General features: G+C 63.1%; 49 protein-coding genes and 1 tRNA gene (1 of these 50 running past the window's edge). 14 read left to right on the forward strand and 36 right to left on the reverse strand.

What is annotated here, in order from left to right; genetic code table 11:
* A partial coding sequence (locus V6M52_RS18350) for a hypothetical protein (protein ID WP_332702379.1) occupies positions 1-4,356 on the forward strand: 4,356 nt, incomplete at its 5' end.
* 232 nt (positions 4,357-4,588) lie between these two features.
* Here V6M52_RS18350 and V6M52_RS18355 read toward each other — a convergent pair.
* Positions 4,589-5,593 (reverse strand): NADPH:quinone reductase, encoded by a 1,005-nt coding sequence (locus V6M52_RS18355; protein ID WP_332702381.1) that lies wholly within the window; start codon positions 5,591-5,593, stop codon positions 4,589-4,591.
* 60 nt (positions 5,594-5,653) lie between these two features.
* Here V6M52_RS18355 and V6M52_RS18360 point away from each other — a divergent pair, with 60 nt between their 5' ends.
* Entirely contained in the window at positions 5,654-6,028 is a 375-nt protein-coding gene (locus V6M52_RS18360) for a winged helix-turn-helix transcriptional regulator (protein ID WP_332702383.1), read from the forward strand.
* A gap of 152 nt (positions 6,029-6,180) precedes the next feature.
* On the opposite strand, the gene pyrF is transcribed toward V6M52_RS18360, so the two are convergent.
* The 5 genes from pyrF to V6M52_RS18385 form a co-directional block, all read right to left on the reverse strand.
* Entirely contained in the window at positions 6,181-7,083 is a 903-nt protein-coding gene (pyrF, locus tag V6M52_RS18365) for an orotidine-5'-phosphate decarboxylase (protein ID WP_332702385.1), read from the reverse strand.
* A gap of 158 nt (positions 7,084-7,241) precedes the next feature.
* Complete coding sequence (locus tag V6M52_RS18370; protein ID WP_332702387.1) at positions 7,242-8,438, reverse strand: MFS transporter; 1,197 nt, start codon at positions 8,436-8,438, stop codon at positions 7,242-7,244.
* An 88-nt stretch (positions 8,439-8,526) separates the two neighbouring features.
* A complete protein-coding gene (locus V6M52_RS18375; RefSeq protein ID WP_332702389.1) occupies positions 8,527-9,585 on the reverse strand; it encodes a glycosyltransferase family 4 protein in 1,059 nt (352 codons plus the stop codon).
* Positions 9,586-9,699: 114 nt separating this feature from the next.
* Positions 9,700-10,497, reverse strand: a complete 798-nt coding sequence (locus V6M52_RS18380) for a UDP-2,3-diacylglucosamine diphosphatase (RefSeq protein ID WP_332687884.1) — start codon at positions 10,495-10,497, stop codon at positions 9,700-9,702.
* 88 nt (positions 10,498-10,585) lie between these two features.
* Entirely contained in the window at positions 10,586-11,677 is a 1,092-nt protein-coding gene (locus V6M52_RS18385; protein ID WP_332702391.1) for a glycoside hydrolase family 3 N-terminal domain-containing protein, read from the reverse strand.
* Positions 11,678-11,817: 140 nt separating this feature from the next.
* Between V6M52_RS18385 and V6M52_RS18390 the strand changes: the two genes are divergently transcribed.
* Positions 11,818-14,019 (forward strand): hypothetical protein, encoded by a 2,202-nt coding sequence (locus V6M52_RS18390; protein WP_332702393.1) that lies wholly within the window; start codon positions 11,818-11,820, stop codon positions 14,017-14,019.
* On the opposite strand, the gene acs is transcribed toward V6M52_RS18390, so the two are convergent.
* Positions 14,016-15,962: an acetate--CoA ligase gene (gene acs, locus V6M52_RS18395; protein WP_332702395.1), complete on the reverse strand. Its 1,947-nt coding sequence runs from the start codon at positions 15,960-15,962 to the stop codon at positions 14,016-14,018. The two genes, V6M52_RS18390 and acs, sit on opposite strands and share 4 nt — an antisense overlap.
* A gap of 181 nt (positions 15,963-16,143) precedes the next feature.
* On the opposite strand from acs, the gene V6M52_RS18400 reads away from it, so the two are divergent.
* Complete coding sequence (locus V6M52_RS18400; protein WP_332687880.1) at positions 16,144-16,752, forward strand: GNAT family N-acetyltransferase; 609 nt, start codon at positions 16,144-16,146, stop codon at positions 16,750-16,752.
* A 43-nt stretch (positions 16,753-16,795) separates the two neighbouring features.
* Here the strand turns inward: V6M52_RS18400 and V6M52_RS18405 are convergent, their stop codons facing one another.
* The 4 genes from V6M52_RS18405 to V6M52_RS18420 form a co-directional block, all read right to left on the reverse strand.
* Positions 16,796-18,121, reverse strand: coding sequence for a lipopolysaccharide biosynthesis protein (locus tag V6M52_RS18405; protein ID WP_332702397.1), 1,326 nt, complete (start codon positions 18,119-18,121; stop codon positions 16,796-16,798).
* Positions 18,118-19,299 (reverse strand): lipid II:glycine glycyltransferase FemX, encoded by a 1,182-nt coding sequence (locus V6M52_RS18410; RefSeq protein ID WP_332702399.1) that lies wholly within the window; start codon positions 19,297-19,299, stop codon positions 18,118-18,120. The genes V6M52_RS18405 and V6M52_RS18410 overlap by 4 nt, the downstream gene beginning before the upstream one ends.
* Before the next feature lie 111 nt (positions 19,300-19,410).
* A complete protein-coding gene (locus V6M52_RS18415; RefSeq protein ID WP_332686845.1) occupies positions 19,411-20,109 on the reverse strand; it encodes a YjbE family putative metal transport protein in 699 nt (232 codons plus the stop codon).
* 218 nt (positions 20,110-20,327) lie between these two features.
* Positions 20,328-20,403 (reverse strand) — tRNA-Lys (locus tag V6M52_RS18420).
* Positions 20,404-20,498: 95 nt separating this feature from the next.
* Between V6M52_RS18420 and V6M52_RS18425 the strand changes: the two genes are divergently transcribed.
* The gene (locus V6M52_RS18425; protein ID WP_332686846.1) at positions 20,499-21,389 is read left to right on the forward strand and encodes a mechanosensitive ion channel family protein; all 891 of its coding nucleotides are present in this window, start codon (positions 20,499-20,501) and stop codon (positions 21,387-21,389) included.
* A gap of 54 nt (positions 21,390-21,443) precedes the next feature.
* Here V6M52_RS18425 and V6M52_RS18430 read toward each other — a convergent pair whose 3' ends face one another.
* The gene (locus V6M52_RS18430; protein ID WP_332686847.1) at positions 21,444-21,650 is read right to left on the reverse strand and encodes a hypothetical protein; all 207 of its coding nucleotides are present in this window, start codon (positions 21,648-21,650) and stop codon (positions 21,444-21,446) included.
* 404 nt (positions 21,651-22,054) lie between these two features.
* Between V6M52_RS18430 and V6M52_RS18435 the strand changes: the two genes are divergently transcribed.
* Positions 22,055-23,173 carry a pyridoxal phosphate-dependent aminotransferase gene (locus V6M52_RS18435; RefSeq protein ID WP_332702467.1) on the forward strand — a complete coding sequence of 373 codons (1,119 nt, stop codon included), beginning with the start codon at positions 22,055-22,057 and terminating at the stop codon, positions 23,171-23,173.
* On the opposite strand, the gene V6M52_RS18440 is transcribed toward V6M52_RS18435, so the two are convergent.
* From V6M52_RS18440 to V6M52_RS18515, 16 genes are all read right to left on the reverse strand, one after another.
* Complete coding sequence (locus tag V6M52_RS18440; protein WP_332702401.1) at positions 23,170-24,153, reverse strand: endonuclease/exonuclease/phosphatase family protein; 984 nt, start codon at positions 24,151-24,153, stop codon at positions 23,170-23,172. The two genes, V6M52_RS18435 and V6M52_RS18440, sit on opposite strands and share 4 nt — an antisense overlap.
* A 33-nt stretch (positions 24,154-24,186) precedes the next feature.
* Positions 24,187-24,666 (reverse strand): GNAT family N-acetyltransferase, encoded by a 480-nt coding sequence (locus V6M52_RS18445; protein WP_332702403.1) that lies wholly within the window; start codon positions 24,664-24,666, stop codon positions 24,187-24,189.
* Positions 24,667-24,720: 54 nt separating this feature from the next.
* Positions 24,721-26,280 (reverse strand): 2-isopropylmalate synthase, encoded by a 1,560-nt coding sequence (locus V6M52_RS18450; RefSeq protein ID WP_332702405.1) that lies wholly within the window; start codon positions 26,278-26,280, stop codon positions 24,721-24,723.
* A 112-nt stretch (positions 26,281-26,392) separates the two neighbouring features.
* Complete coding sequence (locus V6M52_RS18455; protein WP_332686852.1) at positions 26,393-26,518, reverse strand: hypothetical protein; 126 nt, start codon at positions 26,516-26,518, stop codon at positions 26,393-26,395.
* Positions 26,519-26,614: 96 nt separating this feature from the next.
* Positions 26,615-27,043, reverse strand: coding sequence for a hypothetical protein (locus V6M52_RS18460; RefSeq protein WP_332686853.1), 429 nt, complete (start codon positions 27,041-27,043; stop codon positions 26,615-26,617).
* 59 nt (positions 27,044-27,102) lie between these two features.
* Positions 27,103-27,996: a PhzF family phenazine biosynthesis protein gene (locus V6M52_RS18465; protein WP_332702407.1), complete on the reverse strand. Its 894-nt coding sequence runs from the start codon at positions 27,994-27,996 to the stop codon at positions 27,103-27,105.
* A gap of 9 nt (positions 27,997-28,005) precedes the next feature.
* A complete protein-coding gene (locus tag V6M52_RS18470) occupies positions 28,006-28,497 on the reverse strand; it encodes a heme-degrading domain-containing protein (protein WP_332686855.1) in 492 nt (163 codons plus the stop codon).
* Between the two features lies 1 nt (position 28,498).
* Positions 28,499-28,969 carry a GFA family protein gene (locus V6M52_RS18475; protein WP_332702409.1) on the reverse strand — a complete coding sequence of 157 codons (471 nt, stop codon included), beginning with the start codon at positions 28,967-28,969 and terminating at the stop codon, positions 28,499-28,501.
* An 87-nt stretch (positions 28,970-29,056) separates the two neighbouring features.
* Positions 29,057-30,829 carry a B12-binding domain-containing radical SAM protein gene (locus tag V6M52_RS18480; RefSeq protein ID WP_332702411.1) on the reverse strand — a complete coding sequence of 591 codons (1,773 nt, stop codon included), beginning with the start codon at positions 30,827-30,829 and terminating at the stop codon, positions 29,057-29,059.
* A gap of 160 nt (positions 30,830-30,989) precedes the next feature.
* On the reverse strand, positions 30,990-32,009 hold the full coding sequence (ilvC, locus tag V6M52_RS18485; protein ID WP_332686859.1) for a ketol-acid reductoisomerase: 1,020 nt from the start codon (positions 32,007-32,009) through the stop codon (positions 30,990-30,992).
* Between the two features lie 24 nt (positions 32,010-32,033).
* Entirely contained in the window at positions 32,034-32,684 is a 651-nt protein-coding gene (locus V6M52_RS18490; protein WP_332686886.1) for a TetR/AcrR family transcriptional regulator, read from the reverse strand.
* A gap of 206 nt (positions 32,685-32,890) precedes the next feature.
* The gene (locus V6M52_RS18495; RefSeq protein ID WP_332702414.1) at positions 32,891-33,676 is read right to left on the reverse strand and encodes an ATP-binding cassette domain-containing protein; all 786 of its coding nucleotides are present in this window, start codon (positions 33,674-33,676) and stop codon (positions 32,891-32,893) included.
* A 23-nt stretch (positions 33,677-33,699) separates the two neighbouring features.
* On the reverse strand, positions 33,700-34,725 hold the full coding sequence (locus V6M52_RS18500; protein ID WP_332702415.1) for an ABC transporter permease: 1,026 nt from the start codon (positions 34,723-34,725) through the stop codon (positions 33,700-33,702).
* 182 nt (positions 34,726-34,907) lie between these two features.
* Complete coding sequence (locus V6M52_RS18505) at positions 34,908-35,849, reverse strand: sugar ABC transporter substrate-binding protein (protein ID WP_332702417.1); 942 nt, start codon at positions 35,847-35,849, stop codon at positions 34,908-34,910.
* Between the two features lie 81 nt (positions 35,850-35,930).
* Complete coding sequence (locus V6M52_RS18510) at positions 35,931-36,728, reverse strand: TIM barrel protein (RefSeq protein WP_332686888.1); 798 nt, start codon at positions 36,726-36,728, stop codon at positions 35,931-35,933.
* Between the two features lie 126 nt (positions 36,729-36,854).
* A complete protein-coding gene (locus tag V6M52_RS18515; protein ID WP_332702419.1) occupies positions 36,855-37,973 on the reverse strand; it encodes a Gfo/Idh/MocA family protein in 1,119 nt (372 codons plus the stop codon).
* A gap of 304 nt (positions 37,974-38,277) precedes the next feature.
* Here V6M52_RS18515 and V6M52_RS18520 point away from each other — a divergent pair, with 304 nt between their 5' ends.
* The 5 genes from V6M52_RS18520 (at position 38,278) to iolB (ending at position 44,370) form a co-directional block, all read left to right on the forward strand.
* The gene (locus V6M52_RS18520) at positions 38,278-40,215 is read left to right on the forward strand and encodes a bifunctional 5-dehydro-2-deoxygluconokinase/5-dehydro-2-deoxyphosphogluconate aldolase (RefSeq protein ID WP_332702421.1); all 1,938 of its coding nucleotides are present in this window, start codon (positions 38,278-38,280) and stop codon (positions 40,213-40,215) included.
* A gap of 176 nt (positions 40,216-40,391) precedes the next feature.
* A complete protein-coding gene (iolD, locus tag V6M52_RS18525) occupies positions 40,392-42,239 on the forward strand; it encodes a 3D-(3,5/4)-trihydroxycyclohexane-1,2-dione acylhydrolase (decyclizing) (RefSeq protein ID WP_332702422.1) in 1,848 nt (615 codons plus the stop codon).
* Between the two features lie 154 nt (positions 42,240-42,393).
* On the forward strand, positions 42,394-43,311 hold the full coding sequence (gene iolE / locus V6M52_RS18530) for a myo-inosose-2 dehydratase (protein WP_332702424.1): 918 nt from the start codon (positions 42,394-42,396) through the stop codon (positions 43,309-43,311).
* Between the two features lie 62 nt (positions 43,312-43,373).
* The gene (locus V6M52_RS18535; RefSeq protein ID WP_332686876.1) at positions 43,374-43,625 is read left to right on the forward strand and encodes a DUF3329 domain-containing protein; all 252 of its coding nucleotides are present in this window, start codon (positions 43,374-43,376) and stop codon (positions 43,623-43,625) included.
* Positions 43,570-44,370: a 5-deoxy-glucuronate isomerase gene (iolB, locus tag V6M52_RS18540; protein ID WP_332702426.1), complete on the forward strand. Its 801-nt coding sequence runs from the start codon at positions 43,570-43,572 to the stop codon at positions 44,368-44,370. The genes V6M52_RS18535 and iolB overlap by 56 nt, the downstream gene beginning before the upstream one ends.
* Before the next feature lie 9 nt (positions 44,371-44,379).
* Here the strand turns inward: iolB and V6M52_RS18545 are convergent, their stop codons facing one another.
* The 6 genes from V6M52_RS18545 to V6M52_RS18570 all read right to left on the reverse strand — a co-directional run bounded on the left by V6M52_RS18545 (position 44,380) and on the right by V6M52_RS18570 (position 52,421).
* Positions 44,380-45,288, reverse strand: a complete 909-nt coding sequence (locus V6M52_RS18545; protein ID WP_332702428.1) for an amino acid ABC transporter substrate-binding protein — start codon at positions 45,286-45,288, stop codon at positions 44,380-44,382.
* The gene (locus V6M52_RS18550; protein WP_442881891.1) at positions 45,285-46,142 is read right to left on the reverse strand and encodes an amino acid ABC transporter substrate-binding protein; all 858 of its coding nucleotides are present in this window, start codon (positions 46,140-46,142) and stop codon (positions 45,285-45,287) included. The genes V6M52_RS18545 and V6M52_RS18550 overlap by 4 nt, the downstream gene beginning before the upstream one ends.
* A gap of 117 nt (positions 46,143-46,259) precedes the next feature.
* The gene (locus tag V6M52_RS18555) at positions 46,260-48,548 is read right to left on the reverse strand and encodes a putative bifunctional diguanylate cyclase/phosphodiesterase (RefSeq protein ID WP_332702430.1); all 2,289 of its coding nucleotides are present in this window, start codon (positions 48,546-48,548) and stop codon (positions 46,260-46,262) included.
* A 154-nt stretch (positions 48,549-48,702) separates the two neighbouring features.
* The gene (locus V6M52_RS18560) at positions 48,703-50,640 is read right to left on the reverse strand and encodes a putative bifunctional diguanylate cyclase/phosphodiesterase (protein ID WP_332702469.1); all 1,938 of its coding nucleotides are present in this window, start codon (positions 50,638-50,640) and stop codon (positions 48,703-48,705) included.
* A 57-nt stretch (positions 50,641-50,697) separates the two neighbouring features.
* Complete coding sequence (locus V6M52_RS18565; RefSeq protein ID WP_332688178.1) at positions 50,698-51,096, reverse strand: molybdopterin-dependent oxidoreductase; 399 nt, start codon at positions 51,094-51,096, stop codon at positions 50,698-50,700.
* Between the two features lie 434 nt (positions 51,097-51,530).
* Positions 51,531-52,421: an alpha/beta hydrolase family protein gene (locus V6M52_RS18570; RefSeq protein ID WP_332702432.1), complete on the reverse strand. Its 891-nt coding sequence runs from the start codon at positions 52,419-52,421 to the stop codon at positions 51,531-51,533.
* A gap of 195 nt (positions 52,422-52,616) precedes the next feature.
* On the opposite strand from V6M52_RS18570, the gene V6M52_RS18575 reads away from it, so the two are divergent.
* Positions 52,617-53,747, forward strand: coding sequence for an NADH:flavin oxidoreductase/NADH oxidase (locus V6M52_RS18575; RefSeq protein WP_332702434.1), 1,131 nt, complete (start codon positions 52,617-52,619; stop codon positions 53,745-53,747).
* A 119-nt stretch (positions 53,748-53,866) separates the two neighbouring features.
* On the forward strand, positions 53,867-54,295 hold the full coding sequence (locus tag V6M52_RS18580; RefSeq protein ID WP_332702435.1) for a hypothetical protein: 429 nt from the start codon (positions 53,867-53,869) through the stop codon (positions 54,293-54,295).
* Positions 54,296-54,377: 82 nt separating this feature from the next.
* Here V6M52_RS18580 and V6M52_RS18585 read toward each other — a convergent pair whose 3' ends face one another.
* Positions 54,378-56,309 (reverse strand): potassium transporter Kup, encoded by a 1,932-nt coding sequence (locus tag V6M52_RS18585; RefSeq protein WP_332688182.1) that lies wholly within the window; start codon positions 56,307-56,309, stop codon positions 54,378-54,380.
* Between the two features lie 158 nt (positions 56,310-56,467).
* The gene (locus V6M52_RS18590) at positions 56,468-57,082 is read right to left on the reverse strand and encodes an NADPH-dependent FMN reductase (RefSeq protein ID WP_332688183.1); all 615 of its coding nucleotides are present in this window, start codon (positions 57,080-57,082) and stop codon (positions 56,468-56,470) included.
* Between the two features lie 365 nt (positions 57,083-57,447).
* Here V6M52_RS18590 and V6M52_RS18595 point away from each other — a divergent pair, with 365 nt between their 5' ends.
* Positions 57,448-57,671, forward strand: partial view of a hypothetical protein gene (locus tag V6M52_RS18595; protein WP_332688184.1) — the 5' portion only. Its footprint extends 112 nt past the window's final position; only the first 224 of its 336 coding nucleotides appear in the window; it begins with the start codon at positions 57,448-57,450; its stop codon lies off the right edge, out of view.

Raw genomic sequence — 57,671 nt, forward strand, 5'->3', positions numbered from 1 at the left:
GAGGTCACCGCGCTCGAACGCACCTATTCGGACAATGAATCGCGCATGCGCGCACTGATCGCCGAACTGGCCAGCCAGCGCGAAAGCGTGCTGACCAATACCGAGCGGGTCCGCGAAGCCATCACCGAGAGCCATACCGGCCTGGTGTTCGACCTCGACATGATCAGCCAGCGCATTGCCGGCACCATCGTGGAAAGCGGCGGCAGCCTGACGCGCGCGCTGGAGACGGCCGGCAATACGCTGACCAACACCTTCGGCGAGCGCACCGAGACCTTTGTGTCGCTGGTGGACAATCGCACCACCGACTTCATCGGCGCCCTCGACGAGAGCGCCAGCCGCCTGTCGCTGACCTTCGACGACCAGACCGCCACCATGGCCCGCACGCTCGACGAGCGTGCCGCCGATCTCAATGGCGGCGTCGAGAGCCGCATCGCGTCGCTGACCGATGCGCTGGACGCCCATTCGACCTCCATCGCCAGCGCCATCGACTCGCGCACCCAGGCCATCGAGGAGCGCACCGCCGCCCTCACCGGGTCGTTCGAGGACCGCACTCAGGCCATCGCTGGACTGATCGAATCGCGCAGCGGCGAATTGGCCTCCGCGCTCGACGAGCGCACCGCGGCTCTCTCCACGCTGCTGACCGATGGTGGCACTTCGCTGCTCGACCAGTTGCGCGACCGTGGCCACGAAGTAACCGGCGGGCTGGACATGATCGGCCAGCGCATTGCCGAAGACATCTCCGCCCGCTCACGCGAGGCCGAAGTGCTGCTCAGTGCGCTGACCCGCCAGCTCGACGAATCCGTCTCCATCCAGCTCAACGCGATGGACAGCCGCCTGCAATCGGCCGTGATCGAGATCAATGGCGCGCTGGACGACACCTCCGAACGTGCCCGCATCACGCTGGCAACGGCCGGCCAGGACTCGCTGGGCCAGTTCGATGCGCGCCTGACCGAAATCGCCACCATTCTCGACACGCGCCTGCATACGCTGGACGATGTCATCGGCGACAAGGGCGACGCGCTGATCGCCCGGCTTGAACAGCAGGGCACCAGCTTTGCCGCCCGGGCCAATGTGCTCGAAATGGCACTCAACGAAGAGTCCGGACGCTTCAACGACGTGGTTGCCGAGCGCACCCGCGAGATGGGCGAAGTGCTGGGCGCACGCACCAAGGCCATTACCGAAAGCCTCAGCCACCGTACGCGGGAAATCTCGGAATCGCTGGAAGGCCATGCCGGCATCATCGCCGAAGCGCTGGATGGCCGCACCAAGGAATTGAGCGACACGATCCGCGCCCGCAGCGAGGAACTGGGCGAGGCCCTGACCACCAGCACCGGCGCCTTCGATCAGGCCATCGCCGGACGAACCCAGCGGCTCGCCGACACGCTGTCGGAAAAGACCACCGCGCTGTCGCTCGAGATCGACTCGCGCACCGGCACCCTGGCCAGCCAGCTCGACGAACGCACCACTTTGCTGGTCACCCAGATCGAGGAACGCACCGGCACGCTGACCGGCGAACTCGACGCCCGCTCCATCGAGCTGCGGTCTGCCCTTGATGGCGGCACCGCTCAGCTGGCACAGGCCGTCGGGACGCGCACTCTGCAGCTGTCCGAAGCGCTCGGCCAGCGCACCCAGGCCCTGTCCGACACACTCGAGACCCACACCGCCTCGATCGGCGAGACGATCGGGCTGCGGACGGCCGAACTTGCCGACACCCTTGCCCTGCAGGGCGAGGAAGCGCGCGCCAAGATCGACGGCTCGCTGCGCGAGGCCACCGACAATATGGGCCAGCGCGTGACCTCGATGTCCACGCTGATCGCCGACAAGGTGGCCGAGCTCAACAGCAATCTCGGCCAGGGCCTCGACAGCGCCATCGCCCGCCTGTCGGACGCCGAACATGGCGTCACGGCCCGTATCGACTCGGCCAGTACCTCCGTCAGCGAAAGCGCCCGCCGGGCCGCCAGTCTCATTGAGACCGGCGTCAACTCGGCACGCGACGCCATCACCGAAATGGTGGACCAGCGCCTGGGTACCCTACCCGAGGCCATCACTGCCCGCGCCGACATCACCGCAGAGCGCCTGGCCGCGCTCAACGCCTCGATCAATACCTCGATCACCCAATCCATGACGGATCTGGAAGCCGGCGCCGACCGCATCGAGGAAACCATCGCCACCCGCATCAACGCGGCAAGCCAGACCATCGTGTCGGACATCACCAACACGGCCAATCACATGGACAGCGCCGTACGCACCGCGCTGGAGCAGATCCGCGTGGCCGCGACCGATATCGACCATCTGCTGACGGTCAAGGCCGTGGGCGCGGTCGACAGTATCGAAACGCGTCTCAGCGACATCAACCGCTCGGTGGAACAGCATACCAATGCCTTCGCAACCCTCGTGACCGAGAAGTCCGAGCAGTTGCAGGGCGCCCTGATGAGCCACGGCAATCTGCTGCGTGATGCGCTGGGCGAGAATGCCAAGGAAGCCGAAGCCATCATGGCCGTTTCCACCTCGCGCATCCTCACCGACGTCACCTCTGCGCTGGGCAAGCTCAACGACTCCAACCTGCTGCTGCAGCGCGTGCTCGATGCCTCGACGGCCAATCTGGCGAACCTGGAAACCAGCGTCGCCCAACAGACCGCCACCTATTCCAGCACCGTGCGCGACGCGATCGGCCAGACTGAGCAGGCTGGCGCCATGGTCAGCCAGCATGTCGGCGCCCTGCAGACCACCATCCGCAGCATGGTCGACGAGTTCTCGACCGTACTCGGGCGCCTGGACGTCGAAGCCGAGCAGATGGCCCAGGCCTCGACCGCCCTGGCGACCACCAGCGACGGCGCCCTGCAAACCCTCGAAGACCGCCGCGGCGCCATGGACGCCCTGGCCCAGAGCTTTGCCGCCCGCGCCGACGATATCGATGGCCGCATGCGCATGTTTGCCCAGTCGATCGCCGACACCGTCAACGACACCGAGCGCCGCCTGATCGGCGCCCGCCGCGCCATGGATGAGGCACTGTCCGCCACCACGGGCACCATTGTCGAAACCATCGAGGCCTCCACCAGCACGGTCACCGAGGCGCTGCAGAGCAATGCCAACCAGGTGGACAGCGCCGTGCAGCGCGCTGCCGACGCGGCTGCCGCCGCGCTCAACAAGACCGCATCCTCGGTGCGCCTGGCGCTCGAGGACAATGCCAGCCATGTCAGCGACGTGCTGGCTTCCACCGCTGGCAGCGTGACCGACGTGCTCAACTCGACCACCAGCACGCTGGCAGACACCATCAACGACAGCTCCGCCTCGGTGCGCAACGCCGTTGCCGCCAATGCCGGTACGTTCCGCCGCGCGCTGGACGAGACCACGGGCGAAGTCTCCGGAAAAATGGGCGACTTCCGTCTGGCCGCCGATGCCGAAGGTCGCCGCGCCACGGCCGCCCTGCAGCAGGCCCAGCAGCAGATGGCCGAGGAAATGCAGCGCGCCATTGAGGAAGCCACCCTGCGCTTCAACGACACCGCCCGCGCCATGCGCGAGACGGCCCGCGAAGTGGGCAGCGAGCTGGAAGCCACAAGGGCCGAGCTGGCCCGCGGCGTCAACGAACTGCCCGAGGAGACCCGCGCCAGCGCTGCAGCCATGCGCCGTGTCGTGGCCGAGCAGATCGAAGCGCTCAGCGAACTCAACGCCATCGTGCGCAGCCAGCCGGCAACGCATGACCTCAACGATCGCCGCCCGCAGCGCCCTGCCCTGCGGTCCGAGCCGCGCAATGAGGCCCCGGCCTACCAGCCGCCGCGCCAGCCCGAACCGGCTCGCGAAACCTATCGTGCCGAGCCGGCCCGCCAGACGCTGGTCGACCCGATCCGCACCATCGAGCGCCAGCCCGAACCGTTCCGCGCGCCCGAGCCGGTCCGCCATGCCGAGCCAGCCGCAGTGGCCGAGGCCGCGCCTGTCGCAGCGGGCGAAGGCGGATGGCTGCGTGACGTGCTGCGCAACGCCACCGCCAAGCAGCAGGGCAGCCAGCCGCAGCCGCAGCAGTCGGGCCTCTCCGGCCTGACCGAAGAAATCGCCCGCGCCATCGACGACAATGCGCTGGCCGACGCCTGGGCCCGCTACCAGGCTGGCGAATCCAACGTGTTCTCGCGCCGCATCTACACTTTGGCTGGTCAGGGCACCTATGACGAAGTGCGCAAGAAGCTGCAGCGCGAGCCCGACTTCGCCCGCACGGCGCAGGCCTATATGTCGGAATTCGAGCAGCTGCTGAAGCGCGCCGCCGCCGGCGCCAACCCGGCCGCCGAGACGCGCGAATACCTGCTCTCCGATCGCGGCAAGGTTTACACCACCCTCGCCCATGCGAGTGGCCGGCTGAACTGATTGCCGCATGATGAATGCAAAAGAGGCCCCGGAACAGTCCGGGGCCTTTTGTTCTTGAGTTCGTAGTGTGACTGGCTGGAATGGGTGGAATGCGGCCTGTCCGCTTTTCGATGGCAGTTCGTGAAAGCGGACACTAAACACTCCGCAGTACCTGTCTTGATACAGCGTGGAAGAGCCGAAATTCGGGTCGGGTCGAACGTCCATCCCACCTTCGGCTCTGCCAAATTCTAGCTTATGGTAGGACCAAAATCGTCTTACCCAGATCTCCGCGCTCGACAGCTTCATGTGCTTCTACGATGGAGGCAAGCGGCAGCGTTCGGCCAATCTGATGAGTCAACTGCTTCGCCTCAAGCGCCGAATTGATGGCCTCGGCCGCTTCCAGATGGGCCTGCTTGGGCATCACGTAAACCAGCACAAAGCGTATGGTGACGTCGAGCATCACCAGGGGCCAGAACGGAAGCTTTGGCTCGGGCACCGCATCGCTGGCATAGCTGGCGACGACACCATTTGGCGAGATCGTTTTGATGATCAGCTCAAGATTGGCGCCGAACGCGACTTCAACAAAGCGGTCAACGCCACGGCCATTGGCATCGCCTGTGAACCCGCCTATTGCCGTTGCCAAATCGTCGACATGACGATTGAGAACAAGGTCCGCCCCCGCCGTCGATGCGGATGCTGCAGCCTCGGCGTTACCAACCGTGGCAATGACCCTGGCGCCGCCCAGCTTGGCGAACTGGATTGCGTACCGGCCGACGGCCCCGGCGCCGCCCGAAACCAGAACGGTCTTGCCATCGACTGGACCGTCGGCAAACACGCAGCGCCAGGCGGTCATGGCCGGAATACCCAAACACGCACCTTCCTCGAAGCTCACGCCATCCGGCAGGCGCACCGCCTTGTATGCCGGCACGGTCGTGAATTCGGCGGCCGAGCCGTTCCAGCGGCCCAGCGTGGATTCATAGAACCAGACGCGTTCGCCGATGCGGCTTTCGAGCTCGGGGGAGCCGACGCCGACAATTTCCCCAGCGCCATCCTGATTGGGAACGACCCGCGGAAACGCCATGCCGCGACCACCGCGACTCTTGGTATCGGATGGGTTGACGCCCGAGGCACGGACGCGAACCAGAACTTCGCCCGGACCAGGCGTCGGATCCGACAAGTCGCCAATTTCAAGAACCTCGCGAGCGGGGCCATTTTTTGAGTACCAAGCAGCTTTCATGGAACGATCCTCTTGCTTCACATCGAAGTTAGAGGTTTGATACGTCTGAGAACAGTACGTACAAAGAGAACATGTACTATCATGAATGATAGCACCCCTATCCAAACCCGCCCTCGTCGACGTGCCGAACGCACCGGATGCGCCGTGGAGGTGACGCTCTCGGTCATCGGAGGGTTGTGGAAGCCGGTGATCCTGTTTCACCTGCTCAATGGCAAATTGCGCTTCAATGCCCTGTGTCGCATGGTCCCCAACGCAACCGCGCGCATGGTGACGCTCCAGTTGCGAGAGCTGGAGCGGGATGGGGTCATCAATCGCATTGTATATCCGGAAGTGCCACCACGAGTAGAATATGAACTGACCGATCTAGGCCGTTCGCTCGAGTCGGTTCTCCTCAGCATGCGCAACTGGGGTGCTGGCTTTGCTGGCATTGGGCAGACCGATCCGAATTGTCAGTAATGCAAATTTGGAGACCTGGCTCGACACAGCAGAACTTGGGAACGTGCGCTAAGGGCTCGAATGACCGATGACGATTTCAGTCATGCGAATCGCGGCGGTGAAATTTTCGACTCGCCCGCGAGGCGTGGCGGCAGGAGCGATTGAGCGGGGGCTTACCCGACGGCGGCCTGCGTCTCATTGTAGTCGTAGGCGATCGCGGTTCGAAATTGGCCGACCCGTTCCAGGATCGTGGAGCGATAGACGTCCAGCGGAACATCCCGATCGTCAACACGGGTCAGTCCGCGCGAGACAGGGACTAACAGATCGCCGATGCGCGAACCGCGCAGCGAATGGATGGCAGTAACGTCCCCGCCCTGAGCGCCAAGACCTGGTGCCAGGATGATGGAGCGAGGCAACAGCTGCCGCAGGCGGCGCCCCTCTTGCGGAACAGTTGCGCCGATGACCGCGCCAAAGGGACTTAACGAGTGCTGCTCGCCGATCGCAAGCGCCGCGATGAGATCGGCGACGTGGTCGGAGATCAGCCTGTTTCCAGCCATCTTGTCCTGGATCCAGCCTGCTCCGGGGTTCGAGGTCCGACAGAGAACGAAGAGGCCTTTGCCAAATTGGCCCGCGCAGTCGACGAATGGCGCCAGGGTGTCGGGGCCCATCAACGGATTGATGGTCAGGCAGTCGGCTTCGAAATCGCCGCTGCCACCGGCTGAGGCCGGCGCGAGATATGCTTGGGCATACGCTGTCGCCGTTGCGCCGATATCTCCGCGCTTGGCATCGAGAATGACGCCCATGCCGGCCGCTTTGGCGCGATGCATCGCGACAGACAACGCGTTGAGGCCGATCAGTCCCCTCGCCTCGAAATACGCGGACTGAAACTTTACGAAGCCCACATGGCCTTCGACTGTGTCGAGGATGAAGTCGACGTAATTTGCGATCCAGTTTGCGCCGCCGTCGCGGACAAAGGCATGCGGAACGTCTGGAAGGGAAGGATCGATGCCGACAACGAGATCACCAAATCTCTGCACATTGGCTTGCACAATTTCGACCCAAGTGCGGTTTTCCAAAGGAGGCTCCTTGTCCGGGGTTGCTGAGAGGTGTGCGGGGAGACCCATAGATAGAAGGTTTGCCCGGTGATGCCCAGCGTCCGCTTCGGGTCTGAAGCGGACCTCATCAGAGCAAAGACCTAGCGGCTGGAATGGGGTCGAAAGCCGCTTCCCAGCCCCTACCCCACCAGCGACTTTGGCGGGCGCATCCTCAGCGAGACCAGCACGCAGACGATGGCGACGATGGCCGTGACGGTGGAATAGAAGAAGGCATACGAGCCGAAATGCTCGACCAGAACGCCGAACACGATCAGCGCCAGCATGGCCGCACCCATATTGAGCATATTGGCAAAGCCCTGCGCCTCGGCGGCATTGGCCTCATTGGTCCAGTTGGCAATGAAGTGCACGACGCCGAAATAGCCCATGCCGAAGCTGAAGGCATGCAGGGTCTGTGTCAGGAACAGCACCTCGACGGGCGGGTTGAACGCCATCACCGTGAAGCGAAGAAGGCCGGCCAGCGCGGCTGCCAGGATCATGTTGCGAGCGGTGACCCGTCCACCAAAGCGGCGCCAGCCAAACATAAGAATGGCCTCGCCAACCGCCGCTATGCCCAGAAGCGGGCCTAGAAAGTAGGTGGGAATGCCGTTCTGATGCCAGAGCAGCGCGCCGAAACTGCCGATCACGGCATTGCTGGAATTGACCAGCGCGAAGGCCACCAGCGGAAGGACGAACCAGAGTTGCAGCGAATCCTTGAGGCGGCTGCGTTGACCGACAGGCTCCGGAACATTGGCCAGCGTCAACTTTGGCGCCGGCGCCCGGAACCGCGGCAGGAGATAGGCCAGCGCGGCGCGCGCCACCACAGTAATGACATAGAGGGTGACGAAGGCGCCCGACCCCAGCACGTTGAGCAGAAGGCCGATCCCCGCCGCCGCAAACACATAACCCACCGTGGCCCATGCCCGCACGGCACCGAAATCGGTGCCATTGCGGCGCGTCATGCGCACCGTGGCGGCGTCGATGACCGGCGCCACCAGGCCATTGCTGGTGGCGCAAAGCGCCCAGACGAGCAGGATGCCCCAGAATTCGGATACGAAGTAAAGCGGCAGCGGCGCAAGCGCCGACGCCAGTGAGATGACGATCAGCGCCGTGCGCCAGTCGTCAGCCTTATCGGCAATGCGGCCGACGATGATGTTAAGCAGTAGCAGGCACAGGGTCGGTAACGCGTTGATGATGCCGATCTGATCGGCCGGCAGACCGTGTTCGTTGAGCCAGATGCCGAGGAAGACCGAAGCCACACCACCGGGGATATAGACGGTGAACTGATAAACAGAAGCGCGCAGCTCGGGACTGGCCGAGCGCGATAATACCGATGGCATGAAAAATGAACTCCGGGCAAATCAGCGCCCGGAAGCCTTGGTGACTCGCATCGCTCGCCAAAGCAAGGCCGATTGTGCAACGTTGCTACTAGGCGGTTGCCGCCAGTTGCCGCATGGGCACATGGAGCGGTTCGAGCGCGCCGAGGAACTGCGCCGCACTGGCCGCCCAGGTGAAGCGCTCGCCATGGGCGCGGGCATCGGCGCGGTCCAGCTTCAACGCCCGGGTCACGGCAACGCCGAGGTCGTTGTCGAGCGCCCCGGCCTTGGGGTCGCTCAGCACATCGCGCGGGCCGGTAACCGGGAAGGCCGCCACGGGCGTTCCGGAAGCCAGCGCCTCGGTGATGACATTGCCGAACGTGTCGGTGAGACTGGGAAAGACCAGCACATCGGCGCTGCGATAGAGCTCGCCCAGCTCCTCGCCGTGGCGATAGCCCAGAAACACTGCCTGCGGATGCGCCTTCATCAGGCGCGCACAATCGGGACCGTCGCCAACCACGATCTTGGTGCCGACGACATCGAGATCGAGAAAGGCCTCGACATTCTTCTCAGCGGCGACACGACCGACATACAGCAGGTGCGGCCCATGCAGATCGTGGAACTGCGTCTTGGCGCCCGGCCGGAAGCGCGCGCCATCGACGCCCCGGCTCCACAAGTGCAGATCGGCAAAACCCCGCGCCAGCAGCTCGTCGCGCAACGACGGCGTCGGCACCATGGTGCGGGCCGCCGCGGCATGGAACCAGCGCAGATAGCCGTAGCTCCAGTCCTGCGGCACCGGCACGCGCATGGCCAGGTATTCGGGGAAACGGGTGTGAAAGCTGGTGGTAAAGCCCAGCCCCCGGTTGAGGCAATATTGGCGCGCCAGCAGGCCCAGCGGCCCTTCGGTGGCGATGTGGATATGGTAGGGTTCGACGGCCTCGATGTGCCGCGACACGGCGCCGAAGCTGGCGATAGAAATCCGCACCTCGGGATAGGTCGGCACCGGCAGCGTCCAGAACCGCTCCGGCGTGAGGAAGGCCACTTCGTGCCCGGCAGCGCTGAGTTCCCGCCCGACGCTTTCGAGCGTGCGCACCACGCCATTGATCTGCGGGCGCCACGCATCGGTAACGATCAGAATGCGGCGGCAGGCTTCGGCAGGGATTGGGGACACGGCGGCACCGCCACAGCTTGAAACGCTGTGGTAGATTCGCGTGAGTCCAAGTCGGTGGTGTGAACGCGCCGTGACGGTTGCTTGACGACGGCCTGGAGGCCTATGCGAGCCGCCCTAGCTTACGGCGCGTCGCAGGCGGAACTTGCGGGGTTCGCCAACGACCATTTCGGTCCACTTCACCAGCTCGAAAGCGCCATCCGCGGTCTCGACAATGGCGGTGCAGCTCTCCACCCAGTCGCCGGTATTGATATAGTGAATGCCCAGGCGGTCATGCATGTCGGCAAAATGGATGTGGCCGCAGATGACGCCGTCGACGCCTGATTCCCGGGCCTCGTGCACCAGGGCTTCTTCGAAACGCCCGATGACCGAAACGGCATTCTTGACCTTCTGCTTGGCCCAGGCCGACAGCGACCAGTATTGCAGGCCGAGCCGCCGGCGGACCCAGTTGATGGCGATATTGACGCGCAGCGCGGCGTTATAGGCCCAGTCCCCGACATGGGCGAGCCACTTGGCATTCATCACCACCACGTCGAACTGATCGCCATGGATGACGAGATAGGTCTTGCCCGAGGCCGAGGTATGCACGGTGCGGTCGACGAACTCGACCTCGCCGAAATAGGTGCCGAGATATTCGCGCAGGAATTCGTCGTGATTGCCCGGCAGATAGACGACGCGCGTACCGGCACTGGCCTTGTCGAGCAGCACCTGCACCAGGATATTGTACTCGCTGGGCCAGTGCCAGGATTTGGCCAGGCGCCAGCCATCGACAATGTCGCCGACCAGATAGATGGTCTCGGCGTCATGCGCACGCAGGAACTCGATGAGTTGCCCGACCCGGATGGGTTTCATGCCCAGATGGACGTCCGAAATAAATATCGCCCGGACCTGTCGGACTTCGCGGTCATCCGCCATCAAGCAACGACTCCTGCTTCGTGGGCGCACTTTATCCGCGGATGTTGCCGGAGGAAACCTTTGGCGGTGAGGAAATGGTGAAGCGGCCTCAGCGAATGCGCGCCTTGAGCGCCACGATGCGCTCGTAGCTTTCTTCTATCCGCGCCGCGAAGGCGGGATCAGTCTCGGCTTCGGCCAAGAGGATTGCGAGAATTTCGCGGCCCAGGCTGGCGCGATATTTGGCGGTGTTGGAGAACAGCAGCACATCCATGCCGGCGCGCACCCCCATGGTGACGGTCTGCTTGAGGGTGAAATGATCGCGGATGGCGCCCATTTCGAGATCATCGCTGATCACCACGCCGTCATAGCCAAGCTCCTCGCGCAGCACGCCGGTGATCCATTGCGGGGAGAGCGAGGACGGGGTTTGCGCCCCCGCGTCGGAATAGTCGGCGTGGTAGAGGTGGCCCACCATCACCATGTCGACCATGTCCGCCGCGATCAGCGTGCGATAGGGATCAAGCTCGCCGGGCTGCCAGGTCTCGGTGATGTCGACGAACCCCTCGTGGCTGTCGCCGGTCGACGAACCATGGCCGGGGAAATGCTTGAGTGCGGTCAACAGGCCCGCGGCGTGATGGGCGGTGATGAAGGCCTCGTCATAGGCCGCGACAGTGGCAGCGTCGGTGGCGAAGGCGCGGCCAAATTTGGCGATGATCTGGTTGTCCGGATTGAGATTGATGTCGGCGACCGGGCCGAAATTGACGCTGAAACCAAGTTCGGCAATCGAGGCGGCCATGGTCGAATAGATGGCCTCCGCCTGCTCCGGGCTGTTATTGGCAGCCACAGTCGCAGCATTGGGGATTTCGCGGAACCCGACCTCACTGGTCAGCCGCTCGACCGCCCCACCCTCCTGATCCAGCGTGATGAATGGCGGCAAATCCGGCGCAGCGGCACGGAACGCGGCATTCATGGCGCCGACGGCATCGAGGCTTTTGACATTGATCTTGAGCAGCATGACCCCGCCCAGCCGCCCGGCTGAAAGTTCGGCGCGCAAGGCCACGACATCGGCATCATCGGCGTCGTCACCCTGAAAGCCAACGACAATCATCTGCCCGGCCATCTGCTCCAGCGTAGCCGCGTGGGCCGCAACGGACAGAAGCAGCAAGGACAGGCCGGCGGCAAGGCATTTGAAATGAGAGGTCACGGGCAGGTCCGGTAGAAGAATCGTTGCGCGACGATGACCGCCAAATGCAGCCGAAACAATGACCAAGCGTTATGCGTGCGATTACTACCCTGATGAGGGGTGTAGATCACTGGCGAATATGCCAGTGTGATCGGGGCGACTTGGAGCATTGGCCGTTTTTCAACCTTCCGGCCGATGAAAGCCGTTGCCTTGATCGGGCGGGGATCTTGGGATCCCCGCCCGTGATGCTTCCAGCGCTTGAGGCCGGCCTGGCCTCGCTGCTGGTAGTAGTTGGCCTAACTGTTCGTCGCACTGGTGCTCCCCTATTGCAGAATTGGGGAGGCTGGGACATGAGCGACGCGGATACGGTAAAGACCGAAGGTGGCCGTGGTCGAACGCCACCCCCCAAGCAACCCGAGCGTCCAACGCCGCCGCCGCCCGAACCGCCTCGCGGTGACGAGGAATTCCGATCGCCGGGCAGCTTCGGATGGCATCTGTGGACGCTGCAGAACGCGGCGATACTGGTCTTCATGGCGCTGGCGCTGGCCGCGATAATCATCGCCCTCTACGTCGTAGCCACTCCGCCATCGCAAGATGGGCGGGCCGGCAGCAATCCGGCGCTGGCACTCAGCATCCTCAACACACTGCTGATCGCCATCGCCATAACGCTTGTCTTTGCCTGGCTCAGCAGCGCCAACGCTCAGATGATCGGTCGCGGCTTTCGGCATCTGCTATCCATTCATCGTGCTGCCGTGGCGTGCTTCGTCATCTCGGGCGCTGCGACGGTGGGTATCCTGATCTATGTTGCGCTGGCGATAATGGCGGCCGCCGAAGTCGCGCACGGCCTCTATCTGCTGGCAGCGATAGAACTGCTGCTCAAGCTCACGGCGGTCAGCGCCATTATCGTGCTCATCACCCTGCGGCGCACAGCCGCGATGGTTCTGCCGACGGCCCAGGACACAGTCCAGGACGCGACAATGGTTCTGGAGGCGCAGGAGGACAGGGGACGTCTCGAATTCGGCAGCCTAGCCTTTGCCTTTGGCCTGGTGGTGATCGCAGCCCTGGTCGTGCCGACGGATGACCTGATGCGCATCTCGGCCATGATGTTTGGCGGCGACAGAAAGGTGGAAGATTACCTGCCGCAGCGGCCACTGGTGCGGGTCGAGGACGACATGGCGAACCAGATCGCCACGGCCGTGCAAAACGCGCCCGGAATGCGCGATCTCACCGGCGACATGCCCAATGGCGAGCGCGACAGCCTGTTCAATTCAATCGAGGCAGGCATTGCCAACGTCATCTACAATATCGTCGGAGATCGGGTGAAGCGCATCGGCGCCTGGCCGCTCTTCATCGATATCTGCCAGGACAACGAGGGCGCCCTCTTGTCCACGAACTCCAGCAACAAACTGGTTGCCGAGCACATTTCCTACCTGGCCGGCGAAGGGCTGATCGACTTTCCCTATGGAGACATCCAGACACTGGACATCACGCAATATGGCAGCCAGGTCATCATCAAGAATGAAGGCTTGGCCTGCGAGGGCGCATCAACCACCGTCACCACTGCCTCTGCAGACACACCCTCGCCAATATTCATCGGCGCAGCGGGCCGCTCCGAGCGGAGCTTGACCTCGACCCCCGATGAGATTGTCATTGCCATCTCCCAACAGGCAGAATCCATCCTGTTGGACCTTCCGCCAGGAGACTATCTGGTTTCCCTCATCGCCCTGGACCGGATCGACCCATACCTGCAGGTGGTCGATGAGCAGGGCACGTTACTCGCCGAGAACGATGACGGTGGCCCAGGCGTGTTCGATTCGGCACTCAGCATCCGCGTGGGAGCCGGGCAGGTTTACGTCGCGCGAGCTTCCACATTGGACAGCGCCGGCAACGCAATTCTGCGGGTCCAGCGCGAGACCCGGATCGAGCTGATTTCGGCCGCACAGCTGGTTCGTGAAGAGCCTGCTGCGTTCATCGGTGAATCGGTCGACATTCCACCGCTCGGAGCCGTCTTCCAGTTCGACGCGGAAGCCGACGGCCCTCACGTCATCGATGTGGTGCCCAATTCAGGACCAGACGCAGACCTGACCGGCGAGCTCTTCCGCAAGTTCGGTGATGACGTCGAGTCACTGGCCGCGGACGATGATAGTGGGGAGGGCGGCTTTCCGCGACTGAACGCGCGGCTGACCGCAGGCGAGACATATTATTTGGTGCTGCAGCATTACGCGCCAGGTAGCGCTCCAACCACGACAGCGCGCATCGATATTTTGTCTGAAGCACCGGCCGCGGACGATGGCGCTCAGTCTGGAGACCAGACTGAGCCCGTTGTGCCTGCTCCGCAGTCAGCGGAAGACGCTGATCCCTAGCGGTTCTGCCGGTTCTCGATCAGATCCGTGACCACGGCCGGATCGGCCAGCGTGGAGGTATCGCCCAGCGAACCGAAGTCGTTTTCGGCCACCTTGCGCAGGATGCGGCGCATGATCTTGCCGGAACGGGTCTTGGGCAGGCCGGGGGCCCACTGGATCAGGTCCGGCGTGGCGATTGGCCCGATTTCCTTGCGCACCCAGTTCCTGAGCTCGATCCGCAGATCGTCGCTGCTGGTCTCGCCTGCCATCAGGGTGACATAGCAATAGATGCCCTGCCCCTTGAGGTCGTGCGGATAGCCGACGACGGCGGCCTCGGACACTTTGGGGTGGCTGACCAGTGCGCTTTCCACCTCGGCGGTGCCCAGGCGGTGGCCGGAGACGTTGAGCACGTCGTCGACACGACCGGTGATCCAGTAATAGCCGTCTTCATCGCGGCGACACCCATCGCCGGTGAAGTAGTAGCCCTTGTAGGTCTCGAAATAGGTCGAGACGAACCGGCCGTGATCGCCCCAGATGGTGCGGGCCTGGCTGGGCCAGCTGTCCTTGATGGCGAGAATACCCTCGGCCTTGGCCTGCTCCTGCAGCCGGCCCTCGGGCGAGAGCACCTCGGGCTGGATGCCGAAGAAGGGCACCGTCGCCGAGCCCGGCTTGGTGGCAATGGCGCCGGGGAATGGCGCGATCATATGGCCGCCCGTTTCGGTCTGCCACCAGGTGTCCACGATCTCGCAGCGGCCCTTGCCGACCTTGCTGTGATACCATATCCAGGCTTCGGGATTGATCGGCTCGCCCACAGTGCCCAGCAGGCGCAGGCTCGGCATATCGTGCTTTTCGACGAATTGCGGCCCGGCCCCCATCAACGCACGAATGGCCGTGGGCGCGGTGTGGAAGATGTTGACCTTGTGCTTTTCCACCACCTGCCAGAGCCGGCTGGCGTCGGGATAGGTGGGAATGCCTTCGAACATCAGCGAGGTCGCGCCATTGGCCAGCGGCCCATAGACGATATAGCTGTGGCCGGTGACCCAGCCCACATCCGCCGTGCACCAGAATACGTCGCCGCGCTTGTAGTCGAAGTTCAGCTCATGCGTCAGCGCCGTATAGAGGATATAGCCGCCCGTGGTGTGAACCACGCCCTTGGGCTTGCCGGTGGAACCGGACGTATAGAGGATGAACAGCGGGTCTTCGGCATTCATCGGCTCGGGGTCGTTGAACGGCTCGACGCCTGCAGCGGCCTCGTGCCACCAGACGTCACGGCTGCCCTTCATGGCCACGTCCGCACCGGTATTGTGCACGACCAGCACCTTGCTGACGCCCGGGCAGTCTTCCAGCGCCTTGTCGACATTCTTCTTGAGCGGCACAACCTTGCCACCACGACGGCCTTCATCGGCGGTGATGACGACGGCGGAATCGCAGTCATTGATGCGGCCGGCCAGTGCGTCCGGCGAGAAGCCGCCGAAAACCACCGAATGGACGGCGCCGATGCGTGCGCAGGCCAGCATGGCATAGGCCGCCTGGGGGATCATCGGCAGGTAGATAGTTACGCGGTCGCCCTTGCGCACGCCCAGCGACTTGAGCACGTTGGCGCAGCGGCACACCTTTTCATGCAGGGTGCGATAGGTGATGTGCTCGGATGGTGCGTTGGGATCATCGGGCTCCCAGATGAGAGCGACGTCGTCGCCATGCTTGGCGAGATGGCGGTCGATGCAGTTGGCAGCGACGTTGAGCACGCCATCCTCGAACCACTTGATCGACACATCCGGGTACTGGAACGTGGTGTTCTTGATCTTGGTCGGGAACTTTACCCAATCGATGCGCTTGGCCTGCTCCGCCCAGAAGCCGTCCGGATCGCTGACCGAGCGGGCATACATCTCGTCATACTGGTGCTTCGTGACGTGGGTGCGTGCGATCGCAGCCGCACTTGGCTGGAATACGAGCTGCTCGCTCATACTATCCTCCCTTATCTCTCCCGCCCTCCGTTCTAGTGACCCACCCTGCGCCGGGCAAGGGCTTGGTACTGCGACTTATTGGGTAACTGCTGGTACCGGCCATTAACTGCCCGGCGGCACGACGCTTCGGGCGCCCTGCCCACTCTGGTATGGTGCTGGCTCATCGGATCGGGAGCCGGCCATGAGCGATATCGCCGTCACAACCAGCGACACCCAGCCCGCGGCGCGGCCCGCGCCGATTCGGCCGGCGAGCTATGCCGATATCGGCCTGGTGCATAAGCGACTGCGCGAAGCCATCGAGACCTCGCCCTTCTACAGCGACGAGTTCAAGGCCTACGAGACCGCCCGGCTGACCCCGGAGCATCTGGCGAGCCTGATCGACGCCGATCCACACCACGTCATGATCATGCAGCGCGAGGGCACGCCCGGCGGCTTCATGATCTCGGGCCCAGAATTGGGCACGCTCTGGCTCTACTGGAGCTACGTATTCCCCGAAAACCGCCGTTCGAGCCTGGCGCTGTCGGCCATGCGCGCCTTCATCGCGCATTGGGACAATGGCCGCTTCCACAAGATCGCGACCTATACCAAGACCGGCAACGAGGCCGCAGCCGCCATCATGGACCGCATGGGTTTCAGGCACGTCGCAACGCTGGAACAGCACATTTTCGGCGAAGACTACCTGCTCTATGAGCGCCCGCTGAACAAGGTGGAACCGGGATATGACCGGGGCACCAAGGGTGGGCTCAGGAACAAGCTGTTGCGCAGGCTGAAGCTGGCGTTTGTGAAGTAGGCGGCAGGCGTTCCTGCCAGCCAGGCAGAATCGTCGTCCGCCCCTATTCTGCCGGCACCGCAGCCAGGCGCCGGTTGCGGAACCATTGCATGATGGAAACGTCCATCCCGGCGGTACGCAGGGCGATCCACCACTGGCCGACCGACCAGGCCGAAATGGCGATGATGGCCGAGAGAGCCGCCCCCATCAGGCCGAGTGGTGGCACCAGCAACCAGTTGCCCAGCACCAGCGAACCGATGCCCAGGGCCACGAATGGCAGGCTGGCATAGGGCCGGTCGTGGATGGACAGGACCAGTGAGGCCGGCCCCATGACCGAGCGGACGACCAGTGCCAGGCAGAGCACCGCCAGGGGCGCCGCGCCGGCCGAGAAGCTCGGGCCGAACAGCATGAGCAACAGCGGCGCCACCAGCGCCATGCCAGCGAACAGCGCGATGGAAATCACGCTGGCGACGAAATTGGCGTCGCCTACCTTGCGCTTGAACGCCGCGCGGTCGGCATTGGCTTGGCTCTCGAATATGTCGGGCATGGTAACGGCGTAGACCGCCGCGACACCGAAGGAGATGAGCGAAAACAGCCGCGTGCAGACGCCGAAGATCGCCAGTTCCTCCCGGCTCAATGCGTGGCTGAGCAGCAGCAGGTCGATGTCGAAAAAGAAATCGGTGGCCAGCGAGATCAGCACCCAGGGCAAGGCAAAGCGCCACCAGCGGCGCGACTCGCGCGGCCGCAGCTGCGTCATATCGGGGATACGGTCCAGCGAGGTGATCACAAAGCCGAAATGCACCAAGGCTATAGCAACATAGCCGAGGGCGATGATCCAGAGCATGAGGGAAAGGCCCTCGACGGGCGAGGCAAATCCCATGGTCGCCAGGAACCCGCCCATGACGATCATCGGGCGGAACATCGTATCGGCGAAGAAGCCGGCAAACGGTCGCTTGAGCCCGACCAGCAGGGCGCCGTTGACATAAACCAGGGCGGTGCCGAAGGCGAGCAGCACGACCGGAACGAAATGTTCGGCGAGCACGCTCTGCCCCTGCCCCATAGGCCCGAGCAGCAACGGCCCGACCAGCAGCAAGAGCAGCAACGCCCCCACGACATGGCCGTAGGAACGCATGAGGAAAACGACCAATTGCCGCCGCTCGCCGCGCGCCCGGTACTCGGCGGCGAAATAGGTGCCCACGGTATGAAAGCCGAGCGGCATTGCCACGGCGATGAGATTGACCGTCGCAATGACGATCAGATACTCGCCCAGCAGCTCTGGCCCCCACATGCGGGCGATCAGCGCCTGCACGAGGAAAATCAACCCGGCGCCACCCAGGCGAGCGCCGAAAATGATGCCGGATTGCGAAGCCAGACGCTTATGCATGCTCATTCGGCGGACTCGTCGGCATCCCGCCTTTGTGTCGGCAAGGTCTTGGGATTGCGCCAGCCCGCAATGACGCGGCGGACATGATAGACAGCATCGCGCGCCGCGAAAGCCCCGGCGCCGAGCAGATAGGCCAGCGGCTTGCTGGCATAATTGGCCACCGGTGGCACCGGGCGGATGACACCGGCCTCGCCCACCATGCCCTTCTTGAACTGATGCAAGCCCTGGAAGCCATCCGTGCCGCCCAGATCGTACCAGGTGGCGGTGGTGTTATCGCGCAGCCAGCGGATAATATGCCAGTGCATGAAATAGCCGGCGCGCAGCGGCAACGCCTTGTCGTTGGTGGCGCCATAGAGATAGACGGCACGGTCGCCGGCCTTGAAGATCAGCGCCCCCCCGACCAGTTCGCCCTCATGGCGCACAAAAAACAGCTCCGGCCGCAAGGCAGGAACGTCGATAGCCATCAGCGCCGGCACGGTCTCATAGGCGGAATGATCGGTGAACTGCTTGCGATCGGTCATCGCGCCATAGAGCGCGTTGAAATCCTCGATCGCCTCGGGCGCGGCATGCTCGAATGTCAGGCCCGCCTTTTCCGACTTGTTGAGCTGCCGCCGCCAGGTCTGCTGGAAGCTCTTGCGTTGCTCGTCATCGGAGAGCCGCAGGTTGACGATATAGCGGTTGGGAAAGCCGAGTTCGGAACCACGCTTGAAGCCGCGGGCCTCCAGCCGTTCATATTCACGGTTGACCGGGCCGATCGAGGCGCGCGGCAGCACGGACAGCATGTGCCCTCGTGCGTCTGCGTAGTCGGCGACCATCGCCTCGACCATGTCCGCATGGATGACGTCGGCGTCGGGGTGCGCATTGTCCTTGAGCATGGGCGCCCACTTGGAGACGGCAATCTTGCCCAGCCCCAGCGGCAGCTTCTGCACCATGACCAGCGCGCCGCCGACCACTTCCCCGTCAGACAGGAACAGCATCGGCTCCTGCGTGACCGAAGGCCAGCGCGTGGCCGCAAAGGCGTGAAGCTGCTCCTGGCAGACCTCGTCGAAGCCGGCGATGGTGTGATCCCACTCCGAACCGCTGACAATCCTGGTCTGCAACCTGGTGGCGGCAACTCCGCTGGCGCGCGGGATTGGCTGGCTGGCACTGCCCTCGTGGGCAACGCGATCGGCGATGAGGGACATCGTAAGCACTTCCCGCTCATGAACTTGAGCGGGAAGTTAGCCCTTCGAGGTGATCAAATCCCTATTCCGTCACGGCAAATGCCGCAAACTTGGAACACTGGTTACCAAAGGCTAATGCGCAGCCACCGCGGCTTCCCCAACGGCATGCGGGGTATAGAGCAGCGGAATTTCCGGGATGGCGACGAAGGCGCCGAGCCCTTCAAGCGACATGCGGACAGCGACGAGCAGGATAATGGCCAGGCCAACCCAGGCGATCCAGCGGTACTTGTGCAGCAGCCCGGCGATGAAAGTGGCGGCAACGCCCATCATCACCACCGACAGCGCCAGACCGATGATCAGCGCCTCGAAATGGTGCGCCGCGGCGCCGGCCACGGCCAGCACGTTGTCGAGCGACATGGAAACGTCGGCAATGATGATCTGGATGACCGCCTGGCGCAGCGTCTTGCGCGGTGCCTTGCCGCCGACGGTGCCATCGGCATTGGTATCGTGGTCCTCGAGCGCTTCCTGCGCCTCATGCTCGTCGCTCTGCGAGACGGTCAGCTCGCGATACATCTTCCAGCACACATAGAGCAGCAGCACGCCGCCCGCGATCAGCAGACCGCCACCCAGGGCGAGCAGCTGCGTGGTGATCAAGGCAAAGAAGATGCGCAGCAGGGTCGCGGCAAGGATGCCGATCAGAATGGCCTTGCGGCGCACGTCGGAGGCGAGGCCCGCAGCGGCCAGACCGATCACCACGGCGTTGTCGCCCGCCAGGACGAGGTCGATCAGGATGACCTGGATCAGCGAGCTCAGGAAACTCGGGTCGAACATGAAGGGGATCCTCGTCAGGGGCAGGAAGGGAATGCCGCCCTATAGCGCTCCACCCGCGGGCTGGGAAGTCCAACTCGGTGGGAATCGACCAAAGTCTGAGGAAATCGGGCGGTTTGCCGGCCTGCGGACAGCTTGGTGACAGACTTGCACCGTCATAGCCAAGCCTTCGGCGAGCGACCGTGGCCTCGATACAACCAATGTGCGGGAGGGGGGGGCTTTGGTGGGCGAGCACGGATTCGAACCGTGGACCCGACGATTAAGAGTCGTCTGCTCTACCAGCTGAGCTACTCGCCCCTTACTGGAGCTTCCAAAGTGGCGCCTCTCTATCAAAGGGATTCCACCCTGTCTAGCGCCTGCTGCCACTTTCCTCATCGCGATGGTTTGCTAGAGTGTCGCAGACGCAGATTGCGTCGCCAAACCAGGGCGGCATGACCATTCCCGATTTTCTGATGAGACCGGCTGCCTGGCTGGCAGCCAATGCAATCAGCCTGCTGGCTGCCCTCGCCATCCTGGTCGCCGGCTGGTATCTGGCCCGGCTGGCGGCCCGGGCCATCCGGCAATTGCTGCCCCTGGCCTATGGCGTGGACAAGAATTTTGCGCCACTGCTGTCACAGGCGGCGCGCTACGGCATCTTCATTTTTGCCATCGTGACCGCGCTCAACCTGCTGGGCGTCTCCAGCGCCTCGATCATCACCGTGCTGGGCGCGGCGGGTCTGGCAATCGCCTTGGCGCTGCAGGGCACGCTGGCCAATATTGCAGCGGGGATCATGCTGATCTGGCTGCGGCCGATCGCCATTGGCGAATTCATTCAGGGCGATGGCGTGGCCGGGGTGGTGGTTGAAATCGGCCTGTTCGGCACGCGGCTGCGCTCGTCGAGCGGGCTCTATATCTTCACGCCGAACCAGAAGCTCTGGTCCTCGGCGATCACCAACCACAGCCGCGAACCGCGGCGGCGCATCGACGTCAATGTGAGCGTGCCCGACAACATCGATATTGGCAAATCGCGCAACATTCTGATGCGCGTCGCCACCAGCGACAAACGAGTCCTCGCCGACCCCACACCCAGCGTGCATGTGGACGGCTTCTCGGGCGCCGCGGTGAATTTGCAGCTGCGCGCCTGGGTTGCCACCCCGGATTATCTGGAAACACTCTACGGCCTGACCGAAGAAGCCAAGATCGCGCTCAACCGCGAGCTGAGCGGAACCAAGGCAGAAAAGGCGGGGATAACGGTCGTGCCCGATCCTGCCAATCCCAGCCCGGAAACCCAGGCGGGAAGCTGAACCGGATGGACCAGCGGTGTCGGCGGCCCAAATCACCGGCACCGCAAGGGTCAGTCAGTCAAAGCCCGCACGGCTTACGCGGAAGGCCGAGAAATCCAGCACATTGCTGGCCTGCGTCGGCTCTGGCTGCCGCACGTCGTCCATCAGGTTGATGGTCCGTTCAATGATATAGCGCAATTGGCGCGAATGGCTGTCGGTACCTTGCAGGATCGTGGCGGCGCGCTGCAGGTGATCTCGGGCAAGAACATAGGTGGGCGGCATTGCACGAAGCTCCTTTGGAATCGTTTGTTTGGAAACGCCAGGGAGGTGACGCGAGCCAGAGGGTGCTCCCTCATGCCTTCCTCAAACTTGCCAGAATCCGCCGCAATTAATGCAAATGCGACGCATCTGCTGTCTGCGCGGAAAGCCCCGGTTTCAGCGCGTTCGCGCCAGCCAACCATTTCCGCGTCCTGTGCAAAACCGTTTTGGAACCGTCCGCTTCCATCGCCCGTTGCTGTGTGAGCTACGAGGAGCCGGCAAGGATGCGAGGTCGCGGCTGGACGATTCTGGCGCTGGCGATTCTGCCATGGATCGTCATCTACGCTATCTACCTGCTCGTTGCGGGAGGCGCTGGCTAGTGGGGCCGCGGCACCGCTAAGATCGGCCCTTCACAAGCGAGTCGTCTGATCGTGCCCCGTCCCCAACTGTCGCCCATCACCGCCGTTCTTGCCGAAGCCGTACCCTTCGTCGGGCCGGAGGCCATCACACGCCGTACCGGCGTATCGCTGCAGGCGCGGATCGGCGCCAATGAGAACCCGTTTGGTCCCGCGCCGTCAGTGATCGCCGCGATGGCCGCCGCCGCCCATCAGAGCTGGCATTACGGGGATCCGGAAAACCACGACCTGCGCGTCGCCATCGCGGACCATCTGGGCATTCAGCCCGCCAATGTAATGCCGGGCGAAGGGGTCGATGCCATCCTGGGCATGGCGGTGCGGCTGTTTGCGGCCCCGGGGGCGACGGTGGTCACCTCGCTGGGCGGCTATCCGACCTTCAATTACCATATCGCCGGCTACGGCGCCCATATACACACCGTGCCCTATATCGGTGACCGCGAGGATATCGATGCCCTGGCCCGGGCCGCGCGCGATACCAAAGCGGCCATGGTCTATCTCGCCAACCCCGATAATCCCATGGGCAGCTGGTGGGACGCTGCCTCGGTGGAGCGCTTCATCGCCGCGGTGCCGGAAACGACCATGATCGTGCTGGACGAGGCCTATGGCGAGTTCGCGCCGCAGGGCACCCTGCCCCCGCTGGACCTCGACCGCCCCAACCTGCTGCGCATGCGCACCTTCTCCAAGGCCTATGGCCTGGCTGGCGCCCGCGTCGGCTATGTGCTCGGGGATAGCCAGAACGTCTCGGCCTTCAACCGCATCCGCAACCATTTCGGCATCAGCAATGTCGCCCAGGCAGCAGCCATCGCCGCGCTGGCTGATGAGCAGCACCTGCAATGGTCCATGTCGGCGGTGCGGCAATCGCTGGACGATACCGCCGCCATCGCCCGCCGGCACGGGCTGGAGCCCTTGCCCACCGCGACCAATTTCGTCGCCATCGACTGCGGCCGCGATGGCCTCTATGCAAGGGCAATTGTCGACGGACTGGCCCAGCGCGGCGTTTTCATCCGCATGCCGGGCGTGACCGGTCTCAACCGCTGCATCCGGATCAGCGCCGGCACGGAGACTGACCGGGCCCTATTGGATGGGGCGCTGGGCGAGGTGCTGGCCAAGCTGGCCGCACAACCGCGCTAGAACAGCTCCACCGTCGCCAGCAGCCCCAGATGATTGGAGCCGAACGCCTCTGGCGTCGACCCGATCGTGCGGATCAGGGCGGCTCCCCGCGTGAACATGTTGTCGATGGGCACGCCGAAGGGCCCGAGCTCCACCGGCCATGTGGCCGGGTAAGTGGGTGGCGGCACCAGATCGAGCGCAGCGGCAAAACCGGCCACCTGGTTCGACCAGGCCGCCGCATTGAAATCGCCCATCAACAGCACCGGCCCCTCGATTGCGCCGATGACCGAACGTGCCTGCACGAGCTCCAGCTCGGCCACACGGTCGAAATAGGGCTTGGTCAGGTGCAGTCCGACAACCGTAACGGCCTCTCCGCCAAACATGACCGTGGCCTGCGACAGCCGCCAGCGCTCCAGCCCGTAGAGCAGGTGCCGCTGCGCGCTGACGAAGGGCGTGCGCGATAAAATGGCCAGGTCGCAGGCGTTCTCCGGCTCGCAGCCCAACCGATAGGGGTAGGTCTGCATGATTTCAGGCCACAAGCCGTAAAGACCACCGGCCTCCATCACCACGACCACGTCGGCATTGCTGTCCATGATGTAGCGAGCGGCGTCGGCCCTGCGGGGATTGGCGGCGAGCACGTTGAAGCTCAGCGCCCGAAAGCCCGCCTTCGGTTGCAGTTCGGCAAATGCCGCACGGTGCCCCTGCTGCATGAACACCATGCCCGCGCCCTGCGCCAGGCTGGCCAGCACCAGTCCAAGCATGACCAGCGCCCGCAGTCGCGCGCCGGACAAGGCCAGCAACAGCGGCAGGGCCAACAGCGCGATGCCAAGATGGAAGCGCAGGGTGCTGAGCAATTCCTGTCCTGGCATGCCGAACGGGATGCTGACAGCAAGCAACAGCGCCACCGCCACGATGGCCAGCCCGCTCAGCACGCCACGGATTTCGGAAAGAATCGTCAGCTTGGCTCTGCCGTGTTGGACTGCACGATAGTGGTGACCCATATGGGTCGCGTCGGCAAGTCGCGCACGGACAGATCAGCCTTGAAGCCCGGTTGCCGTGTGATGATCGACTGGCTTGCGCATCTGGATGCAGTTGCTGGCAATGCCGATGAGCTCTGCGGCATCCCACACATGCCGATGACAGCCGGTCGCCTCATAGAATCCGAGAGCGGTGGGCGCCGCATTGACGAAAAGCGTAGCCGCGCCAAAGCTGCGAGCACGCTCCTCGACCATCCGCGCCAGTACTCGGCCGTGTCCCTTACGCTGTTCAGGCGAAGTGATGGCCACCATGCGAACAATGGCCGTGCCGTCGTCCCGGATATCGAGGCGGGTGGTGCCCAGCGGCAAGCCATCCAGCTTGAACAGATAGGGATACATGCCCGGCAGACGCTCGCCTGGATAGTTCGGATCGTAGATGCCGTGGCGGCCCTTGGCCTCGAACAGTTCCTGCCGGCGTATGGCGTGGTAAGCCACCCAGTCGGCAGGATCGCTCACTTCGATCAATTCATATCCCATGTGGCCTCCACGCCCCGGCCACGATAGGTCGGGGCACGGGGCACGATTGCGATGTCAGCCAGCCATGGCGCCTTGCGCCGAGGCGCCGCGTTCGATGAGCAGGCGGTTATAGGCATTGAGATAGGCACGGGCCGAGGCGACCAGGGTGTCGGGCTCGGCAGCGTTGCCGGAGACAATGCGGCCATTCATTTCGAGGCGCACATGGGCCGAGGCCTGGGCGTCGGTGCCACCGGTGACGCCGTCCACGGCATAGAGCACCAGATGGGGCTCCTGGCCCACGGCTTCCTTGATGGCATTGAAGATGGCGTCGACCGAACCGGTCCCCTCATAGGTCACGCTGGTCTCCTCGCCGTCGATGCTCAGCGTCATGTCGCATTTGTGCACGCCGCCGGTCTTGGAGATGACCTCCATGTCGACCAGCTTGATGCGGTCGCCGACCGAGCCGACTTCGTCATCGACCAGCGCCACGATATCGGCGTCATAAACATGCTTCTTGCGGTCGGCCAGATCCTTGAAACGCACGAAGGTTTCCTGGAAGGCATTATCGCCCAGCTCATAGCCCAGTTCCCGCAGCTTGTCCTTGAAGGCGGCGCGGCCCGAATGCTTGCCCATAACCAGGGTCGTTGCCTTGATGCCGACGCTGGCCGGGGTCATGATCTCGTAGGTCTCGGCATTCTTGAGCATGCCGTCCTGATGGATGCCGCTTTCGTGGGCGAACGCATTCTTGCCAACGATCGCCTTGTTGTACTGCACCGGGAAATTGGCCGCCGTCGATACCACCTTGCTGGCGCGCGCCAGATGGGTGGTTTCGATTTCGGTGTGATAGGGCAAGGCGTCGCCGCGCGTGCGCAGGGCCATCACTACCTCTTCCAGCGCTGCATTGCCGGCTCGTTCGCCCAGCCCGTTGACGGTGCACTCGATCTGCCGCGCGCCACCGGCGACGCCGGCCAGCGAATTGGCCACGGCCAGGCCCAGATCATTGTGGCAATGCACCGAGAAGATCGCCTTGTCGGCGCCGGGCACCGACTCGATGATCGTCTTGAACATGTTGAAATGCTCGTTGGGCACTGCGTAACCGACCGTGTCGGGCAGATTGATGGTGGTAGCGCCGGCCTTGATCGCGGTCTCGACGCAGCGCTTGAGGAATTCCATCGGCGTGCGGGTGGCATCCATCGCCGACCATTCGACATCATCGATGAGGTTGCGCGCCTGCGCCACGGTGCGGGCGATGATCTCGATGACCTCGTCCTCGGTCTTCTTCATCTGGTGGGCCAGATGGATGGGCGAGGTGGAGACGAAGGTGTGGATGCGGCCCTTGCGGGCATGACGCACCGCTTCACCGGCCCGGTCGATATCGGCGCTGATGGCGCGGGCGAGCCCGGCCACGGTGGCGCGCTTGACCTGCTTGGCCACGGCGACGACGGCCTCGAAATCGCCATTGGAGGCGATGGGAAAGCCGGCCTCGATGATATCGACGCCCATATCGTCGAGCGCCTCGGCAACCTGGAGCTTTTCCTCCAGAGTCATTGTGGCGCCAGGCGATTGCTCCCCGTCGCGCAGGGTGGTGTCGAAGATGAAGACGCGGTCTTTATTGGTGTCGGTGGTCGCAGACATATCGGTATTCCTATCGGTCGGCCCGGAGCGACGGCTCTGCAGGCCGGACATTTACTGTGCGGCTTGTGGCGTTATCCCCTGACGACCTGCTCGTTTACCGAGCTGCCGGTGATCAGGGGCTGATAAGAAGGAGGAGAAGCGCAGCAGGCAGCAACAGCAGGCCAGCAGCAAGCGTCAGGACGCGCACGCGCTCCTGGCGTTGTGTCATGGCAATGGCAATTGCGCGCTTGCGCTGCATGGGTTCAGTTCCGATTTCTGCCAGAATGCGCGAATCCTCTGCCGCGTGCAAGCCCGCACGGTGGCAGAGGTTGATTTTTTGCTACGTCAATGGCGCTCAGTTGAACGCGAACACCGCCGAAAGGATCACGCCGGCCAGAGCCAGACCGGCGACTTGTCCGGCCATGCGGGCCGTACCCGCTGCGGCCACATCCCCGCCCCGCGCCTTCTTGAAGTTGATGCCACCGACAATGACGCAGCCGAGCAGCACCACCACAAGCGCCATTTTGACGCTAAACCAGATCATGCTGGGCGCGGAGAAATTCCACCTGAGCCAGAACAGCAGGATGCCGGTGACGATGAGTCCGCCCAGCGCTCCCCGGCCCGCTTTCGAAATACGACCGGCGATCTCGAACAGCGTTTCCCGAGTAGCGCCATCGGCTGTGGCCAGCTTGCTGCCGATAATCGGCATCGCGACCGAACTGGCACCGCCGCCGACCAGTGCCAGCAAATGCACCCAGAACAACAAATTTATCAGAATATCCATAACGCCGCCCTCAACGCAGTTGCCTCGGAACTTAGCAGCTTCCCTGCTGGAATAAAGGCTCAGTCGCCGAGATCGAGCACCCCTTCGGCAACGATCACTGCATGGCCGCCAATGCCGCCATGGACCAGTACGTCATTGTCCTTGCGCAGCTGGATGGTGATGCGGCAGGGCCGGCCCATTTCGTGGCCCTGGCGCAGCACAAAATCTGCCTGCCCGGTGCCGATGTCGGAATATTCCGACAGCAAGCCGATCAACGCCGCCGCCGCCGCACCGGTCCCGGGGTCCTCGCCCAGCCCCATGCCCGGCGCGAACATGCGGGCCGCCAGGTCGTTGTCTTTCTCGGCGGGCGTTTCGGTGAAAACGTAAACCGAGTTGTGGCCATGTGGGAAGGTGTGGCTCCACTGCCCCATATTGATGGCGATGCGCGCCAGCACCCCGGCATCGCGCACCGGCACCAGATGAAAATCGACGCCCGCGCTGAACACCGCCGGCTGGTAAGGGCCGCAGCCCAGTTCGTCCAGCTCAATGCCCAGCGCCAGCGCCATCGCCGCCCGGTCATCGAGCGACGCGATTCGCACCGGCAGGCGCGGCAGCGCGAAGCGCGCCTCGCCGGAGCGCTTGTCGGCTTTCTCGAACAAGGCCGTGATGAGTCCGACCTTTTCCTCGATCCGGACGGCCGTCACCTTGTTCTGAAGGCCCAGAACCACCGCGGCACCTACGGTGGGGTGACCGGCAAACGGCAGTTCAACCTCGGGCGTGAAGATGCGGACGGCGGCGGTGTTGCGCTCGGCCTGAGGCTTGAGGATGAACACCGTTTCGCTGAGGTTGAACTCGCGGGCGATGGCCTGCATCTCCCCATCGAGCAGGCCATCGGCCTTGCACACCACGGCCAGTTGATTGCCCTTGAGGCGCTCGCGAGTGAACACGTCAAGCAGCAGATAGTTGAGCTTCATCGGGGGCACCTATTCGTGCGGCAGGGTGTAGGCGGTCTTGTCGAGGCCGAGATGATCGCACAGCGCATCGACCGCGACGCCGTGGTCCGAGCGGCCGGGCAGGCCCGAAATGGTCAGGCACCCGATGATGCCGGCGCCCTTGACCCGGATGGGAAAGCCGCCCCCGGCAATGACATAATCGGCCGGATCGGCGCCCGATTGCGGGGTGAACGGCGCTTCGCCCCGCTCCAGCACCATGCGATAGCTGGCGCGCTGGAAGCGGCGGACCGTATTGATCTTGCGCCGCACCCATTCGGCATTGTCGGCGCTGGTGCCGGCCGTGGCCGCGAAGAACATTTGCCGGTCCCACGTGCGGATATCGACGACCAGGCTCAGCCCCTCGGCCACGGCCCGGTCACGGATGGCGCTGCCCAGCGTGAAAGCGACCGCCTCGTCGAACTGGTCCAGCACCAGCTCGTTTTCCTGTTTCTTGACGAGCGCGATGTCTTCGGCGGCGGCCATGTCAGTAGTCCTTTTGCGTCGATTTGGTCCAGGCGTCGAACAGCGGTGTGCGGTCAGTCGCGCCCCTGGCGAAATTGGTCTGCGCCGGATCGATCTCGACCCAGGCGGCCTTGCTGTCAGTCCAGATATTTCCCACCGGCGCGGCCCAGTCCATATCGTCCAGCGTCCCGGCCCGTACGACCTTGATGCCCGGCGAGGTCGGGTCGTTCCACAGCCAGCCGTGGCAATGCGCACAGAAATTCATGACGATCACATTGCCGCTCTCGGCCGTACGGCGATATTGCGCGATCTCGCCAGGCAGCAGTTCGAAGTCCTCGTCCTTGACGATCATCGACATGGACCAGGCGGCGCCCGAGAAGCGCTGGCAATCCTTGCAGTGGCAATTGTAGACCGAAAGCGGACTGGCTTTCAGCCGATAGCGCACCGCGCCACACTGACACCCACCCTCGACCGGAAATTCCGGCAAGCCCATCGCACCCTCCCCCGACTCATCTGGATCGATCGTGTCAGGTTTTAGACGAAGTTGACGACGGACAGAAGGACGACGCCATCAACCCCGCTATGCGGGGCCGACCGGCTCGGCCACGCCATGGCGCACACGTTCCAGGTGCTTTTCCTTGCTGAGCCATTCCTGCGCATCGGCCGACTGGAACATTTCCAGCTCTTCCTCGTGGTCGCTCACCGGCGTCATGGCGATGTCGGTATAGTTGAGCTTGTCTGGATCCTTCTCCACCCGGCGGTAGATCATGCCGAAGCGTAGATATAACCGGGCCCAGGCCATGAGCTTGAGCGCTGTCTCGCCCCAATAGCGCGGATAAAAGACAAGGGGATTCTCCAGCCCCAATTCGGGCCGGCGCGCATGGCGGAACTTGAGGCGCACGCCCCCGCCCTCCAGCGGATGCACGCCCTCGATCTTCACCGAACCGACAAACCAGGTGACCAGGAACAGGATGTTGGACGCCGCGATGCCGCTGGCTATCGCCCGCCGCATGATCGTCCCGACATGCTCGGGCGTGTAATAGCGGTCCCAGGCATGGGCATAGATGCCCTCCCACTGCTCCCGGCTCATGATGGGATGGGCCGTGGTCATGTGGTTGAGATCGTATTTGTTGAGGTCGGCGTCCATCGCCACCCCGGCACGATGCAGCTTCTGGTGATCCTCCGAGCCGGGCAGCGGCGTCAGGAAGAAGAACTCGAGAATATCGACCGGCAGTTCGCGCTTGATCACGTCGATGTCGTGCATGATCCGCTCCGGCGTGTCGCCAGGAAAGCCGAGGATATAGCCGGCATAGGTGATGACATGATGCGCCTTCCAGGCCAGCAGCATGGTGCGGTATTCCGTGATCTTGTTCTGCTTCTTCTTGGCGCCCATCAGATTGGCTGGATTGACATTCTCCAGCCCGATGAACACGCGCTTCACCCCAGCGCGCGCGCACTTCTCCACGAAATTCGGAATCTTGTGGCAGAGCGTGTCGACCTGGATGATGAAGTTGAAATGGAGCTTTTCCACCTCCCGCATATGGATCAGCCGATCCATGATCGGCTCCCAATCCTTGTTGCGGGCGAAATTGTCGTCGGTGATGAAGAAGCGATAGACACCCTGCGCCAGATTGGCCCGCACGATCTTTTCGATATCATCAGGCGACCGTCGGCGGGATTTGCGCCCCTGCACATTGATGATGGTGCAGAACGAACACTGATAGGGACACCCCCTGCCCGCGTCGAAACTGGTCAGATTATAGGCCGTCTTGCCCACATGCCCCGCCGGCATGAAGGGCACCGGGGAATCCTCGATACCCGGCAGGTCGTTCATGAAATTGTAGAGCGGCTTGAGCGCGCCGGCATTGGCGTCGCGCAGCACCTCTTCCAGCCGCCCCTCGGCCTCTCCGGCAAAGAGCGAAATGCCCAGCGCCTGCGCCTCCTTGAAGCGGGCATCCTCCCCGTTGAGCATGGAGATGACGCCCGAGACATGAAAGCCGCCGATCCCCACCTGGATGCCGCGGGCGCGCAACGGCCGGGCAATGTCGAGGGCGCGCGGAAACTGGTTGGACTGCACCCCGATCAGCATCACCATGCCGACATCTGCCGCCTCGACGTCCTGGGCAATGCGATCGACATGCACCTCGGTATTGGTTTCGTCCATGGCGTGGACGACGACCTCGGTATCAGGCCCCAGCACCTGCCGGTCGATGCAGTCCTGCGTCAGCCCATAAACGGCCGCCAGCGAATTGGAAGGGATAGGAGACTTCCACCACTGGATCACATAACCGTCGTCGTCATAGTGGGAAGGCTTGATCAGGTAGAGACAGAATCTGCGCGTAGTCGCCGCCATAGATCACCTGCAGTTCGAGGAGCCTGGACAAGAAGACGCTGTGGGAAGACTAGCCTCGTTACCTGAAGAATGAAAGACGGTGGCATTTGGCGGAGCGGATGCAAAAAAACGGGGGCCCCGAAGGACCCCCGCCGCAACGTTCAAGGGAGAACGTAACTGGTTAGTTCTTGGCCTTGTCGACCAGCGCGCCGGCCTTGATCCAGGGCATCATGTCGCGCAGCTTGCTGCCGACCGCCTCGATCTGATGCTCGTCGGCGAGGCGACGGGTTGCCTTGAAGCGCGAGCCGCCGGCCTTGATTTCCTGCATCCACTCAGCGGTGAACTTGCCCGACTGGATGTCATGTAGCACGCGCTTCATCTCGGCCTTGGTTTCCGAGGTGATGATGCGCGGGCCGGTGACATATTCGCCCCACTCGGCAGTGTTGGAGATCGAGTAGTTCATGTTGGCGATGCCGCCCTGATAGATCAGGTCGACGATCAGCTTCACTTCGTGAAGGCACTCGAAATAGGCCATTTCCGGAGCATAGCCAGCTTCCACCAGCGTCTCGAAGCCGGCGCGGATCAGCTCCACAAGGCCACCGCAGAGCACAGCCTGCTCGCCGAACAGGTCGGTCTCGCATTCTTCACGGAAATTGGTCTCGATGACGCCCGAACGGCCGCCGCCAACGCCCGACGCATAGGCCAGCGCGATGTCATGGGCATTGCCCGAAGCATCCTGATGCACAGCGATCAGGCACGGCACGCCGCCACCCTTCTGGTACTCGCCACGCACGGTGTGGCCCGGGCCCTTGGGCGCGATCATGATCACGTCGACGGTCGACTTGGGCTCGATCAGGTTGAAGTGCACGTTGAGGCCATGCGCGAAGGCCAGCGCGGCGCCGTCACGGATGTTCGGCTCGATATGCTGTTTGTAGATGTCGGCCTGCAGCTCGTCGGGGGTCAGCATCATGATAACGTCGGCCCACTTGGAAGCGTCGGCAACCGACATCACCTTGAGGCCTTCGCCCTCGGCCTTCTGGGCCGACGGAGAGCCGGGACGCAGGGCGACGACGACATCGGTGACGCCCGAGTCGCGCAGGTTCAGCACATGGGCATGGCCCTGGCTACCATAGCCGACGATCGCGACCTTCCTGGATTTGATGATGTTGAGATCAGCATCACGATCATAATAAACGCGCATGGGTTTCTCCCTGGAAATGCAGTGTTATGGATTGTTGGCTTTCGCCCCGTAGAGGGCGAAGAACTGGTCGGTCGCGGCCTTTACGTCGGCTTCGATATTGGCCTCGACATTGGTCTGGGTGAGCGATTTGTCGCCCAGCAGCAGACGAATCTGTACGTCGCGCACGACGAGGCCGAAAAAGGTACGGTAGGCATCCTCGCTCGACGTGAAGCGCAGCAGGCGGGCGTCGCGCCCGGCCTCGAGAATGGGCTTGAGACGCCGGCGGATGGCCAACGGCCCGTTCTCGAGCACGATAATGCCCAGGCTGTCTTTTTCCTGCGCCGCGTGGGTCACGGCGGTGCGGTTGAGCGTGACCGAGACTTCACCGGTGATGACGGTCAGCAAGTCGCGGGCGAATTGTTCGATGCTGAGGCGCAGCGCCTTGGCGCTGAGATGGGAGCGGTCGACCACCGGCATGCGCACCTTGGCCGCCTGCCATTGCACCGTGGCAGTCAGCAGGCCATCGCGGTCGCCGAACCACTTGTAGAGCGTTTCCTTGCTGCACGAGGCGCGGCGCGCCACGGCGGTCATGGTCAGGCCGTCGCCGTTTTCGACGAGCAGGTCCAGCGCCGCCGTCAGCACAGCCTGCTGGCGCGGAGTGAACGTCTCTTCGTTGACCTTGATGGTCAGTGGCACGGCATTGCCCCGGGATCGCAGCCGAACGGTTTCGGCCAATTTCGTCCGCAGGCGTACCGTACGGTACGGTTCGATGCAAGCGCTATTTGCACTAGCTATGGGAATTGCGGCGACGACGGCGGCAGCGGTGACGATGATGGCGGCGGCGAGAAAACCCGTCAGCGACGGGCAAGCCCGCCGCTGAACCGTGGCATGAGGCGGTCGGTCTAGACGAAGGCCGCTTCGCCGCCGACGCCGGACTTGACGCCGGTGATCAGCGAGACGATTTCGTTGCCGTCGGTCTTATCGCGGTCCACCGCGCCAACGATGCGGCCGCGGCGCCAGATCCAGACCTTGTCGACCAGATCGAGCACCTGGCGCAGATTGTGGCTGACCAGGATCAGCGGAATGCCCCGCTGCTTGAGGCCGCGGATGATGTTTTCAACCTGCGCGGTTTCCTGCACGCCGAGCGCTGCCGTGGGCTCGTCCATGATGATGAGCTTGCTGGCAAAGGTGGCGGCGCGGCTGATGGCGACGCATTGGCGCTGCCCGCCGGACATGTTGCGGATCTTGTTCTTGACGTCGGGAATCTTGACGCCGGTGGTCTGGAGGGCATCGACAGCCTTTTTGGTCATCGAGCGCTCGTTGAGAATGCTGAACGGCCCCAGATTGAAATAGGTCTCCTCGCGTCCGAGGAACAGGTTGGACGGTACGTCGAGATCGTCGGCCAGCGCCAGGTTCTGGAACACGGTCTCGATGCCGTGGTCGCGGGCCTCGATGGGGTTCTTGAACGAGACTTCCTCGCCGTCGAAGAACATCTTGCCCGAGGTCGGTTGTTCGACGCCGGTGATCTGGCGCACGAAGGTGGACTTGCCGGCCCCGTTGTCGCCCACGATGGCGACGTGCTCGCCATCGTGGAGCACGAAGTCGGCGGCCTCCAGCGCGTGCACGCCGCCATAATGCTTGGTCAGGGCTTCGGTGCGCAGGATGATTTTGCGATCGTCAGCGGACATGTTGATTTCCTCCCCTGATCCGGTCAGGCCCGGCCGCGCATGCGCTGGCGATAGACGTCCAGAACGACGGCGATGACGATGATCGCGCCCTTGATCATCTCCTGGTAGTAGGCGTCGAGCCTCAGGAAGGTGAAGCCGGAGATGATGACCCCGAAGATCAGCATGCCCAGCGTGGTCCCGATGATCGAGCCACGGCCACCGGACAACGAGGTGCCGCCGATAACGGCCATGGCGATGGCATCGAGTTCATACATGACGCCGGCGCCGGCCTGGGCGGTGAGGCCGCGGGCCGCCAGCACAATGCCGGCCAGTGCGGCGAGACCGCCGGCAATGGCATAGACCAGCATCAGGTGATGCTCGACATTGATGCCCGAGACCCGTGCGGCCTGCTCGTTGGAGCCGATGGCATAGGTGCGCCGGCCATAGACGGTGAAGCGCAGGATTAGCGTGAACAGCGCCGCGACGACGATGAAGATGAGCACCGGGTTCATCCCTGCCCCGATGGACGCAAAGCCCTCGGTGGGGAACGAGATCGGCTGACCCTTGGTGTACCATTTGGAGAAGCCGCGGGCGGTTACCATCATGCCGAGCGTGGCAATGAAGGGCGGTATCCTGGTGTAGGCGATGAGGGCGCCGTTCACGAGGCCGGCGGCGAGGCCACAGATGAGGCCCACCACAACCGGCACGATGACCGGCAGGTCGGTGAGCATGGGGAAGACGGCGCGTTCATAGGTGGAAACCTGCGCAAAGCTCATGGCGATCATGGCGGTTGCGCCAACCAGCGAGCCCGATGACAGGTCGATGCCGCCGGTGATGATGACCTGGGTCACGCCCACGGCGATAATGCCGACGATCGACACCTGCAGCACCATGATCGACAGGCGCTGGAAATTGAACAGGAAGCTCTGGCCCTGGAAAATCCAGCCGAGCACTTCAAACACGAGGGCGATCAGGATCAGCCCGACGAACACGTTGAACTCTGCCGGGCGCTGCCGCCTGGACTTTTCAGGCGTGCCGGACGCACTGGTTGCGGTTGCCACTTCTGCCATGATCTCCCCCTCGGATTCTCGATCCATTGCTGCAAGGTCGGCCTGGCCATGGCGACACAGGCTCGGGCTAATATTGTACGCCCGGATTTCGTACCGCGTGACCAAATTCGGCGCGGGCGGGCAGGTTCGAATGGGTGGCGGCAGATTGCCGCCACCCGGGTTGTCGAGTGCAGCGCGACCGCTTAGTTGGCCGACATGTAGTCGCCGATGTTTTCCGGCGTGACGAGCTCGAACGGCACCCAGACTTCGCGCTCCACGGCTTCGCCGCGAGCAAGAGCCAGCGCCGCATCCAGCGAGCCGGAGCCCTGCGCAGACGCGTTCTGGAACACGGTGACGTCGAGATCGCCGGCCTGCATCGCAGCCAGCGCATCCTGGGTAGCATCAACGCCGCCAACCACCACGCTGGCCATGTCGACGCCGGCAGCCTTCATCGCCTGGATGGCGCCGATGGCGCTTTCGTCATTGTTGGCAATGACCGCGTCAAACTGCACGCCGGCCGACAGCCAGTTGGTCATCAGGTCGGCGGCCTGGGTGCGCTGCCAGTTGGAGGTCTGCTCGTCGACGATCTTCATGAACGAGCATTCCGGCGTAGCGATCACATCATGGATGTCCTGGGTGCGCTGGCGAGCAGCCTGGTTGGAAAGTTCGCCCATGATCACCAGGATGTTAGCTTCGGTCTTGCCGGCTTCGGTCAGCAGGCGGCAGACTTCCTGGGTTTCGAGGGTACCCGAGTCCACTTCGTTGGATGCCACGAAGGCCTGATTGTCCGGCAGGTTTTCGAGGTTGACCGGTTGGCGATTGACATAGACCAGCGGGACGCCGGCCTGCTCGGCGAGAGCCGACATGGCTTCGGTGGCGTCGGTATCGACCGGGTTGACGACGATGGCGTCAACGCCCGAAGCGATGAAGTTCTGGATCTGGTTGAGCTGCTTGCCCACATCGTTCTGTGCGTCTTCGATCTGGATTTCGACGCCTTCAAGCGTACCGGCATATTCCTCGATGCCGTTGCGCAGCACGGTCAGGAAGTTGTCGTCGAACAAGGCCATGGAGACGCCAACGGTCTCTGCCATGGCACCAGACGTCAACATCGTGGTCGCCAGGGCGGCCAATGCGATCTTCTTCATTTGCTTTCTCCTCCACAGAGCGGGCGTCCGGATGCGCCCAGTTGTCCGGAAATTTCCCTTTTGCGGGAATTCTTATGTTCGTCAGGCGGCCTGGGCCTTGAGACCCTCGCTGATGAAATTCATGGATTGCCGTACCGCAAACGCCGGATCGGCAAGGTGGCGCAGTTCTTCGGCGAACGGCTCGAACGACAGCGGACCGCCGTAGCCGGCGGCGCGCAGGGCGGCGATCTGACCGATATTGTCGAGCCGGTCCTTGGGTCCGACCAGCACACGATGGCTATCCCGCATGTCGCGGACGGCAACCGCCGGATCATCCACACCCGAGATGTGGATGAGACCGGTCAGTTCCGGGAACAGGTCAGGTTCGCCGGCGAGGTGATGGTGAAAGGTGTCATGGGTCAGACGGAAGACATCGCGGCCATGGGCGTTGTCGATCGCCTGCACGGCCTCGCGTTTCGAGCGAAGCGTGCATGTCTCGAAACCGAGACACTCGACCAACCCGACAATCCCCCGATCGCGCAGAATGGGGGCCAGATGGGTGAGCGAAACGCTGGCATTCTCGATGCGCGTGCCGCCGTCCATCGACTGTCCGCTATTGTCCGCGACCAGCACCAGGGCCCTGGCCCCGCAAGCGGCGGCATAGTCAGCCAATGCTTCCGCTTCGTGCGAGCGGCTGTCAGACCATTGATTGAACTGCTGTAAGGCATTGATGGAAATGATGGTTACACCATGTTCCGACGCAAGCTGCCTGACTGTGGCGGCGGAGGTGCCATCGAGGATGGCGTTGTCGGCAATGTCGTTGCGAATTTCAACGCGTGAGGCCCCGAGGCGACGAGCCAGCGCGAAGAAATCGCCCAGCCCGAGCTGCGGTGCCGTCATGTGATTGATCGCGAAGTCCAGCGACAAGACCAAAACTCCCCTGCGGCGCCGGATTTGTATGGAACAGTCCGGTCATTCGTTGAACCAAATGAAACACTAGTTCTGCATATTGTCAACGTAGAATATTCATTCCAAAACGACCCAGGCACCGCGTCGATGGGACTCGTACATCGCGTGTACGACCTTCTCGATGACGAGCCCGGTACTGAAATCGATCACGCGGGCGCTCTCCCCGCCGATGGCCTTCAGCAGCTCATGGCATTCGATGATCTTGAGATCGTTGAACCCCAGCCCATGGCCCGGCGCCGGAATGAACCGGTCATAGGGCGCGTGCTGCGGGGCGGCCAGAATGGTGCGGAAACCCTGCTCCGTGGGGCGGTCGCTGGCGACATAGAGCTGCAATTCATTCATGCGCTCCTGATCGTAGACCACGGTGCCCTTGCTGCCGAAAATCTGCAGCGCAATCCGCCCCTTCCGACCCCAGGCCGACCGATTGAGCGCCATGACGCCACTGATGCCAGCGCCCATCTCGAACAATACGCTGGCGGTATCGAAGGTCTCGACCGCCCGCCGCGTACCCTCTTTGGTCGGCCGGTCAGCATATGGCTTGGAGAGGTGCGCGAACACCTTGGTCACCGGGCCGAGCAGTACCTGCAGCAGGCTCAGCGGATGCACGCCGAAGTCGTCCAGCGCGCCATAGCCCGAACTCGCCTCGCTCTTCCAGTAGAGCAGGGCCTCCGGATCCGCCATGAAGTCCTCGTCCATTTCGAGACGCACATGGTTGACCGTCCCGATCGTGCCGTCGGCCAGAATCGCGCCGATCTGCCGGATCAGGGGATTCTGGATGTAGTTGTAGCCCAGCACCGCGACCTTGCCGGATGCACTGGCCGCCGCCGCCATGCGCTCGGCATCGGCCAGCGCCACCGCCATGGGCTTTTCGCACCACACATGTTTGCCGGCCTCGAGCGCCGCCATGGCCATTTCGGCATGGAAGGCGTTGGGCGTGGTCACCGACACCACATCCACGTCCGGGTCGGCGATCAGTTCCCGCCAGTCCCCGGTCGCCTTGCCAAAGCCGAACTCGTCGGCCTTCTGGCGAGCGATATCCCGGTTCACCTCGGCAAGGTGGACCAGCCTTGGCCGGGGGCCATCGCCAAATACGGCCTTCACCCCGTTCCAGGCCAGCGCGTGGCACTTTCCCATATAGCCGGTGCCGATAAGTCCTACGCCGATCGATGACTTCATTCATTCCTCCACTCTTGCTGCATATTGCGTTCGGAGCATATTTTCCGACAACTCTTTGCCTGCTGCCAGGGCTGGCGAAATTCGTGGTCCGCGCGACTCGTGAGGCACATGTCCGCCCTACAATTTCACAATTGGAACGAACATTCCATATTGACGAATAGTCGGAACCCATGTTTCATAATGAACAACCAGCACGCTGGCAGCATGCTTGCGATTTGCCCGCACGTTGCGGGCAGTTCGCAGGCGACTTGCCTGTGTATCTGGATGATTTCGTATCGGCCCAAGGCCGCATGGGAGGATCGCTGTGACGAATGCGCACCCCGATGACGGGACGAAGGTCCTCGACGTCATCACCATCGGCCGCGCCTCCGTCGATCTCTACGGCCAGCAGATCGGCACGCGGCTGGAAGACATCGGCAGCTTTGCCAAATCGGTTGGGGGCTGCCCCACCAATATTGCCGTGGGCACCGCCCGGCTCGGGCTGAAATCGGCGCTGATCACCCGCGTCGGCAACGAACAGATGGGCCGCTTCATCCGCGAGCAGCTCGACCGCGAAGGCGTCGAAACGCGCGGCATCGCTACCGATCCGGACCGCCTTACGGCGCTCGTCCTGCTCTCGGTCGAGGCCGAAGGCGTCTCCCCGATGATCTTCTACCGCACCGATTGCGCCGACATGGCGCTCGACGAGAGCAATATCGATGAGGCCCTGATCGCTTCGGCCCGCGCCATCGTCGTCACCGGCACGCATTTCTCGCGCCCCAACAGTGAAGCAGCGCAGAAAAAGGCCATCCGTCTCGCCAAGGCCAATGGCGCCCGCGTCGCCTTCGACATCGATTATCGCCCCAATCTGTGGGGTCTTGCCGGCCATGATGCCGGCTTCTCGCGTTATGTGGCGTCCGACATCGTTTCGCAGAAATACCAGTCGGTGCTGCCCGACTGCGATCTCATCGTCGGCACCGAAGAGGAAGTGCTCATTGCTTCCGGGCAAGCCGACCTGCTCTCCGCGCTCAGGACGATCCGCTCCCTGTCCTCCGGCACGATCGTCCTGAAGCGCGGCCCCATGGGATGCATCGTCTATGACGGCCCGATTCCTGACGATCTGGAACACGGCATTGTCGGCAAGGGCTTTCCCATCGAGGTCTACAACGTACTGGGGGCCGGAGACGCCTTCATGAGCGGCTGGCTACGCGGCTGGCTCAAGGGTGAGCCGCACGCCACCAGCGCCACCTGGGCCAATGCCTGCGGCGCCTTCGCCGTCTCCCGCCTGCTCTGCGCCCCGGAATATCCGAGCTGGATCGAGCTCAACCATTTCCTCGATCACGGCAGCTCTGAGCGCGCCCTGCGCAAGGACCCTGAACTCAATCATCTGCATTGGGCCACAAATCGCCGCCGCGATATCCCGAGCCTGATGGCGCTGGCCATCGATCATCGCAGCCAGCTCGAAGACCTGGCCAATGGCGATGCGAAGCTGCTGGCGCGCATTCCGGCGTTCAAGGCATTGGCGGTGAAGGCCGCGACACGCGTCGCCAATGGGCGCCCCGGCTTCGGCATGCTGATTGACGACAAATATGGCCGTGACGCCCTGTTTGCCGCCGGCGCCGAAAAGGACTTCTGGATCGGCAAGCCGATCGAACTGCCGAGCTCCCGGCCGCTGCAATTCGAGTTTAGCCAGGACCTCGGCTCACGCCTGATCGATTGGCCGGTGGATCATTGCATCAAGGTGCTGTGCTTCTATCACCCCGACGATCCGGCCGAGCTCAAGCGCGTGCAGATCGAAAAGCTCCGCGCCGCCTATGAGGCCGCCCGCAAGGTTGGCCGCGACATCCTGATCGAGATCATCGCCGGCAAGCATGGCGCGCTCGGCGACGACACGATCGCGCAGGCCCTGCGCGAGGTCTATGACGAGGGGATCAAGCCGGACTGGTGGAAGCTCGAACCGCAGGCCAACCGTGCCGCCTGGGCCGCCATCGACCAGGTGATCGAGGCGCGTGATCCCCATTGTCGTGGTGTCGTTTTGCTGGGCCTCGAAGCCTCGCACGAGGTGCTGGAGGCGGGATTCACCGCGGCGCGGTCATCCCGCACCGTCAAGGGCTTTGCCGTCGGCCGCACCATCTTTGCGGAGTCGGCAAAGAGCTGGCTCGCGGGTACAATCAGCGACGAGGATGCCGTGTCCGACATGGCGCGCAAGTTCGGTGCGCTGGTGGAGGTCTGGGAGCGGCTGGGGGAAAGCAAGGCGGCTTGATGCGGTTGCACCATCGCGCCGCATCCACCGCGCGGTACCTCCCCCTTGGCGGGGGAGGCTAGGAGGGGGTGTTGAGAGCCCGGATATCCGGGCCAAACGCCCCCCACCCTTGATCCCTCCCCGCAAGGGGGAGGGTGTCGACTGAGAAATCGTAGAAGCGAGACCGAGAACAAGCCATGAGCCAGCACACTATCCGACTAACGATGGCCCAGGCCGTGGCCCGGTTCCTCACCATGCAGAAGACCGTGATCCATGGCGAGACGGTGCCGATCTTCGGCGGCGTTTTTGCCATTTTCGGGCATGGCAATGTGGCCGGGGTCGGCGAAGCCCTCTATGGCATCAAGGATACGCTGCCCACCTTTCGGGCGCAGAACGAGCAGGGCATGGCCCATGCCGCCATCGCCTATGCCAAGGCCAGCTTCCGCCGCCGCTTCATGGCCTGCACGACCTCGATCGGGCCTGGCGCCCTCAATATGGTCACGGCCGCAGCGCTCGCCCATGTGAACCGCCTGCCCGTGCTGCTGCTGCCGGGTGATGTCTTCGCCAATCGCCTGCCCGACCCGGTGCTGCAGCAGGCCGAGGATTTCGGCGACGGCACCGTCACCGTCAATGACTGCTTCAAGCCGGTCAGCCGCTATTTCGACCGCATCACCCGCCCCGAGCAGATCATCCCCGCCCTGCGCCGCGCCATGCAGGTGCTGACCGATCCGGCCGAGTGCGGTCCGGTGACCCTCAGCCTCTGCCAGGACGTGCAGGCCGAGGCCTATGACTATCCCGCGAGCTTCTTCGAGGAGAAGGTCTGGAACATTCGTCGCGTCATGCCGGACGCCGACGAGTTCACAGCTGCGGCGACCGCACTGCTGCAGGCCAAGAAGCCGGTGATCATTGCCGGTGGCGGTGTGCTCTATTCAGAAGCCAGCCAGGCGCTACGCACCTTTGCCGAGCGCTATGGCGTGCCGGTGCTGGAAACCCAGGCCGGCAAATCCAGCCTGCCGCATGACCATCCGCTCAATATGGGCTCGGTCGGTGTCACCGGCACCTCGGCGTCCAACTCTCTTGCAGAGGAGGCCGATGTCGTCCTTGCCATTGGCTCCCGCCTGCAGGATTTCACCACCGGCTCCTGGGCGCTGTTCAAGAATGACGATCTCAAGATCATCGGCCTCAACACCCAGCCCTTCGATGCCCACAAGCACCGTGCCCTGCCCCTCGTGGCGGACGCCAAGGCTGGTCTCGATGCCCTCAACCAGGCGCTGACCGGCTGGCAGGTCGACTCCGAATGGACCGACAAGGCCAAGGCCGGCAAGGACGAATGGCTGATCGCCGCCGACAAGGCCACCGCCTCCACCAATGTAGAGCTACCCTCGGACGCGCAGGTCATTGGCGCGGTGCAGCGGGCCCGCGAGAATGCCACTCTGGTCTGCGCCGCGGGCGGGTTGCCGGGCGAACTGCACAAGCTGTGGAAGGCCACCGGGCCCGGCAGCTACCACATGGAGTATGGCTTCTCGACCATGGGTTACGAGATCGCCGGCGGCCTTGGCGTCAAGCTGGCGCGCCCGAACGACGACGTCGTCGTCATGGTCGGCGACGGCAGCTACATGATGATGAATTCGGAGATCGTCAGCGCCATCATGCTGGGCGCCAAGCTCACCATCGTGCTGCTCGACAATGCCGGCTATGGCTGCATCAACCGGTTGCAGATGGCCACCGGCGGCGCGAACTTCAACAACCTGTTGAAGGACACCCACCATGTCACTCTGCCCGGAATCGATTTTGCTGCCCATGCGGCCTCGATGGGCGCAGTCTCGCGCAAGGTCAGCTCGATTGCCGAGCTGGAAACGGCCTTGCAGGACACCGAAAGCGTCGAGCGGACCACGGTCATCGTCATCGACACCGATCCGCTGATCACCACCGATGCGGGTGGCCATTGGTGGGATGTGGCGGTGCCGGAAGTCAGCGATCGGCCGCAGGTGAACGCGGCGCGGGAAGCCTACGTGAAGGCGCTGAAGGCGCAGCGGGCGGGGTAGAAGCCTAGATCGGAGTACCCCCACCTAGCCTCCCCCTGATAGGGGGAGGGACCGCGCGGTGGATGTGGCAAGATTTACGAAAGCCCCAATCTGTCCCTCCCCCTATCAGGGGGAGGTTAGGTGGGGGTACGAGCGCGAACGCGCAGGAGAAAAGATGAAAGCCAAACTCGGCATGTCGCCCATCGCGTGGTGGAACGACGATCTGGTGGAACTGAGCGACGACGTATCGCTGGAGGAATGCCTGCGCCAGTCGCGCTCGGCCGGCTTTACCGGCATGGAAAAGGGCCGTCGCTTCCCCGATGATCCGGCGGTGATGCTGCCCATCCTCAAGGCCGCCGACGTGACGCTGTGCGGCGGCTGGTTTTCCGGCACGCTGGTCGATGAGGACCTCGCCGCCAACCAGGCGCGCATCCAACCGATGATCGACCTGTTCAAGGCGGTCGACGCGCCCTGCATCGTCTATGGCGAAGTCGGCCGCTCCATCCAGGGCAAGCGCGATATCCCGCTGGCGCAGAAGCCCAGGCTCAGCAACGACGAGATGAAAGCCTATGCCCGCAAGGTCACCGCGTTCGGCGAATGGTGCGCCGATCAGGGCATGCCCCTCTCCTACCACCACCACATGGCGGCCGTGGTCGAGACCGAGCCCGAACTCGACGCCTTCATGCGCTATTCCGGCGAAGGCATTCCGCTGCTGCTCGACGCAGGGCACCTGGCCTTTGCCGGCGGCAATGTGCTGCGCGCCATCGATAACCATCACAGCAGGATCAACCACGTGCATGTGAAGGACGTCCGCATGGACGTCATCAACAAGCTGGACAGGACCAGGCAATCCTTCCTCGATGCGGTGGCGCTGGGCGCCTTCACCGTACCGGGCGACGGCTCGCTGGATTTCGGCGCCATCGTGCAGAAATTCGCCGATTACGGCTACGAGGGCTGGTTCGTGGTCGAGGCCGAGCAGGACCCAAAACCCAATCCACCGCTCAGGATGGCGCAGGTCGGTTACAAGGAACTGATGCGCGTGATGACGGCGGCCGGATACACGGTGGAGACACAGGGCTTTCCGAAAGGGTGAGACGACACGCCGTCTTGTGCTAGAGGGTGCGCCCAACGACCTAATGTTCCGAGGGACGGCCCATGGCACTCAAGCAGAATGATCTTAACTGGTTCCGGCCGCTCTGGCGACGCGTCGCCGTGGTGGTGTTCCTCACCGCCTGGCTGGCCTGGGAGCTGATCTGGACCAGGGATAGCTTCTGGGGCTTCCTGGTCGGCGCGGCCCTCGCCTACTCGCTGTACAATTTCTTCTACGCCTTCCCCAAGGAGGAGACCGACAATGAGCAAAACCAACCTCCGAGTCCGCCCGAAGGGAACGACGGGCCAGGTTCATGACGTCACCCCGGCTTCGGCCGGCTGGACCTATGTCGGCTTCGCACTGCACAAGCTGAGCGCCGGCGAAAAGGCCGGCGGCCAGGCGGGCGACAAGGAGCTTTGCCTGGTGCTGGTCAGCGGCAAGGCGCGGATTGCCGTCGATGGCGTGGATTTCGGCGAGATCGGCGAGCGCATGACGCCATTCGAGGGCGCGCCCTACGCCGTCTATGTGCCAATGGGCAGTTCGTGGTCGGCCGACGCGACAACGCCGCTCGATCTTGCTGTCTGCGCGGCCCCCGGTGGCGGCGACCACAAGGCGCATGTCATCGCCCCCGGACGCCACCCGCGCATCACCCGCGGCAAGGGCGCCAATGTGCGCCATGTCTACAATATCATGCCCGAGGATGACGGCGCGGCGCACTCCCTCCTCGTGGTGGAAGTCATCACCCCGCAGGGCAACACCTCATCCTATCCGCCGCACAAGCATGACCAGGACAACCTGCCGCATGAAAGCATGCTGGAAGAGACCTATTTCCATCGTCTCAACCCGCCGCAGGGCTTTGCCATGCAGCGCGTCTATACCGACGACCGCAGTTTGGACGAAGCGCTGGTGATCGAGGATGGCGACGTGACGCTGGTGCCCAAGGGCTATCACCCGGTGGCAACGACCGCGGGGTATGATCTCTACTATCTCAACGTCATGGCCGGGCCCAAGCGGGTGTGGAAATTCCACAATGCGGCCGAGCACGAGTGGCTGTTGCAGTAGTGCGCCCGCTCAGTCCCCAACAACCGCCGGCGCTGCAAACGCCGCCGCCAGGGCGTCGGACATGGGAAAGTGCAGATTGACCCCGTGCGGCGGGATCGGCATCGTGAACCACTTCTCGTAGATCGCCCCGATTTCGCCCTGGGTGAAGATCTCAAGCAGCGCCGCGTTCACCGCATCGGTGAATGGAGCGTCGTCGTGGCGCAACATGAGCCCATAGGGTTCGGGCGGCCCCAGCGCATCGCTGGAGAGCATGAACAGGCCCGGGTCCTCTGCATTGGCGGCCATGGCTGCCAGCAGGATACCATCCATGACGAAGGCGGAGACCCGCCCCGTCGCCATCAGATCAAAGCCCGTTTCATGGTCGGGTGTGGACATGACGGCTATGTTCAGGTTTCGTTCGCGGCTGACGGCGTTCAAGCTGCCGATCACCGTTGTTCCCGACGTCGACGTTACGGTGCGACCCTTGAGGTCGGCCAGGGCGCTTAGCCCTCCCGCCTTGAGCGCCACGAACTGAACCGCGGTCATGAAGTGGGGATAGCTGAAGGCGACGCTGTTGCGCCGCTCGGCATTGTTGGTGCTGGCAACGCATTCAATGTCGATATCGCCGTTCTTCAGCAAGGCCACGCGGTCGCTCGGCGTACGCCGGACATAGGCGATATCGAGTTCCGCCAGGCCCAGTTGCCGCTGCAGCAATTCGGCGACGCGCCCGCACAGGTCGATGGAATAGCCAATGATGCTGTTGTCAGCGTCCAGATAGGAAAACGGAGCGGAATCGGGGCTGTAGCCAATCCGTAGCGTACCGGTCTCGACAATGCGGTCCAGGGTCGAAACCGGCGCCTGGGCGCTGGCAGTGGCCAATGGGGCGAGCATCAGCAGCGCGCCCAGGCAGGCCTTGGGAATCCAACCTCGTGCCATCATTCCAGATACTCCACGGGTGTGCGGAACGCCGCCGCCAGGTCTGACGACAACGGCAGGTTGAGATTGGTGCCACGGGGTGGGATGGGCGAGGTAAACCACTTGGCGTAGATCGCATCGATATCACCGCTGGTATAGATGGATTCCAGCGTCTCGTTGACCAGCGTCTTGAATGCGGTATCGCCGTGCTTGAGCAACAGGCCATAGGGCTCCGGTCGGCTCAGCGTATCGGTGGACAGCACATAAATGGACGGGTCTGGCGTTTCCGCGACCATGGCAGCCAGCAGGATGCCATCCATCACGAAGGCCGAAGCGCGCCCGGTAACCACCAGATCGAAGGCATCCTCGTTGCTCTTGGTCGGCATGACGGCGATGTTGAGGTTCTGTGCCCGGTTGAGTGCATTAAGCTGGTCTATGTTGACAGTACCGGATGCCGAAGCGACCGAACGCCCCGCCAGGTCCGCCACGCTCTCGATATTGTCGGCACGCCGGGAAACGAAGTGGGTTGCGGTCATGAAGTGGGGATAGGAATAGTCCACCAGCTCGCGCCGTTCCGCATTGTTGGTGGTGGCGGCACATTCGAGATCGATCATGCCGTTCTTGACCAGGATGAACCGTGTCGCCGGGGTCGCGACCACATATTCGACGACGATATCATCGCGCCCCAGCTGCTCGCGAACGCGCTCGACGATCCGCATGCACAGGTCGATGGAAAACCCGACCACCGTGCCGTCCGACTTCTGAAACGAAAAGGGTGGTTCGGCCTCGCGATAGCCAATGACGATCACTCCGGCGTCCTCGATCTTGGCGAGCGTTCCGGTCAGGGCTTCGGGTGCGCCAATGGCGGGCCATGCCATTGCGATCAGGATCGACAGAGCCGGGATCATGCGTTTCATACCGTGCCTCCAGTGGTTGTCGTCCAATGCTGCAGACACACCCGTTGAGGATTTGCCGACACTTGCCGGCAATTTTGATCAACTTGATCCATAACCCCGCCCCTGCTTGTCGCCGTGTGCCTGGGCAGCGATCGGATTGCCCATGTCGATTTCGCTGAGCGGCAGCGGCCGAGCAAAATAGAAGCCCTGCACATTGGTGCAGCCGGCCGCCTTGAGAATGGTGAACTGTTCCGCCGTTTCGACGCCCTCAGCCGTCACGTCGATGTCCAGTCCACGCGCCAGGCCGGTGATCGCTGCGACAATGGCGCGGCAATTCTGCTGGCTCTGCAGGTTCGCGACGAAGCTGCGATCGACCTTGATCTTGCTGAAGGGCAGGCTCACCAGGTTACTCAGCGACGCGTAGCCGGTACCGAAGTCATCGAGCACGATGGCGATGCCCCTGGCCCGCAGGGCACCGAGCGTGGCGATGCTGTCGGCGCCGGCGAGCACGACGGTTTCGGTCACTTCCAGCTCCAGCCGTGTGGCAGGCAGGCCTGCCTCCTTGAGGGCGCGCTCAACCGCGCCGACAAGGCCCGCCTTCTGGATCTGCACTGGCGACAGGTTGACCGCCAGCGTGTACCGCTGCGGCCAGTTCGCCGCATCGCGGCAGGCGCAGCCGAGGATCCACTCGCCCAGGGGCACGATCATGCCAGTTTCCTCGGCCAGCGGAATAAACTGGTCCGGTGAGACCAGGCCCCGCTGCGGATGGCGCCAGCGAACCAGAGCCTCGAAGCCGCAGGTGGTCATCGTGGCGAGGTTGACGATGGGCTGGTAGTGCAGCTCAAATTCCTCCCGCTGAAGGGCCAGCCGCAGGTCAAGTTCCAGCGCATGCTGGTCCTGAACGTCCATGTCCATGCCGTCCTGGAAGAAGCTGAACACCCCGCGCCCGGTGGCCTTCGAACGATAGAGCGCCAGATCGGCCTTCTTGAGCAATTGGGCGGCCTCGGTGCCGTGCATTGGCGCGCAGGCAACGCCGATGCTGGTCCCAACCACCAGTTCAAGCCCATCCAGCACAGTCCCCGACGAGACGGTCTCCAGCAGGCGCGCTGCGAGCTTGCGGGCTTCCAGCAGCGAGTTGCGCGAGACCCGCTGGATAATGGCGAATTCGTCGCCACCGAGCCGCGCAACGACATCGCCAGGTCCGACCACTGCGACGAGACGATTGGCTGTGCTGACCAGAAGATTATCCCCGCTGGCATGGCCCAGCGTGTCGTTGATCGACTTGAACCGGTCCAGATCCAGCATGAGCACGTTGAAGCGCTGGTGCGCCGCCAGGCCGGCTACTGCGTCCTCCAGCGTTTTCATCAGCAGCGCCCGGTTTGGCAGGCCGGTCAGCGGGTCGTGATGGGCCATATGGGCCAATTCAACGGCCATGTCCCGAATATCGCGCAGGTGACCGCGCTCGACCACGGCGCCGCGCAAGGTCTCGATCGCGACGGCCAGATCGCCGATCTCATCGCTGCGGTTCTGGAAGGGCGTCGGGATGTCCGTCTGTTCATTGGCGATGCGTAGGGTCGCCCGGATCAGCGCCGGCACCGGCTTGAACAGGCGATTGGCGACTACCGTACCGGCGATGCTGGTCAGAACCAGCACCAGGACCAGCGCGATCAAAGAATTGCGCACCAGTTCATCTTGCGTTCGATTGAGCTCAGCTTCGCGGCCGATACTGGCGACCACGGCGCCCAGCACGGCGCCGTCTGGTTGCACGATGGGCAATAGGCCAACATAGTATCGTTCACCCTCGATCGTGGTGAAGCCGGTGGCGAAGCGGCCCGCTGTCCCGTCCGTGGCAAACAGGGGGGCGTCAGACGGCAGCATCACCGCTTCGGGTGCTGCGCCGGTCACCGTTGCCGCAATTTGCTCGAAAGCTCCAGTGGACGGGTCGTAGCGGAATATCCAGGCGTCATTCTTGGTCTGTGCAGCAATCAGCGCCAGGACATCGCCGGGATTGAAGCCGGTATAGAGCACCGATTCATCGTCGCCGATGGGCTTGTCGGTCATGATCCGGTTGACCTGGCCCGTACCGTCCACGTCCACCGCAATATAGGTGTAGATATTGCGCAGCGTGGCGCTGGCGATCTGGATATTCATCCGGGCCTGATTGCGCCACTGCTCCAGTGCCGCGGAGGTGAACATCTGCCAACCGATCAGCGCGCCCAGCGCATAGGCGAACACGACGCCAATCAGGAAGATCGATGTGGTCTTGCCGAGCAGGGAGTTTCGCCAGGCGCGCGCCGGCCGGCGAGGACCAAGCCGATCCGCCGCGTGACTATCGGCGGCACCGGTAGCAAGAGATTTGGCGCCTTGTAGTTGTGATGTATAAGTCATCCCAATATGTGCGTTTGTCTCCCGCCGCGAGTAGGAAGTCGCGGATAGCCAAGCTACCGGGCAATATCGGACGAAACACTTAAGATGGCGTCATCGACCGGGACGCAGCCGCAGGGGACTTTGCTGCGACGGAGGGCCCCTCGCCGAGGGTGTATCAGGCTGTTTCTTGGCTCGTGGGCCCAACCGGCCCTGCGGTCGGCGCCATCGTCGTGCCCCGACTTTTGAGGATGGCCTCTTGCACGACCTCGATCGGTTCGGGCCGCCCGAACAGGAAGCCCTGACCGATGTGACAACCCGTCTGCTCGAGCAGTTGCACCTGTTTGCGGCTTTCGATGCCCTCGACGATGACCTTGGCGCCCAGTTCCTTGGCCAGCACCAGAATGGCCTGGATGATGGCCAGGCCAAGCGGATCTTCATCCAGATTCTGCAGGAAGCTGCGGTCGATCTTGAGCTCGTCCCAGCGAAAGGTGCTGAGATAAGACAATGAGGAGAAGCCCGTCCCAAAGTCATCAAGAGCGATGGACACGCCCCGGGCGCGCAGTCCGCCCAGCACCTCAATGACGCGCTTGGGGTTCACCATCAGCACCGACTCGGTCACTTCCAGCTTCAGCCGGCGCGCGGGCAGGCCACTCGCCAGCAGCGCGTTCGCCACCGTCTCGACAATCTCGGCCTGCATGATCTGAATGACCGAGAGATTGACCGCCACCTGGATATCCGCGGGTAGCAGCATCGCGTCGCGGCACGCTTGGTCGATCATATGCTGGCCGATTTGGGTGATCTGGCCGGAGGCCTCGGCGATGGGGATGAATTCGGCGGGCGACACTGAGCCAAGCTCCGGGTGCTGCCAGCGCGCCAGCGCCTCGACCCCCACCACGCCATTGGTGTGCAGATCCACCTGCACTTGATAATTCGGCACGATCTCACCCCGCCCGATCGCGTCGCGCAACGCATTTTCGAGCCGCAGGCGGCGTTCGACGGCCTCGCGCAACTTGGAGTTGTAGAGGCCAACCGAGCCCTTGTTGTTTGACTTGGCTTCGTTCTGGGCCAGGTCGGCATCGGCCATCAGTGTCATCGCGTCCCACCGCTTGCGGTCCGCCAGGGCGAGCCCGGCCGTGGCTCCGATGGTCACCTTGCTGCCATCGATATCGTAGGGGCGCGTCACATCCGCGAGCACCTTTTCGGCAAAGGCCTGAGCCTCCCGGGCGTGCTGCGGGTGCGTCAGCGCAACAAATTCGTCGCCGCCCAATCGGGCGACCAGGCCGTCGGGCTTGTCTCGCACTGCTGCCTCCAGCCGCTGGGCGACCTGAACCAGCAGCTTGTCACCAAACACGTGACCCCATGTGTCGTTGACCAGCTTGAAGCCATCCAGATCGAAGGCAACAACCGCGAGCTGCTTGCCGGTCGAGCCGTCGGCTTCCTGGTAGGCCGCAAATGCGTTGCGGTTGGGCAGGCCGGTCAGCGGGTCGTGACGTGCCACATAGGCGAAATTGTCCGCGGCTTGGCGAGCGTCGGCATGGGCGCGCCGCAGCGAGCGGTTTTGCAGCAGCAGCAGGACCAGCAACAGGAGCCCGGCGCCTAACAGGGTCACCACCAGATAGTTCTGGACAGCCTGTCGCTCCGTCAATGTCGTCCGGATCTCGGCCGCCTTGCTTACGGCGGAAGTCGTCGCGTCCGCGCCGATCTGGTCGATTGCCGGCCCCACGGGACGCCATGCCTCGAGTACCGCGGACAGCGACTCTACCTGCGAGAGGTCGGAGAACTCTGTCTCGAATGACTCGACCAGCAGGCGCAGGCGGTCGAATGCCTCGCGGGTGGCCGGAGAGGAATCGAGGAAGTCCTTGTAGCCGCCGACATCCCAGGAATCGAGGCGCCCCAGCAGGATCTGGTAGTACAGCTCGGCACTCTGGGCGTCGGCCGGCTGCCGGAGCGCCGCATAGCGCGCAAGGTGGACCTCGAGTTGAGCGGCTTCGATCCGACCATGCGCGCCGATCCAGGAGACATCGAACCGCATAGAGCGGCCCACCGCATCCGCCGAGTCCTGCACAACCCGCGCGTGAAGAACCGCGGTAATGCCCAGAACCGCAACTATCACGAGCGCCAATTGCCGAAACCAAGCGAGTGGCAACATAGAAATAGCCAACTCCCCGAATTACTTGATGGTGATACGCCGAACCTGCCAAGCTGAGCGAGAATAGTAGATGTCGGCCCGCAGCTCATCAAAATCGTCGAACGGATAGATGATGAACATTGGCCCCTTGTCGCGGACGGACATGTACTCCCCGTCCTGCTTGAGTGCCAAGAGGACCGGGTACTGGGTGAAGTCGCTGACCGGGATGGAGGTACGATAGTCGTTGAGCGCCACCACGTCGGCCATTTCGCCCGTGGCGTTCACATGTTCGAGCAATGCGCTCATCGGCACCCCTTCGAACTGCGGCGTCCCCTCATGCCAGGGCGTGGTCGTGGTGATCGACGCTGCCCCTATCGCCTCGAGCTGCGTTCGCGTCAGCTCAACTGGCACTCCGCCACCGATGGCCCCATCGATGGTCAAGATGATTGGCTCCGACTGCGCCCAGGCCAAACCCGGTGCAACGGCCAGAACAAGTCCTAACGTCAAGGCGCGTATGGTTTTTTGCATCTTATCCTCCATATATTTCAATATATTAGAGCGGGACTGAGCTTCAGTAATTGATCTGAAGCATTAAGATTTCAGTTGGGCGTCGATCACAACTGCGCCATGGCGCACTCAGTTGCACCGCGCCTGGATATTTTGGACCGAATGTTGCTCCCGCCAGCCAAGGGCGACAGTCGCTGCGCGTTCATCCAGCGACCGGTTCTCGCGCGGCGCTCGGATGGCGTGGCATCGGGGTCCCTGGTTCGGATTCCGAGCCAGCCGATGCTACGCGCATCGCATCAAGGGATACTTACCCGGCTTGAAACAATCCTAATGATCCGCAGTCGTGCCCAGCAAAGTGGTTCGCGTCGTTATACCTCGACAAGATGGGTGGCAAAGAATGTCAGCGTCGCCTCGCGCATGCGCAGCGTTTCGCGATGGCCGATGCCGGGTTCGCTCACCAGCCGGAGCCGGTCTCGCACCCCGCCATAGGCCGGCTCCAGCTCGGCCCATGCACGGGCCACCGCGGAAGGCGGCGTGAGGCTGTCGGCCTCTCCAATGCATACCAGTTGCGGGCGTGGTGCGATGAGGGCGGCAATGCTGCCCCCGTCGGCCTCCTTGAGCAGGCCCGGCACCGTCAGATAGATGCCGTGCCCATCATGCGCGCCCAACACGATCATGGTGCGGAAATCGGCGAAACAGCAGAGATGGGCCACCGCCGCAATGCGCTCGTCCATCGCCGCCAGCCAATAGCTGAGCACACAGCCCATCGAGATGCCGAACGCGCCGATGCGTGCCGGGTCCACGTCATCGCGACTGCCGAGATAGGTCAAAGCCGCCGCATGATCGGACAGCATCTGCCCGAACAACGACTTGCCGTGCCACAGCAACGCTTTGGCCGCGGATCCCTCCGAGACCGTGGCGCGTTCGCCGAATACCGGCATGTCGATGCACAGGGTCACATAACCTGCTCGCGCGAAGACCGGCCCCAGCGGATCGAGCAGGTATTCGCGCCCGTCCAGCAATTCCCGCGCGCCAATGGCATAGCCGCCGCCATGAGAGTGGCCATAGAGGATGGCGGGCAGACGGCGCGCATTGTCGACAGGACGGGTGAGAATGCCGCGCACCTCGACATCGCCAAGTCGCAATACCAGATGTTCGACCACATGGCCGTCCACAGGCTCGACCCGGCGCGACACCGGCGCCACTGTGGGCTCGGCAAGGCCGATCAGTTCGCGCAATCGCTGGCGGGTCAGGGCCATGTACGACTCCTCAAGATCGTCAAACCCTAGTCTTCGTCGTCGTGGCAGAAAAGCCGCCCATGCCGGTCGCGGTGGAAAATTGTCGCGCATTATGTGGTGGGCGCAACACAGCGTTCAATCATCGGCACTTGCCGATAGAGCGCCAAGGATGCATCTATGCACCACTGTCCCCGCCGCATAACCATAAGAGATTGCATGTCCAAGCTGTTTTCCCCAGCCACCCTGCGCGGCCTGACCCTGCGCAACCGCACGGTCGTCGCGCCCATGTGCCAATATTCGGCGCGGGACGGCTTCGCCAATGACTGGCACTTCGTCCATCTCGGGCGCTTTGCCATCGGCGGCTTCGGACTGGTGGTCCTCGAGGCGACCGCCGTCGCCCCCGAGGGCCGCATCAGCTATGGCGATCTGGGCCTGTGGAAGGACGAGCAGACCGCGCCGCTGGCCCGCATCGTCGACTTCCTGCACAGCCAGGGCGCCGCCGCCGGCATCCAGCTGGCCCATGCCGGGCGCAAGGCGTCGACGCCCGTGCCGTGGCGCAAGGGCTTCGACGAGACCGAGGCGGAAAAGGCAGCGCTGCATTTTGAAAGCTGGACGCCAGTGGCGCCGAGCGCGCTGATCCACGCCGAGGGCAAGAACTTCACCACGCCCTCCGCACTGGACGAGGCCGGCATCCGCAACGTCATCGATTCTTTCGTTGCCGCCGCAATCCGCGCCAACCAGGCTGGCTTCGACACCATCGAAATTCACGCCGCCCACGGCTATCTGCTCGACCAGTTCCTCTCCCCGCTCGCCAACAAGCGCACCGACCGCTATGGCGGCAGCCGCGAGAACCGCATGCGGCTTGTGCTCGAAGTGACCGAAGCGGTGCGCGCCGTCTGGCCGGCCGACAAGCCCCTGCTGGTGCGCCTGTCGGTCAGCGACTGGCACCCCGACGGCTGGCAGGTGGAGGACAGCGTCGTGCTGGCCCGCGAGCTCAAGGCCCTCGGCGTCGATGCCATCGACGCTTCGAGCGGCGGCTTTGACGGTGCCATCATTCCGACCGCCGCCGACTATCAGGTGCCTTTTGCCAAGGCCATCCGCGCCGAGGCTGGCCTGCCCACTATTGCGGTGGGCCTGCTGGGCGACGAGCGCCGCGCCGAGCAGATCATTGCCGGCGGCGAGGCCGATTTCATTGCCCTTGCGCGCGGCGCGCTGGACGATCCGAACTGGCCACTGCATGCCCGTCACGAACTGGGCGACAATGACTACGACCTCTGGCCCAAGCAGACCAACCGCGTCCGTGAACGCGACCGGGCCCTGGCGCAGCGTGGCTATGCCGCGTCATGAAACGGTAACGCAACTTCCCCGAAACACCTTCGCGGCAACGCAAATTTGCCGCGATTGCTCCCTCACTCTTGCGCATCGCTAAAGAGTCACCAGATCAGCGGTGAACAGGGAGTCGTTTCATGGATACCAAGGCCGCAATCCTCGCCCTCATGAGCGTTTGGGGCGTTGGCGCCTGCGCCACCCTGCCCGCCACTGCACAGGAACTCGAGGACGCTGCCGTGGCCGGCGCCGAGAGTGAAAACCCACTGCTCAACAAGGTCTGGATCCGCGCCGATGCCGACGAGGCCCAGCCCGGCCCGATGCAGATCTTTCTTGGCGACGGCACGCTGGTCAGCGACAGTTGCTGGGAAACCTACCGGCTTTCGAAATGGCAGCAGGTCTCCGACAGCGCCATAAGCTGGGATGAGGACGGCATGACCATCAACGCCGATATCACCAGCGTCAGTGCCTCCGAGCTGGTGCTCAGCCTCAAGCTGGGCAGCGACGTCCAGGAACAGCGTTTCGTGACCGCCGAAGTGCCGTATGTCTGCCCGGACATGGTGAAGTAGCTTCGCTGCGACCCGAAGGGGCAAATCGCTCCAGTGGAGCGATTTGAGCTAGAAGGCCATGAGAGCTACGCTCGAATGGCGGTCAAAGCACGACCTGCGTACCGATCTCCACCACGCGGCCCGTTGGAATGTGGAAATACTCCGTGGCGTCGCTGGCATTCTTGGCGAGCCGGGTAAACAGCCGGTCCTGCCAGAAGCGCAGCGGGCTGCCCGGCTTGGGACCCGGCTTGAGCGACCGCCGCGACAGGAAGAACGAGGTCGACATGATGTCGAACTTCCACCCCAGCTTGCGGCCAAGCGCCAGCGCCTTGGGGATGTTGGGGCTTTCCATGTAGCCGAAGGTCACAACGACGCGGAAGAACAACTCATTGTAGGCATCGATCGTCACCTTCTCATCGTCCGGCACCCGCGGCGATGCCGAGGTGCGGACTGTGAGGATAACGTTCTGTTCGTGCAGCACCTTATAATGTTTGAGGCTGTGCAGCAGGGCGGTCGGCGCACCTTCGATGTCACTGGTGAGGAATACCGCCGTGCCCGGAACGATGGTCGGCTTCTTCTTCGAAAGATTGTCGACAAGGAACTGTAGCGGCACCTCGTCGCGACGGGTCTTTTCCGCCAGCCTGGCGCGGCCGCCTAGCCAGGTCGCCATGATCGTCACGAGAATGACAGCAACCACCGCCGGCACCCACCCACCCTGCAGAAACTTCGCCAGGTTCGCTACGAAGAAACCGAGATCGATCAGTCCGAGCGGGATCACGACAGCGAGCGCGGCAGGAAGCGCCCACCGCCAGATTTTGCGCATGACGATAAACAGCAAGATCGCAGTCACCAGCATTTCGCCGGTAACGGCGATGCCATAGGCAGCGGACAAGCTGCTCGAACTGCGAAACCCGATGACGAGCGCGATCACCGCCACAAAGAGCAGCGTGGTCACCTGCGGCATGTAGATCTGCCCGCTCTGGGTGTCAGAGGTGTGCAGGACGTGCAGTCTCGGAAGCAGATTGAGGTGCATGGCCTGACGGGCAAGCGAGTATGCGCCTGAGATCACCGCTTGGCTGGCAATCACGGTGGCCATCGTGGCCAGGATGATCATCGGAATCCGCGCCCAGTCCGCCTGCATCAAGAAGAACGGATTCTCGGCTGCCGCAGGATGCGCAACGACGAAAGCACCCTGGCCAAAGTAGTTGAGAAGCAGACAAGGGAAAACGATGATCAGCCAACCCAATATGATAGGCCGTCGACCGAAATGACCAAGATCGACATAGAGCGCTTCGGCGCCAGTCACCGCTAGAAATACGGCCCCCAATACGATCAGGGCGATACCGGTGTGGTCCAGGATGAACGTCGCGCCATAAAGCGGATTGACGGCAAACAGCACCTGAGGCGCTTCTGAGATGTGCACGAACCCTGAGACGCCCAGCGCCAGAAACCACACCGCCGTTACCGGACCAAAGACGGCCGCGACCTTGCCCGTGCCAAACCGCTGAACCACGAACAAGCCGCAGATGATCACAATCGTGACCGGAACAATCCATGGCGCCAAACGAGGTTCAACGACCTGCAAGCCTTCGACGGCAGACAAGACCGAGATCGCCGGCGTAATGATGGCATCACCAAAGAAGAGCGCGGCACCGATTAGGCCAAGCCACAGGATTGGCGTCTGGCCGGACGTAACAGCGCTGCGCGCAAGAGACATCAGCGAAAGCGTGCCGCCTTCACCGTTGTTGTCGGCCCTGAGCACGAAGACGACGTATTTTATCGTCACGATCAAGGTCAGCGCCCACAAGATCAGCGAAAGCAGACCCAACACCTCGTCGACACTCGGCAGCGTCGTTCCCCCGTGGCTCGTTGCGTGGAGCGCCTCACGAAACGCGTAGAGGGGACTGGTTCCAATGTCGCCAAACACAACCCCCAGTGCTCCCAGTACGAGCAAAGGCAAATTTTGTGTGATGTGATTGGCCTGTTCGGAAGCTACGACACCGGCATCGCTGCCGGAAGTGTTCGTATGCGTCATGAGCTTTTGGGCTCTCATTGGTTAAAGGCGGGCGCCGCTATACACCCGCCGATAGTCACACACAACACCTTGCGGCCACAATGGTTCAAACCAACAAGGGCCGCCCCTTGCGGAGCGACCCTCGCCGGTAAACGAAGATTTGGAGGTCCTCGTAGCGCTTATTCGGCGGCCTTGGCGAGCAGGGCGTCTTCGTCGCGGGCGGCCTTGGTGGCATTGCCCCACCAGATCAGCTGGTCGAGCATGTCCTTGGCCGAATTGCCGATCGAGCCTTCGATCTCGGAAATCGCCTTGGTGCCGCCGAAGCCGGGATGCACAGCCGCGAAATCGGCGCCGCCGATATGAACGGCCGAACGGGTCGAGGCCATCTGAAGCTCGACACCGATATTGCGCAGGTGCTCGACGGCGCGGGCGCCGCCCACAGTGCCGTAGCCGACGGCGCCAAACACCTTCTTGTTCCAGTTCACATAGGCCTGGTCGATGGCATTCTTGAGAGCGCCGGTGATCGAGCGGTTGTATTCGGCGGCAACGAAGATGTAGCCGTCAAATTCGCTGATCTTGTTCTGCCAGGCCACTGCCTTGGGGCTGGCCGACGGCACCCAGGCATTGGAGGCCATTTCGTCAAAGAACGGCAGGTCGAAGTCGCGCAGATCGAGAATCTCGGCCTGGATTTCGGGACGTTCATTAGCCTTTTCGAGGATCCACTTCGCCGGCAATTCACCAAAGCGGGTCGGGCGGGTGGACGAGATGATGACGGCAATCTTGAGTTTGGACATTTGAGCCCTCCTTGGTAACAAATCGTAACTGAGGCGATATAAGTGACCTCAATCCCGTCTCGCAAGGAGGCACCTTGCTGTGGTGCGGCGACAGCTACATGCCTAGGGCACATGTCTGTAAGTATAGGCTACACAAGGTATTTTGCCAAAATCGCACCTTCTGGATCAGCCCTCTGCCCCATCGGGCAAGCACTGGCGACGGACCGTTCGGAAATCGCGATCAATCCAGCCTTCGGGAACGCCGGTTAATGACGTGACGCGAATTCTTGCGTACCGGCAGGGAAGCTGCTGTTATTTGCTTGCATTGTTTCAGTCGGCGCCAGCAATTGGCAGCGCGGGATTTTCCGCCCAACTTAGAGAAACGAATGCGCATCCAGTCCATCGCCGCCCTGACGCTCGCCACCGCCGTTTTTGCTTTGACCAATAGTTCGGCCATGGCGCTTGACCGCAGGGTCCAGATCAATAATCAGACCTCGTTCGTCATCGTGGAATTCTACGCGTCCAACACCGGCACGACCAATTGGGAAGAGGACATCCTGGGCAGTGATGTCCTGGCTTCCGGTAGCAGCGTCGTCATCAACATCGATGA

It is taken from the genome of Devosia sp. (assembly GCF_036676215.1).
Lineage (GTDB): Bacteria > Pseudomonadota > Alphaproteobacteria > Rhizobiales > Devosiaceae > Devosia.

What these genes read in the sequence shown, in the direction of transcription:
- V6M52_RS18360 (WP_332702383.1), top strand. Translation starts at nt 5,654, where the DNA reads ATGAATGATAGCACCCCTATCCAAACCCGCCCTCGTCGACGTGCCGAA.
- V6M52_RS18370 (WP_332702387.1), bottom strand. Translation starts at nt 8,438, where the DNA reads ATGCCATCGGTATTATCGCGCTCGGCCAGTCCCGAGCTGCGCGCTTCT.
- V6M52_RS18380 (WP_332687884.1), bottom strand. Translation starts at nt 10,497, where the DNA reads ATGGCGGATGACCGCGAAGTCCGACAGGTCCGGGCGATATTTATTTCG.
- acs (WP_332702395.1), bottom strand. Translation starts at nt 15,962, where the DNA reads ATGAGCGAGCAGCTCGTATTCCAGCCAAGTGCGGCTGCGATCGCACGC.
- V6M52_RS18400 (WP_332687880.1), top strand. Translation starts at nt 16,144, where the DNA reads ATGAGCGATATCGCCGTCACAACCAGCGACACCCAGCCCGCGGCGCGG.
- V6M52_RS18405 (WP_332702397.1), bottom strand. Translation starts at nt 18,121, where the DNA reads ATGAGCATGCATAAGCGTCTGGCTTCGCAATCCGGCATCATTTTCGGC.
- V6M52_RS18410 (WP_332702399.1), bottom strand. Translation starts at nt 19,299, where the DNA reads ATGTCCCTCATCGCCGATCGCGTTGCCCACGAGGGCAGTGCCAGCCAG.
- V6M52_RS18415 (WP_332686845.1), bottom strand. Translation starts at nt 20,109, where the DNA reads ATGTTCGACCCGAGTTTCCTGAGCTCGCTGATCCAGGTCATCCTGATC.
- V6M52_RS18430 (WP_332686847.1), bottom strand. Translation starts at nt 21,650, where the DNA reads ATGCCGCCCACCTATGTTCTTGCCCGAGATCACCTGCAGCGCGCCGCC.
- V6M52_RS18440 (WP_332702401.1), bottom strand. Translation starts at nt 24,153, where the DNA reads ATGGGTCACCACTATCGTGCAGTCCAACACGGCAGAGCCAAGCTGACG.
- V6M52_RS18445 (WP_332702403.1), bottom strand. Translation starts at nt 24,666, where the DNA reads ATGGGATATGAATTGATCGAAGTGAGCGATCCTGCCGACTGGGTGGCT.
- V6M52_RS18450 (WP_332702405.1), bottom strand. Translation starts at nt 26,280, where the DNA reads ATGTCTGCGACCACCGACACCAATAAAGACCGCGTCTTCATCTTCGAC.
- V6M52_RS18455 (WP_332686852.1), bottom strand. Translation starts at nt 26,518, where the DNA reads ATGCAGCGCAAGCGCGCAATTGCCATTGCCATGACACAACGCCAGGAG.
- V6M52_RS18460 (WP_332686853.1), bottom strand. Translation starts at nt 27,043, where the DNA reads ATGGATATTCTGATAAATTTGTTGTTCTGGGTGCATTTGCTGGCACTG.
- V6M52_RS18465 (WP_332702407.1), bottom strand. Translation starts at nt 27,996, where the DNA reads ATGAAGCTCAACTATCTGCTGCTTGACGTGTTCACTCGCGAGCGCCTC.
- V6M52_RS18470 (WP_332686855.1), bottom strand. Translation starts at nt 28,497, where the DNA reads ATGGCCGCCGCCGAAGACATCGCGCTCGTCAAGAAACAGGAAAACGAG.
- V6M52_RS18475 (WP_332702409.1), bottom strand. Translation starts at nt 28,969, where the DNA reads ATGGGCTTGCCGGAATTTCCGGTCGAGGGTGGGTGTCAGTGTGGCGCG.
- V6M52_RS18480 (WP_332702411.1), bottom strand. Translation starts at nt 30,829, where the DNA reads ATGGCGGCGACTACGCGCAGATTCTGTCTCTACCTGATCAAGCCTTCC.
- ilvC (WP_332686859.1), bottom strand. Translation starts at nt 32,009, where the DNA reads ATGCGCGTTTATTATGATCGTGATGCTGATCTCAACATCATCAAATCC.
- V6M52_RS18495 (WP_332702414.1), bottom strand. Translation starts at nt 33,676, where the DNA reads ATGTCCGCTGACGATCGCAAAATCATCCTGCGCACCGAAGCCCTGACC.
- V6M52_RS18500 (WP_332702415.1), bottom strand. Translation starts at nt 34,725, where the DNA reads ATGGCAGAAGTGGCAACCGCAACCAGTGCGTCCGGCACGCCTGAAAAG.
- V6M52_RS18505 (WP_332702417.1), bottom strand. Translation starts at nt 35,849, where the DNA reads ATGAAGAAGATCGCATTGGCCGCCCTGGCGACCACGATGTTGACGTCT.
- V6M52_RS18510 (WP_332686888.1), bottom strand. Translation starts at nt 36,728, where the DNA reads ATGACGGCACCGCAGCTCGGGCTGGGCGATTTCTTCGCGCTGGCTCGT.
- V6M52_RS18515 (WP_332702419.1), bottom strand. Translation starts at nt 37,973, where the DNA reads ATGAAGTCATCGATCGGCGTAGGACTTATCGGCACCGGCTATATGGGA.
- iolD (WP_332702422.1), top strand. Translation starts at nt 40,392, where the DNA reads ATGAGCCAGCACACTATCCGACTAACGATGGCCCAGGCCGTGGCCCGG.
- iolE (WP_332702424.1), top strand. Translation starts at nt 42,394, where the DNA reads ATGAAAGCCAAACTCGGCATGTCGCCCATCGCGTGGTGGAACGACGAT.
- V6M52_RS18535 (WP_332686876.1), top strand. Translation starts at nt 43,374, where the DNA reads ATGGCACTCAAGCAGAATGATCTTAACTGGTTCCGGCCGCTCTGGCGA.
- iolB (WP_332702426.1), top strand. Translation starts at nt 43,570, where the DNA reads ATGAGCAAAACCAACCTCCGAGTCCGCCCGAAGGGAACGACGGGCCAG.
- V6M52_RS18545 (WP_332702428.1), bottom strand. Translation starts at nt 45,288, where the DNA reads ATGATGGCACGAGGTTGGATTCCCAAGGCCTGCCTGGGCGCGCTGCTG.
- V6M52_RS18550 (WP_442881891.1), bottom strand. Translation starts at nt 46,142, where the DNA reads ATGGCATGGCCCGCCATTGGCGCACCCGAAGCCCTGACCGGAACGCTC.
- V6M52_RS18555 (WP_332702430.1), bottom strand. Translation starts at nt 48,548, where the DNA reads ATGACTTATACATCACAACTACAAGGCGCCAAATCTCTTGCTACCGGT.
- V6M52_RS18570 (WP_332702432.1), bottom strand. Translation starts at nt 52,421, where the DNA reads ATGGCCCTGACCCGCCAGCGATTGCGCGAACTGATCGGCCTTGCCGAG.
- V6M52_RS18575 (WP_332702434.1), top strand. Translation starts at nt 52,617, where the DNA reads ATGTCCAAGCTGTTTTCCCCAGCCACCCTGCGCGGCCTGACCCTGCGC.
- V6M52_RS18580 (WP_332702435.1), top strand. Translation starts at nt 53,867, where the DNA reads ATGGATACCAAGGCCGCAATCCTCGCCCTCATGAGCGTTTGGGGCGTT.
- V6M52_RS18585 (WP_332688182.1), bottom strand. Translation starts at nt 56,309, where the DNA reads ATGACGCATACGAACACTTCCGGCAGCGATGCCGGTGTCGTAGCTTCC.
- V6M52_RS18590 (WP_332688183.1), bottom strand. Translation starts at nt 57,082, where the DNA reads ATGTCCAAACTCAAGATTGCCGTCATCATCTCGTCCACCCGCCCGACC.